Source organism: Actinosynnema sp. NPDC023794, from assembly GCF_040639675.1.
In the GTDB taxonomy this organism is placed as follows: domain Bacteria; phylum Actinomycetota; class Actinomycetes; order Mycobacteriales; family Pseudonocardiaceae; genus Actinosynnema; species Actinosynnema luteola.
Map to the genome: position 1 here is coordinate 56,982 of NZ_JBFAFR010000012.1, position 56,987 is coordinate 113,968.

At 72.7% G+C, this 56,987-nt stretch carries 54 protein-coding genes (2 of these 54 cut by a window edge); 30 read left to right on the forward strand and 24 right to left on the reverse strand.

What is annotated here, in order from left to right; genetic code table 11:
* The 7 genes from AB0H12_RS24175 to AB0H12_RS24205 all read left to right on the forward strand — a co-directional run.
* Positions 1–802 carry the 3' portion of an MBL fold metallo-hydrolase gene (locus AB0H12_RS24175; RefSeq protein WP_499625460.1) on the forward strand. The gene continues 125 nt to the left of window position 1, outside the view, so the window shows 802 of its 927 coding nt (coding positions 126–927); its start codon lies beyond the left edge, outside the window; the stop codon is at positions 800–802.
* 25 nt (positions 803–827) lie between these two features.
* Positions 828–2,357, forward strand: coding sequence for a class I adenylate-forming enzyme family protein (locus tag AB0H12_RS24180; RefSeq protein WP_499625461.1), 1,530 nt, complete (start codon positions 828–830; stop codon positions 2,355–2,357).
* Between the two features lie 25 nt (positions 2,358–2,382).
* Positions 2,383–3,930 (forward strand): acyl-CoA carboxylase subunit beta, encoded by a 1,548-nt coding sequence (locus AB0H12_RS24185; RefSeq protein ID WP_499625463.1) that lies wholly within the window; start codon positions 2,383–2,385, stop codon positions 3,928–3,930.
* Between the two features lie 11 nt (positions 3,931–3,941).
* The gene (locus AB0H12_RS24190; RefSeq protein ID WP_499625465.1) at positions 3,942–4,136 is read left to right on the forward strand and encodes a hypothetical protein; all 195 of its coding nucleotides are present in this window, start codon (positions 3,942–3,944) and stop codon (positions 4,134–4,136) included.
* 46 nt (positions 4,137–4,182) lie between these two features.
* Complete coding sequence (locus tag AB0H12_RS24195) at positions 4,183–5,946, forward strand: acetyl/propionyl/methylcrotonyl-CoA carboxylase subunit alpha (protein WP_499625467.1); 1,764 nt, start codon at positions 4,183–4,185, stop codon at positions 5,944–5,946.
* 64 nt (positions 5,947–6,010) lie between these two features.
* A complete protein-coding gene (locus tag AB0H12_RS24200) occupies positions 6,011–6,907 on the forward strand; it encodes a carboxymuconolactone decarboxylase family protein (protein ID WP_499625469.1) in 897 nt (298 codons plus the stop codon).
* Positions 6,908–6,941: 34 nt separating this feature from the next.
* Positions 6,942–7,325, forward strand: a complete 384-nt coding sequence (locus AB0H12_RS24205; RefSeq protein WP_499625471.1) for a MerR family transcriptional regulator — start codon at positions 6,942–6,944, stop codon at positions 7,323–7,325.
* 150 nt (positions 7,326–7,475) lie between these two features.
* Here AB0H12_RS24205 and AB0H12_RS24210 read toward each other — a convergent pair whose 3' ends face one another.
* The 9 genes from AB0H12_RS24210 to AB0H12_RS24250 form a co-directional block, all read right to left on the reverse strand.
* The gene (locus AB0H12_RS24210; protein ID WP_499625473.1) at positions 7,476–8,336 is read right to left on the reverse strand and encodes an alpha/beta fold hydrolase; all 861 of its coding nucleotides are present in this window, start codon (positions 8,334–8,336) and stop codon (positions 7,476–7,478) included.
* Between the two features lie 52 nt (positions 8,337–8,388).
* Positions 8,389–9,495 (reverse strand): Gfo/Idh/MocA family protein, encoded by a 1,107-nt coding sequence (locus AB0H12_RS24215; RefSeq protein ID WP_499625474.1) that lies wholly within the window; start codon positions 9,493–9,495, stop codon positions 8,389–8,391.
* Complete coding sequence (locus AB0H12_RS24220) at positions 9,465–10,175, reverse strand: ThuA domain-containing protein (protein ID WP_499625475.1); 711 nt, start codon at positions 10,173–10,175, stop codon at positions 9,465–9,467. The genes AB0H12_RS24215 and AB0H12_RS24220 overlap by 31 nt, the downstream gene beginning before the upstream one ends.
* 276 nt (positions 10,176–10,451) lie before the next feature.
* Positions 10,452–10,856, reverse strand: a complete 405-nt coding sequence (locus AB0H12_RS24225) for a hypothetical protein (RefSeq protein WP_499625476.1) — start codon at positions 10,854–10,856, stop codon at positions 10,452–10,454.
* A gap of 91 nt (positions 10,857–10,947) precedes the next feature.
* Positions 10,948–11,403, reverse strand: a complete 456-nt coding sequence (locus AB0H12_RS24230) for a S8 family serine peptidase (RefSeq protein ID WP_499625477.1) — start codon at positions 11,401–11,403, stop codon at positions 10,948–10,950.
* 182 nt (positions 11,404–11,585) lie between these two features.
* The gene (locus tag AB0H12_RS24235; protein WP_499625479.1) at positions 11,586–12,242 is read right to left on the reverse strand and encodes a nucleotidyltransferase domain-containing protein; all 657 of its coding nucleotides are present in this window, start codon (positions 12,240–12,242) and stop codon (positions 11,586–11,588) included.
* Positions 12,243–12,332: 90 nt separating this feature from the next.
* A complete protein-coding gene (locus tag AB0H12_RS24240; RefSeq protein ID WP_499625480.1) occupies positions 12,333–13,319 on the reverse strand; it encodes a hypothetical protein in 987 nt (328 codons plus the stop codon).
* The gene (locus AB0H12_RS24245) at positions 13,316–13,669 is read right to left on the reverse strand and encodes a GntR family transcriptional regulator (protein WP_499625482.1); all 354 of its coding nucleotides are present in this window, start codon (positions 13,667–13,669) and stop codon (positions 13,316–13,318) included. The genes AB0H12_RS24240 and AB0H12_RS24245 overlap by 4 nt, the downstream gene beginning before the upstream one ends.
* A 10-nt stretch (positions 13,670–13,679) precedes the next feature.
* Entirely contained in the window at positions 13,680–13,958 is a 279-nt protein-coding gene (locus AB0H12_RS24250; protein WP_499625484.1) for a universal stress protein, read from the reverse strand.
* A gap of 162 nt (positions 13,959–14,120) precedes the next feature.
* Between AB0H12_RS24250 and AB0H12_RS24255 the strand changes: the two genes are divergently transcribed.
* Positions 14,121–14,576, forward strand: coding sequence for a DoxX family protein (locus AB0H12_RS24255; protein ID WP_499625485.1), 456 nt, complete (start codon positions 14,121–14,123; stop codon positions 14,574–14,576).
* A gap of 390 nt (positions 14,577–14,966) precedes the next feature.
* On the opposite strand, the gene AB0H12_RS24260 is transcribed toward AB0H12_RS24255, so the two are convergent.
* The 5 genes from AB0H12_RS24260 to AB0H12_RS24280 all read right to left on the reverse strand — a co-directional run bounded on the left by AB0H12_RS24260 (position 14,967) and on the right by AB0H12_RS24280 (position 23,575).
* Entirely contained in the window at positions 14,967–16,568 is a 1,602-nt protein-coding gene (locus AB0H12_RS24260) for an ABC-F family ATP-binding cassette domain-containing protein (RefSeq protein ID WP_499625487.1), read from the reverse strand.
* Between the two features lie 341 nt (positions 16,569–16,909).
* Entirely contained in the window at positions 16,910–17,635 is a 726-nt protein-coding gene (gene narI, locus AB0H12_RS24265) for a respiratory nitrate reductase subunit gamma (RefSeq protein WP_499625488.1), read from the reverse strand.
* The gene (narJ, locus tag AB0H12_RS24270) at positions 17,632–18,306 is read right to left on the reverse strand and encodes a nitrate reductase molybdenum cofactor assembly chaperone (RefSeq protein WP_499625490.1); all 675 of its coding nucleotides are present in this window, start codon (positions 18,304–18,306) and stop codon (positions 17,632–17,634) included. Before narJ ends, narI begins: the two co-directional genes overlap by 4 nt.
* Complete coding sequence (narH, locus tag AB0H12_RS24275) at positions 18,303–19,946, reverse strand: nitrate reductase subunit beta (protein WP_499625492.1); 1,644 nt, start codon at positions 19,944–19,946, stop codon at positions 18,303–18,305. The genes narJ and narH overlap by 4 nt, the downstream gene beginning before the upstream one ends.
* Complete coding sequence (locus AB0H12_RS24280) at positions 19,946–23,575, reverse strand: nitrate reductase subunit alpha (RefSeq protein WP_499625682.1); 3,630 nt, start codon at positions 23,573–23,575, stop codon at positions 19,946–19,948. The genes narH and AB0H12_RS24280 overlap by 1 nt, the downstream gene beginning before the upstream one ends.
* 654 nt (positions 23,576–24,229) lie before the next feature.
* Between AB0H12_RS24280 and AB0H12_RS24285 the strand changes: the two genes are divergently transcribed.
* From AB0H12_RS24285 to AB0H12_RS24335, 11 genes are all read left to right on the forward strand, one after another.
* Positions 24,230–28,192 (forward strand): CHAT domain-containing protein, encoded by a 3,963-nt coding sequence (locus tag AB0H12_RS24285; protein WP_499625493.1) that lies wholly within the window; start codon positions 24,230–24,232, stop codon positions 28,190–28,192.
* Between the two features lie 263 nt (positions 28,193–28,455).
* Positions 28,456–29,982 carry an acyl-CoA synthetase gene (locus AB0H12_RS24290; RefSeq protein WP_499625495.1) on the forward strand — a complete coding sequence of 509 codons (1,527 nt, stop codon included), beginning with the start codon at positions 28,456–28,458 and terminating at the stop codon, positions 29,980–29,982.
* 63 nt (positions 29,983–30,045) lie between these two features.
* Positions 30,046–31,098: an aromatic ring-hydroxylating dioxygenase subunit alpha gene (locus tag AB0H12_RS24295; protein WP_499625497.1), complete on the forward strand. Its 1,053-nt coding sequence runs from the start codon at positions 30,046–30,048 to the stop codon at positions 31,096–31,098.
* Positions 31,095–31,316: a hypothetical protein gene (locus AB0H12_RS24300; protein ID WP_499625499.1), complete on the forward strand. Its 222-nt coding sequence runs from the start codon at positions 31,095–31,097 to the stop codon at positions 31,314–31,316. Before AB0H12_RS24295 ends, AB0H12_RS24300 begins: the two co-directional genes overlap by 4 nt.
* Positions 31,317–31,327: 11 nt before the next feature.
* On the forward strand, positions 31,328–32,263 hold the full coding sequence (locus AB0H12_RS24305) for a PDR/VanB family oxidoreductase (RefSeq protein ID WP_499625500.1): 936 nt from the start codon (positions 31,328–31,330) through the stop codon (positions 32,261–32,263).
* Positions 32,264–32,316: 53 nt separating this feature from the next.
* The gene (locus AB0H12_RS24310) at positions 32,317–32,658 is read left to right on the forward strand and encodes a hypothetical protein (RefSeq protein WP_499625502.1); all 342 of its coding nucleotides are present in this window, start codon (positions 32,317–32,319) and stop codon (positions 32,656–32,658) included.
* A gap of 107 nt (positions 32,659–32,765) precedes the next feature.
* Entirely contained in the window at positions 32,766–36,740 is a 3,975-nt protein-coding gene (locus AB0H12_RS24315) for an NACHT domain-containing protein (protein ID WP_499625504.1), read from the forward strand.
* 271 nt (positions 36,741–37,011) lie between these two features.
* Positions 37,012–37,803, forward strand: coding sequence for a TIR domain-containing protein (locus AB0H12_RS24320; RefSeq protein ID WP_499625506.1), 792 nt, complete (start codon positions 37,012–37,014; stop codon positions 37,801–37,803).
* Complete coding sequence (locus tag AB0H12_RS24325; RefSeq protein ID WP_499625508.1) at positions 37,797–38,579, forward strand: WD40 repeat domain-containing protein; 783 nt, start codon at positions 37,797–37,799, stop codon at positions 38,577–38,579. Before AB0H12_RS24320 ends, AB0H12_RS24325 begins: the two co-directional genes overlap by 7 nt.
* A 52-nt stretch (positions 38,580–38,631) precedes the next feature.
* A complete protein-coding gene (locus AB0H12_RS24330; RefSeq protein WP_499625684.1) occupies positions 38,632–39,453 on the forward strand; it encodes a WD40 repeat domain-containing protein in 822 nt (273 codons plus the stop codon).
* Positions 39,450–40,028: a WD40 repeat domain-containing protein gene (locus AB0H12_RS24335; protein ID WP_499625510.1), complete on the forward strand. Its 579-nt coding sequence runs from the start codon at positions 39,450–39,452 to the stop codon at positions 40,026–40,028. Before AB0H12_RS24330 ends, AB0H12_RS24335 begins: the two co-directional genes overlap by 4 nt.
* A 24-nt stretch (positions 40,029–40,052) precedes the next feature.
* Here AB0H12_RS24335 and AB0H12_RS24340 read toward each other — a convergent pair whose 3' ends face one another.
* The 3 genes from AB0H12_RS24340 to AB0H12_RS24350 are packed head-to-tail and all read right to left on the reverse strand — an operon-like array spanning position 40,053 to position 42,795.
* Positions 40,053–40,799 (reverse strand): enoyl-CoA hydratase/isomerase family protein, encoded by a 747-nt coding sequence (locus AB0H12_RS24340; protein WP_499625512.1) that lies wholly within the window; start codon positions 40,797–40,799, stop codon positions 40,053–40,055.
* Positions 40,796–41,578 (reverse strand): class I SAM-dependent methyltransferase, encoded by a 783-nt coding sequence (locus AB0H12_RS24345; RefSeq protein ID WP_499625515.1) that lies wholly within the window; start codon positions 41,576–41,578, stop codon positions 40,796–40,798. Before AB0H12_RS24345 ends, AB0H12_RS24340 begins: the two co-directional genes overlap by 4 nt.
* Positions 41,575–42,795, reverse strand: coding sequence for a riboflavin synthase (locus AB0H12_RS24350; protein WP_499625517.1), 1,221 nt, complete (start codon positions 42,793–42,795; stop codon positions 41,575–41,577). Before AB0H12_RS24350 ends, AB0H12_RS24345 begins: the two co-directional genes overlap by 4 nt.
* 427 nt (positions 42,796–43,222) lie before the next feature.
* Here AB0H12_RS24350 and AB0H12_RS24355 point away from each other — a divergent pair, with 427 nt between their 5' ends.
* The 8 genes from AB0H12_RS24355 to AB0H12_RS24390 all read left to right on the forward strand — a co-directional run bounded on the left by AB0H12_RS24355 (position 43,223) and on the right by AB0H12_RS24390 (position 50,015).
* Positions 43,223–43,981 (forward strand): phosphotransferase family protein, encoded by a 759-nt coding sequence (locus tag AB0H12_RS24355; RefSeq protein ID WP_499625519.1) that lies wholly within the window; start codon positions 43,223–43,225, stop codon positions 43,979–43,981.
* 358 nt (positions 43,982–44,339) lie between these two features.
* The gene (mbhE, locus tag AB0H12_RS24360; RefSeq protein WP_499625521.1) at positions 44,340–46,616 is read left to right on the forward strand and encodes a hydrogen gas-evolving membrane-bound hydrogenase subunit E; all 2,277 of its coding nucleotides are present in this window, start codon (positions 44,340–44,342) and stop codon (positions 46,614–46,616) included.
* Positions 46,613–47,068 (forward strand): MnhB domain-containing protein, encoded by a 456-nt coding sequence (locus AB0H12_RS24365; RefSeq protein WP_499625523.1) that lies wholly within the window; start codon positions 46,613–46,615, stop codon positions 47,066–47,068. The genes mbhE and AB0H12_RS24365 overlap by 4 nt, the downstream gene beginning before the upstream one ends.
* Positions 47,065–47,496: an NADH-quinone oxidoreductase subunit K gene (locus AB0H12_RS24370; RefSeq protein WP_499625525.1), complete on the forward strand. Its 432-nt coding sequence runs from the start codon at positions 47,065–47,067 to the stop codon at positions 47,494–47,496. Before AB0H12_RS24365 ends, AB0H12_RS24370 begins: the two co-directional genes overlap by 4 nt.
* A complete protein-coding gene (locus tag AB0H12_RS24375; RefSeq protein ID WP_499625527.1) occupies positions 47,496–48,878 on the forward strand; it encodes a complex I subunit 5 family protein in 1,383 nt (460 codons plus the stop codon). Before AB0H12_RS24370 ends, AB0H12_RS24375 begins: the two co-directional genes overlap by 1 nt.
* Positions 48,875–49,387: a Na+/H+ antiporter subunit E gene (locus tag AB0H12_RS24380; protein WP_499625528.1), complete on the forward strand. Its 513-nt coding sequence runs from the start codon at positions 48,875–48,877 to the stop codon at positions 49,385–49,387. Before AB0H12_RS24375 ends, AB0H12_RS24380 begins: the two co-directional genes overlap by 4 nt.
* Before the next feature lie 5 nt (positions 49,388–49,392).
* On the forward strand, positions 49,393–49,662 hold the full coding sequence (locus tag AB0H12_RS24385; protein ID WP_498781030.1) for an MrpF/PhaF family protein: 270 nt from the start codon (positions 49,393–49,395) through the stop codon (positions 49,660–49,662).
* Complete coding sequence (locus tag AB0H12_RS24390) at positions 49,659–50,015, forward strand: cation:proton antiporter (protein ID WP_499625530.1); 357 nt, start codon at positions 49,659–49,661, stop codon at positions 50,013–50,015. Before AB0H12_RS24385 ends, AB0H12_RS24390 begins: the two co-directional genes overlap by 4 nt.
* A 14-nt stretch (positions 50,016–50,029) precedes the next feature.
* Here the strand turns inward: AB0H12_RS24390 and AB0H12_RS24395 are convergent, their stop codons facing one another.
* Positions 50,030–51,205 (reverse strand): TerC family protein, encoded by a 1,176-nt coding sequence (locus AB0H12_RS24395; RefSeq protein WP_499625532.1) that lies wholly within the window; start codon positions 51,203–51,205, stop codon positions 50,030–50,032.
* 253 nt (positions 51,206–51,458) lie between these two features.
* Here AB0H12_RS24395 and AB0H12_RS24400 point away from each other — a divergent pair, with 253 nt between their 5' ends.
* Together AB0H12_RS24400 and AB0H12_RS24405 are read left to right on the forward strand one after the other, a co-directional pair.
* Positions 51,459–51,914 (forward strand): carboxymuconolactone decarboxylase family protein, encoded by a 456-nt coding sequence (locus AB0H12_RS24400; RefSeq protein WP_499625534.1) that lies wholly within the window; start codon positions 51,459–51,461, stop codon positions 51,912–51,914.
* A gap of 284 nt (positions 51,915–52,198) precedes the next feature.
* A complete protein-coding gene (locus AB0H12_RS24405) occupies positions 52,199–53,155 on the forward strand; it encodes a hypothetical protein (RefSeq protein WP_499625536.1) in 957 nt (318 codons plus the stop codon).
* On the opposite strand, the gene AB0H12_RS24410 is transcribed toward AB0H12_RS24405, so the two are convergent.
* The 6 genes from AB0H12_RS24410 to AB0H12_RS24435 all read right to left on the reverse strand — a co-directional run bounded on the left by AB0H12_RS24410 (position 53,152) and on the right by AB0H12_RS24435 (position 56,025).
* A complete protein-coding gene (locus AB0H12_RS24410) occupies positions 53,152–54,042 on the reverse strand; it encodes a GDSL-type esterase/lipase family protein (protein WP_499625538.1) in 891 nt (296 codons plus the stop codon). The genes AB0H12_RS24405 and AB0H12_RS24410 overlap by 4 nt on opposite strands.
* An 81-nt stretch (positions 54,043–54,123) precedes the next feature.
* Positions 54,124–54,684, reverse strand: a complete 561-nt coding sequence (locus AB0H12_RS24415) for an HAD domain-containing protein (RefSeq protein ID WP_499625539.1) — start codon at positions 54,682–54,684, stop codon at positions 54,124–54,126.
* Entirely contained in the window at positions 54,681–55,025 is a 345-nt protein-coding gene (locus AB0H12_RS24420; protein WP_499625540.1) for an alpha/beta hydrolase family protein, read from the reverse strand. The genes AB0H12_RS24415 and AB0H12_RS24420 overlap by 4 nt, the downstream gene beginning before the upstream one ends.
* On the reverse strand, positions 55,022–55,252 hold the full coding sequence (locus AB0H12_RS24425; RefSeq protein ID WP_499625541.1) for a hypothetical protein: 231 nt from the start codon (positions 55,250–55,252) through the stop codon (positions 55,022–55,024). Before AB0H12_RS24425 ends, AB0H12_RS24420 begins: the two co-directional genes overlap by 4 nt.
* Positions 55,253–55,348: 96 nt before the next feature.
* Positions 55,349–55,735, reverse strand: coding sequence for a VOC family protein (locus AB0H12_RS24430; RefSeq protein ID WP_499625543.1), 387 nt, complete (start codon positions 55,733–55,735; stop codon positions 55,349–55,351).
* Positions 55,732–56,025 carry an ArsR/SmtB family transcription factor gene (locus tag AB0H12_RS24435; protein ID WP_499625544.1) on the reverse strand — a complete coding sequence of 98 codons (294 nt, stop codon included), beginning with the start codon at positions 56,023–56,025 and terminating at the stop codon, positions 55,732–55,734. The genes AB0H12_RS24430 and AB0H12_RS24435 overlap by 4 nt, the downstream gene beginning before the upstream one ends.
* A 246-nt stretch (positions 56,026–56,271) precedes the next feature.
* Between AB0H12_RS24435 and AB0H12_RS24440 the strand changes: the two genes are divergently transcribed.
* A protein-coding gene (locus AB0H12_RS24440; protein WP_499625546.1) for a GH92 family glycosyl hydrolase crosses the window boundary here: on the forward strand, positions 56,272–56,987 show its beginning. It continues 2,512 nt past the right edge of the window; 716 of the gene's 3,228 nt are visible here — the first part of the coding sequence; its start codon is at positions 56,272–56,274; its stop codon lies beyond the right edge, outside the window.

The window sequence follows — 56,987 nt, forward strand, 5'->3', positions numbered from 1 at the left end:
GGAGGGCACCACGGTGATCGACACGTGCGCCACCCGGGACCGGACCGAGGCGCAGCTCGCCGCGGTCCGGGCCCTGGCCCCGCAGCCGATCGACCACCTGGTCATCACGCACTTCCACGGTGACCACGTCTTCGGGGGGTGCCGCTTCCCGACGGGCACGAAGGTGGTCGCGCACGTGGAGGCGGCCCGGGAGATGGCGGCGAGCGGCCTGGGGCTGACCGGCCTGTGGCCGGACGTCCGGTGGGGTGAGCCCGCGGTGCGGCTGCCCGACCTCACCTACGAGGACCGGCTGGTCCTGCACGACGGCCGCCGCACCGTCGAGCTGATCCACGTCGGGCCGGCGCACACCCGCGGCGACACGGTCGTGTGGCTGCCCGAGCAACGCGTGCTGTTCGCCGGTGACGTGATCATGTCGGGCCGCACCCCGTTCCTGCTGATGGGGTCCGTGACCGGGATGCGCGCCGCGGTCGGGACGCTGCGGGACCTGCGGCCCAGGGTGGTCGTGCCGGGCCACGGACCGGTCGGCGGTCCCGGGCTGCTGGACGACACCGAGCGGTACCTGGACTGGTTGGACGGGGTCGCGAGGGCGGGGCGGCGCGAGGGCCTGGCCCCCGCCGCGGTCGCCGAGCGCGCGGATCCGGACGAGTTCGCCCGGTGGGGCGAGCCGGAACGGCTGGTCGCGAACCTGCACCGCGCGTACGCCGAGCTCGACGGCGCCGGGCCGGGCGCGCCGCTGGACGTCGTCGCGGTGTTCGCGGAGATGGTCGCGCTCAACGGCGGGTTGCCGGAGTGCTTCGCATGAGGACGAACTGGTGATGGGGGACGTCATGGACGACACGATGCGTTGGCCGGCCGCCGGGCGGTCCTGGGTGGCGGCCGAGCCGCTGCCCGACCCGCGGCCGGCCGCGGTGGACACCTTGCTGACCCAGGCCGTCCACGCCGGCGCCGACCGGCCGGCGGTGCAGGTCGGCGCCGACACGCTGACCTTCCGGGACTGGGACGACGTGGCGTCGTCAGTGGCCAGGGCGCTGGGCTCGGCCGCACCCGGTCGCGGTGTGGTCGGTCTGGTGGCCGACCTCGACCCGGTGTTCCCGGCCTACTACTACGGGGTGATCCGCAGCGGCAACGTCGTCGCGCCGATCAACCCGCTGCTGCCCGCGCCGGCCGTGGCCCACGTGCTGCGGCTGGCGATGCCCTCGGCGGTGCTGGTCTCCGAGGCCGGGCTGGACGCCCTGCGCGCCAAGCTGGCCGAGCAGGGGCTGCTCGACCTGGTCCAGGAGGAGGTCCGGGTCGACTTCGGCCGGCTGCTCCGGCTGCGGACCGGCGCGCCGCCCGCGCTGCCGGACGACACCGCCGCGCTGATGTTCACCAGCGGGTCGACCGGCAGGGCGAAGGCGGTCGCCTACAGCCACCACAACGTCCTGACCAACGCGGCCCAACTCGCCGACGCCCACGGGCTCGCCGCTTCGGGCGGGCTCGCGCACAGCAGGCCGATCTTCTACCCGATGCACATGAACGCGTCGGTGCTGGCGGGCGTCCGCCAGGTCCTGGTGGGTCATCGGCGGGTGCTCGACTCGGTGCTCGCCGCCGACGAGGCGCGGGCGACCCACCTGTACTCCCTGCCGGTGCGGCTGGAGCAGTTGGCGGCCGACCCGGCGTTCGGCTCGGCGCGGGTCCGGCACCTGCGCATGGTCGGCTCCGGGAGCACCGCGCTGTCGGAGAAGGCGGCCACCCGGATCGGCTCCACGCTCGGCATCCCCTGTTGGCAGGGCTACGGGCTGTCCGAGACCACGTCGCTGGTCAGCACGGAACGCGCCGGCCACGACCGGGTCGGCTCGGTGGGCGCGCCCGTGCGGGACGTCGCGGTCCGGATCGCCGCGCTGGACGACCCGACCGCGCAGCCGGCGCCGACCGGGGTGGCCGGGCAGATCTGGGTCTCGGGCCCGATCGTCATGCAGGGCTACCTGGGCGGTTCGGGCGTGACCCCGGTGAGACCCGGCTGGTTCCCGACCGGCGACTACGGCACGGTGTCCCCGGACGGCCTGCTGACCGTGATCGACCGCATCGGCGACCTGGTCCGCAGGGACGGTGAGGTCATCTCGCCGTCGTCGGTCCGCCGGGCGCTCGAAGCCCACCCGGACGTGGCGGAGTGCGCGGTGGTGGGCGTGCCCGCGACCGACGGCGCCCCGGCCCGGCTCGCCGGGTTCGTCCGGACGACCACCGACACCGCACCGGACCTGCCCACCGCGGACCTGGACGTCCTGACGGTGGTCGAGTCCCTGCCCCGCCTGGCCAACGGCAAGGTCGACAAGGCGGCGCTCGTCGCGCTCGCACAGCAGAAACGGCTGCCCGCCTGACGGCGCGCACCAAGAGGGGGGAAGCATGGCGCACGACGCGCTGGGGAAGGTCGTCGAGCTGAAGCGGGAACTGCTCGACGACGATGACGAAGCCGCACGGCGGCAGCGGGGCAAGGGCAAGCTGACCGCCCGCGAGCGGATCGCGCTGCTGCTCGACGAAGGGTCGTTCCAGGAGATCGAAGGCCTGCGCCGCGCCCGGCACGCGGGTCTGGGCCGGGCGGACCACCGCCCGCTCACCGACGGCGTGGTGACCGGCTGGGGCACCGTGCTCGGTCGGACGGTCTTCGTCTACGCCCAGGACTTCCGCATCCTGGGCGGCGCGGTCGGCGAGGCACACGCGGAGAAGATCCACAAGGTCATGGACCTCGCCGTGGAGTCCGGCGCACCGCTGGTGTCGCTCAACGACAGCGCGGGGGCCCGCATCCACGAAGGCGTCGCGGCGCTCGCCGGGTTCGGCGGGATCTTCCGGCGCAACGCCAAGGCGTCCGGCGTCATCCCGCAGATCAGCGTCATGCTCGGCCCGTGCGCCGGCGGCGCCGCGTACAGCCCGGCGCTGACCGACTTCACGTTCATGGTCCGCGGCATCTCCCAGATGTTCCTCACCGGGCCGGACGTGGTGGCGACGGTGACCGGCGAGCGGGTCACCATGGACGAGCTCGGCGGCGCGGACGTGCACAACCGGCTCTCCGGCGTCGCGCACTTCGCCTACGACGACGAGCGGTCGTGCCTGGAGGACGTCCGGCTGCTGCTGTCGATGCTGCCCGCCAACAACCGGGAGCAACCGCCCGCCCTGCCATCGGCCGATCCGGTCGACCGCCGCGCCGAGGGGCTCTACGAGCTGGTGCCCGCTGACGGCAACCGGCCCTACGACATGCGGGCGGTCGTCGAGGAGGTCGTCGACGACGGGTTCGTCCTGGAGGTGCAGGAGGGCTGGGCGACCAACGTCATCTGCGCGTTCGCCCGGCTGGGCGGCCACGTCGTGGGCGTGGTGGCCAACCAGCCGTCGGTGCTGGCCGGCGCCCTGGACATCGCGGCGTCGGAGAAGGCGGCGAGGTTCGTGCAGACCTGCGACTGCTTCAACATCCCGATCGTCACGTTCGTGGACGTGCCCGGCTTCCTGCCCGGCGTCGGCCAGGAGCACGACGGCATCATCCGGCACGGCGCGAAGCTGCTGGCCGCCTACTGCAACGCCACGGTGCCGCGCATGTCGGTGATCGTGCGCAAGGCCTACGGCGGCGCGTACATCGTCATGGACTCCCGCTCGATCGGCGCGGACCTCGTCCTGGCGTGGCCGGGCAACGAGATCGCCGTCATGGGACCGGAAGCGGCCGTCGACATCATCTTCCGGCGCGACATCGCCGCCGCGAACGGCGACCGCGAGGCGGTCCGGCAGCAGAAGATCGACCTGTACCGCGCCGAGCTCATGCACCTCTCCTACGCCGCCGAGCGCGGACTCGTCGACGACGTGATCGACCCGGCCGACACCCGGCAGGTGCTCGTCCGAGGCCTGGAGATGCTGCGTTCCAAGCACGCCGACCTGCCGCTGCGCAAGCACGGCAACACACCTTTGTAGGGGGAACGACCATGGTCGACGAGACGGTCCTGCGGATCGAGTCGGGCACGCTCGACGAGCTCGAGCTGGGCGCCCTGTCGGTGGTGCTGTGCCTGGCCGGCCGGCGACCACCGGACGACGTGCGGCCCCTGGCCGCGCCCCGGTGGCTGTACCCGGAGCGGGCGGCGGTGTTCGTGCCGCCCAACAGCTGGCGAAGCGCGGGGTAGCGGTCGGTCCGAGCGGACCGACCCGAGCACAGAGAGGGAGTCGCAGGTGCACAAGGTTCTCATCGCCAACCGGGGCGAGATCGCGGTCCGGGTGATCAGGGCGGCGCGCGACGCGGGGATCGCCTCCGTCGCGGTGTACGCCGATCCGGACGCCGACGCGCCGTTCGTGTCGCTCGCCGACGAGGCGTTCGCGCTGGGCGGCCGGACCGCGGCCGAGTCCTACCTGTCCGCCGACCGGATCCTGGAGGTCGCGCGGCGGTGCGGCGCCGACGCGGTCCACCCGGGCTACGGCTTCCTGTCGGAGAACGCGGACTTCGCCCGAGCCGTCCTCGACGCCGGCCTGACCTGGATCGGGCCGAGCCCGCAGGCCATCCGGGACCTCGGCGACAAGGTGACCGCGCGGCGGATCGCGGAGCGGGTGGGCGCCCCGCTCGTCCCGGGCACCGGGCGTCCGGTGGCCGACGCGCGGGAGATCGTCGAGTTCGCCGAGCGGCACGGCCTGCCGGTGGCCATCAAGGCCGCCTTCGGCGGTGGCGGGCGTGGTCTGAAGGTCGCCCGTTCCCTCGACGAGATCCCGGAGCTGTTCGAGTCCGCGACCCGGGAAGCGGTCGCCGCGTTCGGCCGCGGCGAGTGCTTCGTGGAGCGGTACCTGGACCGGGCGCGGCACGTGGAGGCGCAGGTGCTGGCCGACCGGCACGGCAACGTCGTCGTGCTCGGCACGCGTGACTGCTCGCTGCAACGACGGCACCAGAAGCTGGTCGAGGAGGCGCCGGCGCCGTTCCTGACCGACGATCAGCGGCGACTGGTCCACGACTCGGCCAAGGCGATCTGCCTGGCGGCCGGGTACTCCGGGGCGGGCACGGTGGAGTACCTGGTCCAGGGCGAGACCGTGTCGTTCCTGGAGGTCAACACCCGGTTGCAGGTCGAGCACCCGGTCACGGAGGAGACCACCGGCGTCGACCTGGTGCTGGAGCAGTTCCGCATCGCCGAAGGGCACCCGCTCGAGCTGACCGAGGACCCGGCGCCGCGCGGGCACGCGTTCGAGTTCCGGATCAACGGGGAGGACGCCGGCCGGGGCTTCCTGCCCACGCCCGGTCGGATCACCCGCTACCGCGAACCGGGCGGTCCGGGTGTCCGGGTCGACTCGGGCGTGGTCGCGGGCAGCGTGGTCGGCGGACAGTTCGACTCGATGCTGGCCAAGCTCGTCGTGTGGGGTCCCACCCGCGAGCAGGCTTTGCGACGGGCGCGCCGCGCGCTGCGCGAGTACGAGGTAGAGGGGATCGCCACCGTGCTGCCCTTCCACCGCCACGTCGCGGACGACCCGGCGTTCACCGGGCGGGGTTCGTTCGACGTGCACACCAAGTGGATCGAGACCGAGTGGCACAACCCGGTCGAGCCGCACCCGCAACCGGCCACCGTCGAGGAGCTCCCGCGCCGGCGGCTGGCCGTGGAGGTGAACGGCCGGCGCGTCGAGGTGTCCCTGCCCGCCGACTTCACCACGCTCGTGGACGGCGCGGCACCGGCCGTGACGCCCGCCAACCAACCCCGCCCGGCCGCGCGCAAGCGCGCCAACGGCATGACCCTCGTGTCCGGCGACGCGATCGTCGCGCCGATGCAGGGCACGGTGGTGAAGGTCGCGGTGTCCGAGGGGCAGCAGGTCGAGGCCGGTGACCTCGTCCTGGTGCTGGAGGCGATGAAGATGGAGAACCCGGTCACCGCGCACAAGGCCGGCGTCATCACCGGGCTGACCGCGGAGCCGGGCGCGTCGGTCACCCCGGGGACCGTGCTCGCGCAACTCGGGGAGCGGTGAACGCCTGGCGGAGCGGCGAGGTGGTGTTGACTTCGAGCGCGCGCGAACACCTAGCGTCGCCGGCATGACCAAGTCAGAACACGGCACCGCCGTCAATCGACGTTCGCTGCTGGCAGCCGGTGCGCTGATCGGGGCCACCGGGGTGGCGACCGCGCCGCGAGCATCAGCGGCGCCCGAGGCGTCGGCGGCGTCGGGCCGGTACGCGAGGGGTATGGCCGTCCTGCGGCAGGTCTCCGGTGACCGAGGCGCCGAGGTGATCAAGTCGCTGTCGGACATCGCACCGGATCTCGGCCGCTACATCGTCGAGTTCGCCTACGGCGACGTCTACGCACGGCCGGGACTGGACCTGCGGCAGCGGCAGCTGGTGACCATCGGAGCCCTGGCCGCGCAGGGCGACACGGCGTCGCAGCTCCGGTTCCACCTCGACGCGGCGCTCCGGGTCGGGCTGAGCCCCGTCGAGGTCGTGGAGGCGCTGATCCACATCGTCCCGTTCACGGGCTTCCCCAGGGCGCTCAACGCGGTGCAGGCCGCCCGCGAGGTGTTCGCCGACCGGGGGATCGCGTTCCAGCCGCCGGTGCGGACCGACGAGCGGGACCGCTACGCGCGTGGCGTGGAGAAGCTGGTGGAGGTCGACGGGCAGCACGGGCTGGACGTGGTCGAGTCGTTGCGGGACATCGCACCCGACCTCGGTCGCTACGTGGTCGAGTTCGCGTTCGGCGACGTGTACCACCGGCCGTGGCTCACGATGCCGCAGCGGCAGCTGGTGACCATCGGCGCGCTGACCGCGTTCGGTGACACCGCACCCCAGCTCCGGGTCCACCTCGGCGCCGCGCTGCGCGTGGGACTGAGCCGGGCACAAGTGGTCGAGGCGCTGATCCACGTCGTGCCCTACGCCGGCTTCCCCCGCGTGCTCAACGCCGTGACCGTGGCCAGGGGCGTGTTCGAGCAACTGCCGGGTTGACTTCGAGCGCGCTCCAACTCCTACCGTCGACCGCGTGAACGACACGAGCGTGCTGTCCATCGCGGAAACGGTCGAGGTCACCGGCCTGACCGCCCACACGTTGCGCTACTACGAGCGGATCGGCCTGCTCGACCCGGTCGGCCGCGGCCCGGACCGCAGGCGTCGCTTCCGCAGCGCCGACCTGGCCTGGCTCGGCTTCCTCACCCGCCTGCGCACCACCGGCATGTCCATCCGGGACATGCAACGCTTCGCCGAGCTGCGCAGGCGGGGCGACGTGACCGCGCCGGAACGCTTGGAGCTGCTGGAGCGGCACCGTGACGCGGTCCGGCGGCGGATCGCCGAGCTCTCCGACTGCCTGACGTCGTTGGACGCGAAGATCGACCACTACCGGACGCTGAGCGCCCCCGGCGGGCACTGACCCGCGCGGCCGTCGAGCCGGTCACGATCCGGCCAGGTCGGAGCGGTCCGGTGACGTCGAGGTGCACGCGGCCGGCTCGGGCGTGCGCGCTGCCTTGGGTGGCGTGCCGGCTCGTCCGGCGTTGTGGCACTGCCTGGTCGTGTTCGGCGGTCACGCGTCCGGTGGCGTGGTCGGCAGGTCGAGCATCGCGGCGGCGACCTGGTCGGCGGCGGTGTCGGGGAGGGTGGTGGCCGCGTCGTCCAGGACGAGCAGCCGCGCGCCGGGGATCTGGGCGGCGAGCGCTTCGCCGTTGCCGACCGGGAAGAACAGGTTCTCGCGGCCGTGCACGACCAGCGTCGGCACGGTCAGGTCGCCCAGCCGCTCGCGCCACCGAGGCGCGCAGTCGAGTCGGGCGAACACCATCCCGAGCTGGTTCGCCTCGTGCGCGGCAGTGGTGTTCGACGGTGTGCGGTCCCAGATCCGCGCCGCGGTCGTGCGCGCCTGCTCGGGGTCGTCGCCCAGCAACGCCGCCCGTTCGGCGGCGAACGCGGCGACCGCGGCCCGGTCGCCCCAGTCGGGCCCCGGGAGGGAGAACAGCGCGCCCATCGTCGCCGGGTGGTGATCGGGCAGGTCCTCGTCGACCGGGCCCGGCGCGACCGGGCGCGTCCCGACCAGGGTCAGCGCCGAGAACACCCCCGGGTGGTCGAGTGCCGCGACCTGCGCGACCATGCCGCCGACGCCGTGACCGCCGAGGTGCGCGGCGGTGGCGCCGAGCGCCTCGACGAGCGCCGCGGCGTCCGCGGCGAGGTCGCGGAGCGTGTAGCCGGGCGCCTCCGGGTCGACGGTCGTGGAGCCGCCGCAGTCGCGCAGGTCGTAGCGCACCACCCGACGTCCACCCGCCGCCAACCGCTCGCACAGCGCGTCCGGCCAGGACAGCATCGTCGTGCCGCCGGCCAGCAGCACCAGCGGATCGCCTTCCCGGCCGAAGAACTCCACGCCGAGCTCGACACCGTTGGCGCGCAATGAAGGCATGCGCCACGGTAGCAAGGGTCGACCGACCACAACGGACCCGGTGACCCGCCCGTCAGCGGTTGAGGGACCACTCCTCCGCGGGCGTGAGCGGAACCGGTGCCGGTCGCTCGACCGTGGTCGTCAGGTCGATCCTCCGTCCTTCTTCCGCGGCGCGCAGCACGGCGGTCATCGTTTCGAGCACGTGCAACGCGAGGTCCCCGCCCGCGCGCGGGAGTCGGTGTCCACCGGCCGTCACGAGGTCGAGCAGGCCGATGCCGCGGCCCGCTCCGGCGTAGCCCGCGCTCGGGGGCAGCGCCTCCCAGTCGGTGCCGCCCAGCGGGAACAGCCGTGTCACGCCGTCGAAGTGGTTGGGGTCCGGGACCGCGAGGGTGCCGGTCTCGCCGTGCACCTCGATCGGCACGGCGGTGGTGGTCACGCCGTCGAAGCTCGTCGTGATGGTGGAGAGCGCGCCGCCGACGTGTTCGAGCACGCCGGAGACGTGGCTGGCGACCTCGACCGGTATCCGCTGACCCGTCCGGGGGCCGGACCCGATGACGCGCTCGTCGCGCAGGCGACCCGCCGCGCCGATCACCGCGCGCACCGGGCCGAGCAGGTGGACCAGCGCGGAGATGTAGTACGGCCCCATGTCCAGCAGGGGACCGCCGCCCGCGGTGTAGTAGAAGTCGGGGTTGGGGTGCCAGCGCTCGTGCCCCGGCGTGACCATCACGGCCGACGCGGACAGCGGGCGTCCGATGAGCCCGCGGTCGATCGCCGCGCGCGCGGTCTGCGTGCCCGTGCCGAGCACGGTGTCGGGGGCGCAACCCACCCGGACGCCGGCCGCCGCGGCCCGGTCGACGATCGTCCGGCCGTCCGCGAACGTCACGGCGAGGGGCTTCTCGCCGAACACGTTCTTGCCCGCGTCGATGGCGCGCAGCGCGATCCCGGCGTGGGCCGCGGGAGTGGTGAGGTTGAGCACCGTGTCGACGTCCGATCCGTCGAGCAGGTCCTCGACGCTGACCGCTTCGGCGCCCGGGAGCTCGGCGGCGACCGCGGCCGACCGGCCGGCGTCGAGGTCGGCGACCGCGGTGATGCGCACCGCGGGGTGGGCGCCGAGCGTGTTCAGGTAGGCGCGGGAGATGACCCCGAGACCTACGATGCCGACGCGGTGCGGGTCGCCCACAGCATCCCCCTCTCGATGACGGTGCGGACGCCGGGGTGCTCCAGGACGTCCAGGCTGTGTCCCGGGGTCGTGACCACGATCCGGCCGGCGCCCCACCGGCGGGTCCAGATCGCCGGGCAGGTGACCGGGCGGTGCCACGGTTGCCACGCCGGGGCCGGGTGGGTCGTGGTGGCCAGCACGTCGATCAGGTCGTCGTGCAGCACCCAGTACTGCTCGGTGACCAGCTCGAAGTCCTCGATGCCCGCGGTGATCGGGTGCTCGCGGCCGAGCGCGGTGATGTTCACGGTGTGCGGCAGGAAGTTGTCCTCCGGCCCGCCCGTGCGCTCGGACCGCTGCTTGCCGGGGTGCGTCGCGAACTGGCCACCCACCAGGTGCAGGTAGTCCGACGAGGCGCGGAACGAGTCCGCGATGCCACCGTGCCAGCCGGTGAAGCCGGTGCCCGCCTCGACCGCCGCACGCAGCCCGGCCAGCTCGTCGCCGGTGATCTCCGACATCGTCACGCACTGCACGACCAGGTCGGTGTCGGCCATCTCGGCGGCGTCGGCGTACACCTCGGTCGACTCCTCGACCCGCACGGCGTAACCGCCGCGCTCGAGGAACGGGATGAACAACCCGGTCGCCTCGACCGGCCGGTGACCTTCCCACCCGCCACGGACCACGAGCGCCTTCGGCTGTCTCACGCCACCCCCACGAAACCGCTCTTCGACGCCCCCTGAGCCCGCGGCGGCGACGGGTCGGCACCGGACTCGGCCCACCTGACTTGATCGTATCCGTGTTCCCCACCCGGATGTCGACATCCCGCTACGCCGAGGGCGGTCCGGCACGACGTCGCCGGCCGGCCGGTCTGCGCCCTGACCAGGCACTACCCGGCCACTTGGCAGGTTTCCGCCACAACCTCGGCGACGACCGGATGGCGGGATGCGCAGTCCCCGGCGCCCCACCGTGACCGGGTGGGCTCACCACGCGGAAGCGGTCCCGCGGTGATGGGCGGGGACCGCGCGCGTGGCGTAGTACCCGAGGAGCGCCGAGACGGCCAGGCGCACGCCGACGTTGATCCACACCCCGGCGGCGGCCCGGTCCTGGAAGAACGCGTACGCCTCGACGGCCGCCGTCGTCAGGTGGAACACGATCAAGGTGACGGCGACCAGTCGCAGCGCCCGGGGGTCGGCGAGCCGACTGGCGCCGAACGAGAGGACCGCGATCGCGATCTCCGCCGAACCCAGCATGTGCGGGACCAGGAACGCGCCGCCTGGCACCTGGACGTCGACCGCGGCCGGAATGGCGGCGGGCGCGGCGATCAGGACGATCCCGGCGGCCAGCGTGACGATGCCGTGGGCGACGAGCAGCCTGGCGAAGTTCATGGCACCCCTTCAATTCAACGTGCGATGAGTTTAGTCGATCGCCGGGGTGATGGGCCGACCGCGGTGCTCGCACGTCGCCGGGAGGTGTGGGTCAGGAGCGGAAGAGGGCCTCGGCGTCCAGCTTCCCCCAGCCGTAGCGGGGGTTCCACACCGGACCCGTCGTGGCGTCCCGACGAGCGGTGATGCGCAGGCGTTGCTGGACTTCCTCCGGGGTCAACCTCGGTTCCCGTTGCAGCATCAGGGCCACGACCCCCGCGACGAAGGGCGTCGCCATGCTGGTGTCCTGGATGGTGACGTACTTCCCCGACGGGTGTCGCCGCGCCGCCAACCGGGGCGACGTCGCCATGTCCGAACCCGCCGACAAGGCCGCTGTCACGACCTGGCCGGGCGCGACGACGTCCGGCTTCTGCACGCCGATGCGCGTGGGTCCCTGACTGGAGAACGAGGACAGGGCGTCCACCGCCGGCCCCGGCAGCGTCGAGTCGCCCTGGGGAGCGAGCCGACCGGCCACCCGCGCCGCCGCGTGACCGGGCCGAGTCGCGGTCACCGGGACCGGTGCCGCCGGTGCTCGTTCGAGCAGAAGCGCCAACTGGGCGACTTGATCACCATCGAGGGCTCGGAGACGGAGCAGTCGCGGCACGACCGCGTCGACCACCCGGCCGGCGACCGGGGGAGCGGTCCGGTGGACTCCCGACCACCTGCGGGCCGGCCACCTCGTCCAGGTCGGCCCTACCCCGTGAGGGGCTGGAGGTGGGCGAGCCAAGGATGTCCGGGGTGCACGCGGGCGAGGAGACCGGCGAGCGTCCGGCGCTGAGCCGGGGACAGGTGCGGGACGGTGTTGTCGAAGTCCGCCTGGTCCTTCACTCGAGCGTGCTCGGCCTTGAACAACAGGACGAGTTCGGGCGCCAGGTACGGGATGCCGTCGCGGGTGTGGAGGATGACGTCGCGGTAGGGGAGCCGGATCGCCTCGTCGCGGCGGCAGATCCAGGTGTCGCCGTCGTGCGGTTCCCGGAACACGTCGAGCAGGTAGTCGCCGGTGGCCGGATCGCGCAGCCAGGTCTGGTGCGTGGCGGCCAGCACGTCCGGTGTGGCGTCCTCCCAGATCCGGCCGCTGCGCACCGCGTCGAAGGCGTAGCCGGGGAAGCGGGCGCGCACCTCGGGGAAGGCGGCGGCCGGGATCGCGATCTCGATGTCCCCGTGCGCCCGCGTCCGGACGCCGAGGAACAGGTCCAGCGCCCAGCCCGCGGCCACGCACCAGGGCGTGGCGATCCCGGCCAGGCGCCGCGCGACGGCGTCCGGGGTCCAGCTGGACGACCACCTCGCGTCGAGGGCGTCGATCTCGGCGGGCGACAGCTCGATGCCGCCACCGGGCAGTCGCTCGTTCATCGGAGGAACCTATCGGCGGGCCCGGAGACCCGCGGCCGTGGTCTTCCGCGAACGGTGCGTTGGCAGGTGTCACACGGTCGCGAGGCGAGGCTAGGCCGGGTGCCGGCGGTGACGCAGGCCGTTGATCAGCGCGGCCAGGGTGTCGGCGTCCTCGCAGCCCACGGTGAACCTGCTGCCGTCGGCGAACACCAGTCGCACGGCCGGGCCCGGGGCGGGCGCCATCATGGTGCCGTAGCCGTGGAGCACCCCGGCCGCCAGCCAGTCCTCGGTGGACAGCGAGGAACTCGTGGCGTGCTCGACGGCGGTCAGGGGGAACTCGCGCCGGAACAGCCCGATGGCCACGCGCACCGCGTGTTCGTCCACCGCCAGCCGGTACCGGCTGCCCGCCAGCGTCACCACGGCGGTGAGCACCGCGACCAGACCGACCGCCGCGAACCCGCCGCCCAGCCACAGCCCGAACACCACCGCCATGACGACCCCGATCAGCGCTTGCGCGGCGGCGGCCCACACCGCCAAGCGCAGCACGCGCTGTTCGCTCCACAACACCCGCTCCCCGTCGGCCAGCGGCAACCGGACGACGTCCGCGGGCGGCGAACCGGCCGCGGGCAGTCCGGAGGAACGCCGCCCGGCCAACCAGAAGGCGAGCGCGCCGACCGCCAGCACCGCCACCGGCAGCCCGATGACGAGAGGCGTAGACGGCGCCCGCACTTCCTCGGGGCTCCGCGCGTCCAGGGCCGGGGCCAGGACGAGGAGCAGGGCGCCGCTCAACGCGGTGACCAGCACCGCCACCACGAGCTGCGCCACGGTGCGCGCCCAGTGCACGGCCGGGGCGGGCAGCAGCCGGGCCAGGAAGAACACCACCACCCCCAGCAGCCACAGCCCGGTGATCACACCCAGCCCGACGGTGATCAAGGGCTCGGTGGCCAGCGTGGTGAGCACCGGCCTGCCGGCCCCGCCCTTGTTGGGGATCCGCTCGGGCAGTCTGCCGACCCAGCCCGACACCACCACGGCGGTGGCGCCCAGCACCGTGCCGGGCAGGAGGACGAGGCCGGTCAGCCACCGCAGCACCTGGTTCACGCGAACGCCTTCCTGATCAGGACGACGACCTCGTCGGCGCCCATGCCGATTCGCCGGGCCGCCGCCGCGACCTCGCGCACCGCGTCGGCCAGTCGTGCCCGTTCACCCGTCGCCGCCGAGGTGACGACCGCGCCACGTCCGCGCCGCAGCTCGATCAGCCCTTCGTCCCGCAGGGTCGCGTAGGCCCGCAGCACGGTGTGCATGTTCACCCCGAGCGAGGACGCGAGCTCCCGGGCGGGCGGCAGCCGCTCGCCCGGGCTCAGGGTGGCGCTGATCAGGGCGTTCCGGACGCAGGCGGCGATCTGGTCTCCCAGCGGGGTGCTGCTGGTGGGGTCGACCCGGAAGAGCATGTTCTAATTCTTATAGAACAACTCGTGATTGGTCAACCGGCTTCACCCGGTCGAGCAGGGTCGCCGTCAGCGACCGGTGCCGGTGCGTCCCGACCACGACCACCAGGGCGTCCTGCTCCTCGGCCACGGTGACCAGCAGCCGCACCGGATCACCGTCCGACGCGTGATAGGTCCAGTTCCCCGGGTGGTCGGCCGGCGCTCCGCGGACCCGGGCGCGCAGGTGTTCGAGCGCCTCGCGCGCGTGGCCCTCCCGGACCTCGACCGCGACATCGGGGTCCTCCGCACTCACCGCACCACGATCGCGCCGGCAGCCCGCGATCGCAGCCCGGAGCCGCCGAGGAACACCCCGGCGGCACGGCATCGTGCTGGTACCGTGATCCGACATCGCCGGCCGACCTCGCGGACGTCAGTCGAGCGGAGCGACCGATGGATCGCGTGGGGGTGAACGCCCGTGAACCGGAAGGCCGTGTGGTTGAAGGCGGACGGGCCTGCCGCGGTGATCCTGATCCGGCTGGCGGTCGGTGCGGTGTTCTTGTCCGAGGGCATCGGCAAGTTCCTGTACCCGGATGAGCAGGCCGCGGGGCGGTTCGCGAAGATCGGGATCCCGGCTTCGGAGTTCTTCGGCCCGTTGTCCGCCGTCGCGGAAACGACGTGCGGGGCGCTGTTGCTGGTCGGTCTGCTCACCCGTCTGGCCGCGCTGCCGATGCTGGTCACCATGGTGTTGGCGCTGGCGCTGACGAAGGTGCCCATCCTGTGGGGCGGCTCGGCCGACAAGCCCAAGGCGGACGGCCTGTGGGACATGGCGCACGAGTCGCGCACCGACTGGGCGATGCTGCTCGGCCTGGGGTTCCTGCTCGTCGTGGGACCGGGCCGCTGGTCGCTGGACGCCGTGCTCCGCCGTCGTTAGGTGTGCAACTGTCGTCGCACCTGTACTGGATCAGGCCCGCGCCCGCGCTCGTCGAGTTGTTGCCGATCGCGGCGCGCATCCCGGTGTGGGTGGCCACCACCCTGTTGTAGTAGCCGCTGCCCGGTGACGCCGCGATTCGGAATCGTTCGGACTCGCGGCGGGTGCTGCTTCGTCCTCGGCGACCTTGTAGCCGCGAAGCTGATGTCGAGGATCCGGTTCGCCTTCCGGATCCCGGAACGGGTACCCGCCGGAGAAGTCGTCGATCAACGCGAGAATTCCACTGTGGAGGGTCGTCTGACCGTTTCGTTCCGCGGTGACGTCGTGACAGGTGAGTCACGACCACGGCTCCGGCCGCGGTTGCCCGCAGCCGGAGCCGTCCCCCGGGGCAGATCACAGAGCCAGCCGTGGCCACGGTTCCGTGTCGCGCAGCAGTTGCCGGTCGTGCGTGGCGATCACCACCGCGGCCGGGGTGGAGCCGAGCGCGGCGGTCAGCTCGTCGACCAGCGCGGCCGACAGGTGGTTGGTCGGCTCGTCCAGCAGCACCACGTGCGGACGGGCCGCCAGCACCAGCGCCAGGTCGAGCCGCCGCCGTGCGCCGACCGACAGCTCGTCCACCGGCCGACGCCGGTCGTAGCCTTCGAGCAGGCCCAACTCGCCCAGACCCGGCCCCGTCACGCCCGACCGCGCCAGCTGCTCGTCGTACAGCTCCGCCGCCGTGCGCCGACCGTGCGGGTCGGACTCCTGGCCCAACCGCCCGATCCGCGCCGCCCGGGCGCGGGTGACCGTTCCCGTGGTCGGCTCCAGGTCTCCTGCCAGCACGGACAGCAACGTCGACTTGCCCGCGCCGTTGGGCCCGGTGACCACGAGCCGGTCGCCCGAGTCCAACGCCAGGTCGACCGGGCGGGCGAGCCTCCCGGCCACGGTGACGCCGTCCGCCCGCAGCGGGGTCGCGCCGCGGTGCTCGGGCAGCTCCGGCATGGCGAACCGGGTCGGCGGCGGCGGGACCTCCACCACGTGCGCGCTCAGCTCCTCCTGTCGTCGGTGCACGGCGCGCACGAGGCCGGGCGCGCGGGTCGCGCGGCTGTGCTTGCCGTGCCCCTTGGCGGGACGCCAGTTGTCGCGCAGCCGGTTCTGCGCCGCGGACAAGTCGTCGGCCAGGCGCTGCCGCTCGGCGACCTGCTCGTCGTGCAGCGCCTCCCACCGGGCCCGCTCGGCCCGGCGGGCGTCGACGTAGGCGGTGTAGCCGCCGCCGTACACCCGCGGCCGGCCGTCGCTGGACGGGTCGAGGTCGATCACCGTCGTGGCCACGTCGGCGAGCAGCGCCCGGTCGTGGCTGACCAGCACGACCACACCCGGGTGTGCGCGCAGCCGTTCGGTGAGGTGGTCGAGCCCGCCGGCGTCGAGGTGGTTGGTCGGCTCGTCCAGCAGCAGCACGGCGTGCCCGGCGCCGAGCAGGCACGCGAGCCGCACGCGGTGGCGCTGGCCGACCGACAGCGTGCCGAGCGGTCGGGTGCGGTCGCTCGCGGCGTTCAACGCGGCCAGCGAGACCTCGACCCGCCGGTCGGCGTCCCACGCGTCGAGCGCCTCGGCCTCGGCGAGCGCGGCGGCGTAGGCGTCGTCCGCGCCCGGACGGCTGTCGGCGAGCGCGTCGGTGGCGCGCTCCAGGCGGGCCAGGACGTCGCGCACGGCGGCCAGTTCGAGGTCGATCAGGTCGCCGACGGTGTCGGCGGGGCCGAGCGGGAGCTGCTGGTCGGCGACGCCGATCGAGCCCGCGCGGCGCACTTCGCCGCGGTCGGCGGGCAGGTCTCCGGCGAGCACCCGGAGCAGGGAAGTCTTGCCGCGGCCGTTCTCGCCGACCACGGCGACCCGGTCACCGGCGGCGGCGACGAGGTCGACCCCGGCGAGCACGGGCCGTCCGCCGATGGAGAGGTGCACGTCGGACGCGCGGACGTGCGCCGCGCGCACGAGCGCGGGCGTGAGCTGGGACGACATGAAGGGACTGCCTCCGATGAGGGTGATGAGCAGGAAGGACGAAGTCCGGTAGCGCGGACCGCGGTACCGGTGGAGGCGTCGTCCCTCAGAGGAAGAACAGTTGCTGCATCACGTCCACCAGGGTAGGACAAGGCCCGGACCCGCCGCACCGGGATTTCGCCGTGCGGGCCTGTGGCCTTGCCGACAGGAAGACGAAGTCTCAAGCGGGGGCGGGAGGCCCGTGCACGGCCTGGGCCGGCACGTCGGCGATCTCGTCCGGCGCGCCGGTCGGGCACGGCGAAGTCGGCCCCACCCGCGTCACGGCAGGTGGGGCCGACTCGGCCGGTTCCGGCTGACCGCTCCTACTCGTGCTGGTCACCCCAGGCGCGGGCGTAGCGGTTGGCGTCGGGTCGTTGTGGATCACGGCTGCGGTACACGACGTACGGCCGCACGAGGTAGCCGACCGGCGCGCTGAACACGTGCACCAGGCGGGTGTACGGCCAGATGCCCAGCAGCACGAGCACGGTCACGTTGTGCACCTGGAAGCTGAGCGGCGTGCCCGCCATCAGCTCCGGCCGCGCGGAGAACGTGAACAGGCCTCGGAACCACACGGACACGGAGGACCGGTAGTCGTAGCCGCCGCCGATCAGGTTCTCGCCCACGGTGTTGAACATCCCGGTGACGATCGCCGCCGCGAGGAACGCGTACATGACCTTGTCGCCCAGCGTGGTGGCCTGGCGCACCGCGGACACCGTGAAGCGGCGGTACAGCAGGATCGCCACGCCCGCCACGGTGGCCACGCCCGCCAGCGTCCCGGCCGTCACGGAGACGAGGTGGTACATGCCCTCGGTGATCCCGACGAACTCGGTCCAGCTCTTCGGGACCAGCAGGCCCAGCACGTGGCCGCCGATCACGGCGAGCAGCCCGAAGTGGAACAGCGGACTGCCCAGGCGCAGGAGCCTGCTCTCGTGCATCTGCGAGGACCGGGTCGTCCAGCCGAACTGGTCGTGCCGGTACCGCCAGACGTGCCCGACCAGGAACGAGGTCAGCGCGATGTACGGCAGGGCCAGCCACAGCAACGTGCTCATCGTCGTCCTCCCGCTTCGGCGTGCAGCGCGGGGTCCATCGCGAACGGCTCCAACCCCACGTCTTCCTCGGGCGGCCCTTCCGCGGCCAGCGTCGCGATCTTGCGGAGGTCCGCGGCGCTGATCTCCGGCAGCGTGGCGCACACCGCGTCCAGCACGGCCAGGTACGGCGACCCGCCGTCGGCGAGCGAGAGCCGGATCATCTCCAGCACCGGGCGGTGCTCCACCAGCAGCCGCCGCCCGGCGGTGGGATCGGCGGTCGCGGCGAACTCGAGCACGACCGCCAGGTGATCGGGCAGCTCGTGCTCGCCCAGCTCGACACCGGCCGCGCGGTAGGCGTGCTTGAACCGCAGCAGCGCCATGCCGCGCTTCCGGGTGTCGCCGTACGCGTAGTACGACAGGTGCAGGCAGTTGCGCTTGCGCAGGTCGAAGGTCTCGACGTAGTGCTGCGCCAACGCGCTGCCCGTCGAGGACGCCGCGTGGTCGATGAAGGACACCAGCGCGGGTCCGGCGGGCGCCGGCAGCGACCCGGCCGCCGCGCGCAGCTCGGGCAGCAGGCGCGCCATCGCCTCGGCCGGGTAGTCGATCAGGAGCGCGGCGATCCGCCACACCAGCCGGCTCTCCCGGTCCGGCGCCTCCGCGACCTTCTTGTCCCGCTTGCGCAGCACGCTCATGCGATGGCCTCTGGTTCGTGCGCGGTGGTGGCGCCGTTGCCGTTGCCCCCGGCGGGGAACAGTCCCTTGGTGTCGACGCCGTCCCAGTCGAGCAGGTTGATGCGCTTGGCCTTGTCGGCCGGTGCCGCGCCGTTGGTGTCGGTCAGCTGGAACTTCTCCGCCATCACCTCGAACGCGGTCATGCCGGGACCGCCGTCGCCGTCCAGGCTGCACCCGGTGGTCAGGGCCTCCAGCCGGTGCGCGTCCGACCCCGCGCCGCCGGGGATCACGTAGCGGTCCTCGTACTTGGCGATGGCGAGCAGGCGGTACATGGACTCGATCTCGCCGGGCGCCAGCCGCACCGACGCGGCGATCGAGTCGTCCACGTCCTCGCCGAGGTTGACCTTGCGCATGTGCGCGCGCATCGCGGCCAGCCGCTGCAACGAGGCCCGGACCGGTCCCACGTCACCGGCGGTGAACAGCTCGGCCAGGTACTCCACCGGGATGCGCAGCGCGTCGATGGCGCCGAACAGGTTGCCCACCGCCTCGCCGTCGTGGCCGGTCTCCGACAGCACGTCGACCACGGGCGACAGCGGCGGCACGTACCAGACCATGGGCATGGTGCGGTACTCCGGGTGCAGCGGCAGCGCGAGCTGGTAGTCGACGATCAACCGGTACACCGGCGAGTTCTGCGCGGCCTCGATCCACTCGCCGGAGATGCCCGCCCGCTCGGCCTCGGCGACCACGCGCGGGTCGTGCGGGTTGAGGAAGACGTCGAGCTGCGCGGGGTAGAGGTCCTTGTCGTCCTTGACCGACGCCGCCTCGCCGACCTTGTCCGCGTCGTAGAGCAGCACGCCGATGTAGCGCAGCCTGCCGACGCACGTCTCGGAGCACACCGTCGGGATGCCCACCTCGACCCGCGGGTAGCAGAACGTGCACTTCTCCGCCTTGCCCGTCTTGTGGTTGAAGTAGATCTTCTTGTACGGGCAGCCCGTGACGCACTGCCGCCAGCCGCGGCACTTGTCCTGGTCCACCAGCACGATGCCGTCCTCGGCGCGCTTGTAGATCGCGCCGGACGGGCAGGACGCCGCGCAGGACGGGTTGAGGCAGTGCTCGCAGATGCGGGGGAGGTAGAACATGAACGTCTGCTCGAACTCGAGCTTGACCTGCTCGGAGAGCTTGCCCAGCAACGGGTCCTTGCCGATCTGCGCCGGCCCGCCGCCCAGGTCGTCGTCCCAGTTGGCGCCCCACGTCACCTTCGTGTCCTCGCCGGTGATCGACGACTTCGGCTTGGCGGTGGGTGTGGTGTCCGACGGCGGCGCGGACAGCAGGTTCTGGTAGTCGTAGGTCCACGGCTCGTAGTAGTCCGCCACCGTGGGCATGTCCGGGTTGGCGAAGATGTTCAGCAGTCGCTTGAGCCGCGAGCCGGTGCGCAGGGTCAGCTTGCCGCGCTTGTTCAGCGCCCAGCCGCCCTTCCACTTGTCCTGGTCCTGGTACTGGCGCGGGTAGCCCTGCCCGGGCCGCGTCTCGACGTTGTTGAACCACGCGTACTCCACACCGCCGCGATTGGTCCACGCCTGCTTGCAGGTGACGCTGCACGTGTGGCAGCCGATGCACTTGTCCAGGTTCATCACCATGGCGAGCTGTGCCATCACGCGCATCAGTACTGCACCTCCTGGCTCCGGCGGCGAATGGTCGTGACCTCGTCCCGCTGGTTGCCCGTGGGACCGTGGTAGTTGAGCGCGAAGGACTGCTGTGCGTAGCCGCCGATGAGGTGCGACGGCTTGACCATCAACCGGGTCAGCGCGTTGTGGATGCCGCCGCGCTTGCCGGTCGCCTCGGTCCGCGGCACGCCGACGGCCTTGTCCTGCGCGTGGTACATGAACACCGTGCCCTCGGGCATCCGGTGGGACACGATCGCGCGGGCGACCACGATCCCGTTCCGGTTGACCGCTTCGATCCAGTCGTTGTCCTCGACCCCGATCTTCGCGGCGTCCCGGTCCGACATCCAGATCGCCTGCCCACCCCGGGACAGCGTGAGCATGTGCAGGTTGTCCTGGTACGCCGAGTGGATCGACCACTTCGAGTGCGGGGTCAGGTAGCGCACGGTCACGCCGCCGTTCAGCGCGCCGACGGCCGGTTCGTCGAACAGCGCCGTCATGTCCAGCGGCGGCCGGAAGACCGGCAGCTGCTCGCCGAGCTCGAACATCCAGTCGTGGTCGAGGAAGAAGTGCTGGCGCCCGGTGAGCGTGTGCCAGGGCTTGAGCCGCTCGGTGTTGATCGTGAACGGGGAGTACCGCCGGCCGCCGGTCTCGCTGCCCGACCACTCCGGCGAGGTGATCACCGGCACCGGCCGGGCCTGGGTGTCGGGGAAGGTGATCCGCTTGCCCTCGCTCTCCGCGGCCAGGTCGGCCAGCCGGGTGCCGGTCCGGCGTTCCAGGGCGCGGAAACCCTCCGTGGCCAGGCGGCCGTTGGTCGTGCCGGACAAGGCCAGGATCGCCTCCGCGGCGTGGGTGTCCTTGGCCAGCGACGGCCGTCCCGCCGCGACACCGGACGGGACCGTCCCGTTGGCGCCCTTGAGGTACTCGACCTCCTCGTCCGGGTGGGTGGTGACGCCCTTGGTGGTCAGCCCGACCTGCTCGACCAGCGGTCCGAGGGCGGCCATCTTCTCGCCGACCGCCGGGTAGTCGCGCTCCACGACGACCAGCCTCGGCATGGTCTTGCCGGGGATCGGCTCGCACTCGCCGTTCTTCCAGTCCAGCACCCGACCGCCCGGCTGCGCGGTGGCGTCGGCGGTGTCGTGGGTGAGCGGGACGGCCACGATGTCCTTGCGCTTGCCCAGGTGCTTCTCGGCCAGCCAGGAGAACCCGCGGGCGATGCGGTGGAACGCCTCGAAGTCGGTCTTGGTCTCCCACGGCGGGGAGATCGCGGGCGAGAAGGCGTGCACGTAGGGGTGCATGTCGGTGGAGGACAGGTCGTGCTTCTCGTACCAGGTCGCCGCGGGCAGCACGACGTCCGAGAACAGCGTCGTCGACGTCATCCGGAAGTCCAGCGACAGCAGCAGGTCCAGCTTGCCGACCGGCGCCTCGTCGCGCCAGGTCACCTCCTGCGGGCGCACCCCGTCGGAGTCCTTGGCGCGCAGGTTGGTGTCGGTGCCGAGCAGGTGCTTGAGGAAGTACTCGTTGCCCTTGGCCGACGAGCCGAGCAGGTTCGCCCGCCACACGGTGAGCACGCGCGGGAAGTTCTCCGGCGCGTCCGGGTCCTCGCAGGCGAACCGCAGGTGCCCGGACTTGAGCCCGTCCACCACGTGGTCCGCGGCGGGTTTGCCCAGCCGCTCCGCCTCGTCGGCCAGGTCCAGCGGGTTGCGGTTGAACGTCGGGTAGCTCGGCATCCACCCCAGGCGGGACGCGAGCGCGATGTTGTCGGCCGCGGTGCGACCGGCGAAGCGCCCGGTGCCCAGCGGTGACGACATCACGTCCGAGGTGAACGGGTCGTAGCGCCACTGGTCGGTGGCCAGGTACCAGAAGATCGTGCCCTGCATCTGCCGGGGCGGGCGCTGCCAGTCCAGCCCGAACGCCAGGGTGGACCACCCGGTGATCGGGCGGCACTTCTCCTGGCCGACGTAGTGCGCCCACCCGCCGCCGTTGACGCCCTGGCAGCCGGTGAGCATGGTCAGCGCCAGGAACGAGCGGTAGATCTGGTCGGAGTGGAACCAGTGGTTGGTGCCCGCGCCCATGAGGATCATGGACCGGCCCTTGGAGCGCTCGGCGTTGTCGGCGAACTCCCGGCCGATCCGCTCGGCCGCGGCGGCGGGCACCCCGGTGATCGCTTCCTGCCACGCGGGGGTGTAGGGCTGGGTGGCGTCGTCGTAGCCGGTGGGCCACTCGCCGGGCAGGTCGTCGCGGCGCACGCCGTACTGGGCGAGCAGCAGGTCGAACACCGTGGTCACCCGCCGACCCGCGACGATCCGCGTCGGCACGCCCCGGTGCAGCACGCCCGGCTCGCTGGTGTCGAACCGCGGCAGCGCCACGGTGACCGGGTCGCCGCCGCGCGCGGACAGCAGCGGGTCGACGTCGCCGAGGTCGAGGTTCCACTTGCCCTGCCCGGAGTCGGTGAACCGGTGCCCGAGCGACCCGGGCGGGACCACCGGCTCGCCGTGCGCGTCCAGCAGCACGGTCTTGGACTCCGCTCCCTCACCGGTGTCGCCGAGGTCCGCGGCGGTGAGGAACTTCCCCGGCACGTAGCCGTCGTCGGATTCGGTCAACGTGACCAGGAACGGCAGGTCGGTGTAGCGCTTGACGTAGTCGGTGAAGTACGGGGTGGTCTTCTCGACGAAGAACTCCCGCAGGATCACGTGCCCCATCGCCATGGCGAGCGCCGCGTCGGTGCCCGGGCGGGCGGGCAGCCACTCGTCGGCGAACTTGGTGTTGTCGGCGTAGTCCGGGGACACCACGACGACCTTCTGGCCCCGGTAGCGCGCCTCGGTCATGTAGTGCGCGTCGGGGGTGCGGGTGACCGGGACGTTCGAGCCCCACATGATCAGGTAACCGGCGTCGAACCAGTCCGCCGACTCCGGCACGTCGGTCTGGTCGCCGAACACCTGCGGGCTCGCCACCGGCAGGTCGGCGTACCAGTCGTAGAAGCTCAGCATCGAGCCGCCGATCAGCGAGACGAACCGGGCGCCGGCCGCGTGGCTGACCATGGACATCGCCGGGATCGGCGAGAAGCCCGCGACCCGGTCCGGGCCGTAGCGCTTGATCGTGTGCACGTGCGCGGCGGCGACCATCTCGGCGGCCTCCCACCACTCGGCGCGCACGAAGCCGCCCATGCCGCGGGCGGCCTTGTACCGGCGGGACTTCTCCGGGTCCTCGACGATGTCGGCCCAGGCGAGCACCGGGTCCTTCAGCCGTTCCTTCGCCTCGCGGTAGTACTCCAGCAGCACGCCGCGCACGTACGGGTAGCGCACCCGGGCGGGGGAGTAGGTGTACCAGGAGAAGGACGCGCCGCGGGGACAGCCGCGCGGCTCGTACTCCGGCTTGTCCGGCCCGATCGACGGGTAGTCGGTCTGCTGGGACTCCCAGGTGATCACGCCGTCCTTGACGTAGACCTTCCACGAGCAGGAGCCGGTGCAGTTCACCCCGTGGGTGGAGCGCACCACCTTGTCGTAGGCCCACCGGTCCCGGTAGAACACGTCGGCGCCGCGTCCACCGATCTGGTGCAACGTGCGCCCGTCCGCGGAGGTCTCGCCCCGCTGGAAGTGCCTGGCCAGGCGCAGCAGCGAGTCACCGATCTCGGAATCGGGCTCCGCGGCGTTCGGACGAACGCTACCGGCGGAGAAATTCGACACGGCGATCACCTCCGAAGTAATAGTGAATCGCTAAATCGACAGTCGTCGTCAATGGCTCTGCTGGGTCACCTTAGGGGGCGGCCGGGATGCCTACAAGAAAGGATTGGAATCCGCACGCTATCGCCCCGCAGGCGGTGAGCACGACGTAACGTCACGTTTACGACCGCCCTGCGTCGCACGTCCGCACCTTGATCGACCAACCCCGGTCGACCTGTGGTTATGTGCCCTCCTGCGTCTAGGTGGCACCGTGCGTGACGGGAGTCGCCCGGCAGGTTCACACCTATCTTTAACATCCAAGTCACACCCGTCGGGGGTGGAGGTGCGGAGTCGTCGGCGGGTCGGGATGGGTATCGGTGATTTCGGGCTGTCGAATTAGTCCGCCGCGAGCGTCGCCCGCACGACGGCCTGACCATCCCGATCCTCGGGTCTCGCACAGCGGTCACCGTGGCTCCGCGAGGCGCCGAGGCGGGAACTGACCGCGACACTTCTGCGGGTTCCTTTCCCGCAACGTATTCCGACGAGGGCGTGGTGGAGTCAGGCCTGGGAGTCGGAGGACACCGACGGTAACGTGGCGGCGACGCTGCGCGAACCACAAGTGTGGAGACCGAGCAGCTGGCCGCCTCGCTCTTCCGGCGGGTCGACGCCTTCTTCCGGGACCAGGACGTCGACGCGGTCCTGGCGTCGGAGGCGCTCGCGGAAGCCCATGCGCTCGCGGACGCGACCGATGCGGACGCGGTCGTGGCCGTGGCGTACCTCTGCTGGTGCCGGTTCTTCGCCGGTGACCAGGACCTCGACACCGTGTCGGCCTACCTGAACCGGTTCCTCGCGCTGCGGCCGGCACATCCGGAGGTCCTGCCGGTCCTGTTGTCGGCCGCGCTCGACCTGGTCGACGGAGGCGGCGCGGGGGAGGGCGAGTTCGACCCGTTCTTCCTCTACAGCCTGGGCGGCGGCTTCGCCTCCCGCTTCGAGGTGACCGGGGACCGGCTGGACCTCGACCGCGCGGTCGCGGCGATGACGGCGTGCGCCGCCCGGCTCCCGGAGGGCGAGGAGCTGCACGGGGCGGCGTCGTGCCGGCTCGGCGGGTTCCTGACGCTCCGGCTCCGGTTGGACGGTCCGGACGGCCCGGACGACGTCGAAGCCGCCCGCGTCCTCACCGCCTGCCTCGCCGCGTCACGGCCCGGCCAGGGGCACCGGCCCGTCGCGATGGCGAACCTGGTCGACCTGCGGGCCACGCAGTACTTGCAGCGACCCGGGCCCGAACGGGCGGACCTGCTGATCGAGGTGATGTCGCGGACGTGGCACGACCCCGACGCGGGCGACGACGTCCGGGCGCACGTCGCCGAACTCACCACCGGCCTGCTCGCCGGCTTGGGCGAGCACGTGCGGCTCGGCGAGCCGGACCGCATGATCGCTCTCTACCGCCTCGGGGTGGCGGCGACCGAGCCCGGCCACCCGGCTCACGTCCACGCTCTGCTGGAACTGGGCGTCGCGCTCGCCTCCCGCGCTGAGACCGGCACCACGACCGTAGACCTCGACGAGGCGATCGAGGTGTTGCGCCGCGCCGCGCCGCTCGCGGAGCAGTTGCCGCTGACGGTGCCGCGGGCGCTGGCTCAGACCCGGTTGTGCCTCGTCCACCTCGCCCGCTTCGAACGGTTCCAGGACCCGCTCGACGTGGAGCACGGCGTCGCGGCCGGGCGTGCCGCCCTCGGCCCGGCGCGGGGCGAGCAGCCGTTGACCGACTACTGCGTGGTCAACCTGGCGAACGCGCTGCTGTCGGCGCACCTCTGCGGCGTGCCCGGCGCGCTGGCCGAGTCCATCGAGCTGCTGCTGACCGCGGTGGACAGCGGCAGCACCGACCTCAGGGGCCGGGCGAGGGTGCAGCTCGGCACCGCATACCGACTGCTGTTCGAAGAGACCGGCGACCGCGCGGCCATCGACGAGGCGGTGCGCCGGCACAGGTCGGCCGGTGACCACGTCCCGCCGGACCGGCCGCACTACGTCGACCACCTCAACCTCCTGGCCATCGCGCTGTCCGACCGCTCCCGGAGGTACGGCAGCGACGAGGACCTGGACGAAGCGATCGAGCTGTACGCCGCCGCGGCGGCAGTCAGGCCGGACGGGCATCCCGAGCACCTGCTGGACAAGGCCAACCTGGTGCGGGCGCACCTCGCCCGCTACCAACGGCACGGCGACCCGGACTCGGCCACGCGCGCGCTGGCCATCGCCCGCGAGATCACCGCGCCCGAGTTGCCGCCGGGCATGGCGGTCGTCCAGCTGGGGGCGGTCGGACACGCCCTGCTCACCGCGTACGAGCTCTTCGGCTCCGCGCGCGACCTGGACGACGGGATCGCGGTGATCCGGCGCGGGATCGCGGGTGGTGTCCGTCCGGATCCCTCGTTGGTGAACCAGCTCGGCGGCGCGTTGCTCCGCCGCTTCGAGCGGACCGGCGCCGCGGCGGATGCGGTGGAAGCGGTGGACGCTTTCCGCGAAGCGCTGGCCGCAGTCGGGCCGACCGAGGTGCTGCGGCCCGAGATCCTCTCCGGCCTGTGCGAGGGGTTGGGGCACCTCTACCACCTCACCGGCGACCCCGCGCACCTGGACGCGGCCGTGGAGGTGGGCATCGAGTCGATCGCCGGGCTCGAGGGCACGACCCGCCACGCCCGGCACTCGACGAGCCTCGCGAACGCGTACACGACGCGCTTCCGCGTCCGGCACGACCTGGCCGACCTCGACCGCGCCGTCGAAGCTCATCGCGGCGTCCTGGCGGCCACGCGCCCGAACGAGCCCGGCCGGGTCCGCTACCTGTCCAACCTCGGTGGCGCGCTCGCCGACCGCTTCGGGTTCACCGGCCAGGCGGGGGACCTGGACGAGGCCGTCGCCCTGCTGCGGGAATGCGTTTCGCGCACCACGTCGGGCGAAACCCAGCACGCGGTGCACTCGTACAACCTCGCCGCCGCGCTGCTCAATCGCCACCGGGCCGGACACGACCCGGCCGATCTCGCCGAGGCCGTCGCGGCGCTGTCGGTCGGGGCCGCCTCGGTCGCGTCGCCGGCGCTCGACCGGATCCAAGCGGCGTCGTGGTGGGCCGTTGCGGCGGCCGGGCACGACGTGGCGTCGTCGCTCGCCGGGTACGAGCAGGTCGTGGCGTTGCTGCCGGTGCTCGCCTGGCACGGCCTGCACCGCGAGGACCAGCAACGGCAACTGCTCGCGCTGGTCGGGGTCGCTTCGCACGCCGCCGCCACCGCGCTCACGGCAGGTCGTCCCGAACGGGCCGTCGAACTGCTGGAGCAGGGCCGGTCCGTGCTCTGGTCGCAGGTCCTGGACCTGCGCACGGACCTCCTGGCGCTGCGCGACGTGCGACCGGACCTCGCGCGGCGGTTGGCCGAACTGCGCGACGGCCTCGACGAGGCTCCCGCGATCGACCCCACACCCGCGACGCGCGACCGCCGCATGACGCTCGCCCGGCAGTGGGACGAGACCGTGGCCGAAGTCCGCGGGCTGCCGGGGCTGGCCGACTTCCTGCGCCCGCCGCCGTTCGCCGAGCTGCTCACCGCCGCGACCGGCGGACCGGTCGTCATCGTCAACGTGAGCCCACTGCGCTGCGACGCCCTGGTCCTGACCACCCGCGGCGTCGACGTGGTGCCGCTGTCCGACCTGACGGCGGTCACCGCGACCGAACGGGCCGAGGAACTCGCCGCCGCCGCGCGCGCCGCCCACGACGTCGCCGGGATCATCGCGCACAACACCGTCCTGAACGACGTGCTGGCGTGGCTGTGGCGGGCCGTGGCGCAGCCCGTGCTCGACCACCTCGGCCCGACGCCCCGGCTGTGGTGGTGCCCGACCGGCGCGATGACCCGGCTGCCGCTGCACGCGGCAGGCATCCCCGGCACGTCCGCGTCCGTGCCCCACCGCACGGTGTCCTCCTACACACCCACGATCAGAGCGCTTTCCCTGGCGCGGAGGGACAAGCCGGCCGAGCGCGACGGCACGCTCGTCGTCGCGGTCCCCGACGCGGCGGACGCCGCCCCGCTGGACGTCGAGCCGGAAGTCGCCGTGCTCACCGAGCTGTCACGAGGCACGTGCACCGTCCGCCGATCGGCCGACGCGGAGCGCCACCGGGTGCTCGCCGACCTGCAGCGGCACACCCACGTGCACTTCGCCTGCCACGGCGTGGCCGACGCCCGACAGCCGTCGACATCGGGACTGGTGCTGCACGACGAGCTGCTGACGGTCGCCGACGTCTCCCGCCTGCACCTCAGCGGCGAACTGGCCTACCTGTCCGCGTGCGACACCGCGAGCGGAGGCGACCTGCCCGACGAATCGTTGCACCTGGGCGCGGCGCTCCAACTGGCCGGCTACCGCAACGTCGTGGCCACCCTGTGGCCGATCCGCGACACCACCGCCGCCGAAGTCGCCCGCGGCTTCTACCAACGCCTCGGCACGACGATGGCCGGCGACCAGGCCGGGTACGCGCTGCACCGCGCCGTGCACGACCTCCGTGCCCGAGGCTGGGACACGCTGCCCTCCGCCTGGGTCCCGTACATCCACGTCGGCCCCTGAACCGAGCCGTCGCACGCCGCCGGACGCGGGTGCTCACCGTCCCTCCGGCACGGCCGCCGCCGAACGCGCGGTCAGCCCGAAGCACGCGCACCTGCCGACGCCCCGACCCGTGCGAACGTGACGGTGCCGGTCGCGGGCTCTCCTCCACCTAACGTTGGGCAGAATCTTGACGACCGACATGGATGTGCCTAACTTCAAGGTGGGGTTGGTTCCGGGCGGATCGGCCCGCCTGCTGGACCCGGTCAAGGACAGGAGGGGTCGTCATGCGAAACCAGGGCATCGGCTCGTGGACCGCACGGCGGGTCCGCAAGACGCCGGAGAAGGTGGCGGTGATCCACGAAGGTCGTGGGTCGACCTACCGGCAACTGCACGAGCGGGTGCTCCGGCTCGCGCACGGCCTGCGGCGGGTCGGTGTGAGCCGGGGCGACCGGGTCGCCTACCTGGGACCGAACCACCCCGCCTTCCTGGAGACGTTGTTCGCCGTCGGCGCGCTCGGCGCGGTGTTCGTCCCGCTGAACACGCGGCTGGCGCCGGCGGAGGTGGCGCACGTCCTGACCGACTCGGGCAGCGACGTGCTGGTGTACGCCCCGGAGCAGGCCTCCGTCGTCCACGCGGTCCGGGCCGCCGCGGGGCCGACGCGGATCATCGCGCTCGACCACCCCGCCGCGGGCGAGTCCTCGTACGAGGAGTTGATCGCGGCGTCCGAGGCCGATCCGATCGACGAACCGGTCACGCTCGACGACCTCTGCCTGATCATGTACACCTCGGGCACGACCGGGCGACCCAAGGGCGCCATGCTGACCCACGGCAACCTCACCTGGAACACCGTCAACGTGCTGGTCGACGTCGACCTGGCCAGTGACGAGGTGACGCTGGTCGTCGCGCCGCTGTTCCACACCGCCGGGCTGAACATGACCTGCCTGCCCACGCTCATCAAGGGCGGCACGGTCGTCCTCATGTCCGCTTTCGACGCCGCCGGGGTGCTCGACCGGATCGAAGCCCACCGCGTCACGTACATGTTCGGCGTTCCCACCATGTACAACGCGATCGCCGCCTGCCCGCGCTGGGAGGAGGCGGACCTGTCCAGCCTGCGGCAGGTCAACTGCGGCGGCGCGCCCGTGCCGGAGTCGACCATCCGCACCTACCAGCGGCGCGGCCTGTCCTTCAGCCAGGGCTACGGCATGACCGAGACCTCTCCCGGCGCCTTGTACCTGACCAAGGAGATGAGCGAGGCCAAGGCGGGAACCGCCGGTGTGCCGCACTTCTTCACCGACGTGCGCGTGGTCGGGCCGAACCTGGCCGACGTCGCGCCCGGTGAGAAGGGCGAGATCGTGATCAGCGGTCCCACCGTCATGCGCGGCTACTGGCAGCGCCCCGCGGACACCGCGCGGGCGTTCGGCCCCGACGAGTGGTTCCACTCCGGCGACATCGCCACGCCGGACGAGGACGGCTACATCGCCGTGGTCGACCGGCTCAAGGACGTGATCATCTCGGGCGGGGAGAACATCTACCCCGCCGAGGTCGAGAGCGTCCTCCACGAGCACCCCTCGATCGCCGAGTGCACCGTGATCGGCGTGCCCGACTCCCGGTGGGGTGAGGTGGGCCGCGCGGTCGTCACCGTCAACCCCGGCGCGGAGACGACCAGCGAGCTGGACGTCCTGGCGTTCCTGCGTGCCCGGCTGGCCGGCTACAAGATCCCGAAGTCCGTGGTGTTCGTGGACGAACTGCCGCAGAGCGCCACCGGGAAGCTGCTGAAGAAACTCGTGCGCGCCCGTTACGGCGCGAGCTGACCCATCGGACGGTCCACCGGAGACGCAGCGCGTGGAGATCACCGCGCGGGAGGTTGCCAGATCATGACGTTCGCGCGTAACCACTGGTACGTGGCGGCCTACGGCCGCGAGATCGGGCGAGAGCTGTTCGCCAGGACGATCCTGGGCGAGCCGCTGGTGTTCTACCGCAGCGAGGCGGGCGAGGTGGTGGCGCTGGCCGACCGGTGCGTGCACCGGCGCTACCCGCTCTCGGAGAGCAGGCTGGAAGGCGACACGATCGTCTGCGGCTACCACGGCTTCACCTACGACAAGGCCGGCAGTTGCGTGTTCGTGCCGGGGCAGGCGCGGATCCCGCGCGCCGCGCGCGTGCCGTCCTACCCGGTGGTGGAGCAGGACTCGTTCGTCTGGGTGTGGATCGGCGACCGGGACCGGGCCGACGAGGCGCTGATCCCCCGCGCGCCCTGGCTCGCCGACCCCGCTTACACGACGGTGTGCGGGATGGAGCCGTTGGCGGCGCGGTACGAACTGCTGGTGGACAACCTGATGGACCTGTCGCACGAGACCTACTTGCACGGCGGGTACATCGGCACACCCGAGGTGGCGAACACGCCGATCACCACCGAGGTCGACGAGGACGCCCGGATCATCTACGTCAACCGGCACATGGCCGACGCCGCGTGCCCGCCGTTCTACGCCAAGTCCACCGGGATCCAGGGCAGGATCACGCGCTGGCAGGACATCGAGTACCACCCGCCGTGCCTGTACCTGCTGCACAGCCGGGTCGCGCCGGTCGGCGTGCTGCCCGAGGCCGACGGCTCGGACCCGCACGGCTTCCACGTCGAGGTCGTCTACGCCATCACGCCGGAGACCGAGCACAGCACGCACGACTTCTGGGCCGTGGCACGGGATTTCGCGCTGGACGACCAGGAAGTGTCCGACTTCCTGCGTGACAGCAACCGCACGGTGGTCCTCCAGGACGTCACCGCGCTGGACCTCCTGGAGCGCGTGATCCGGTCCGAGCCGGAGGGCTACCGGGAACTGTCGATCAACATCGACACCGGCGGGCTGGCGGCACGGCGCATCCTCAAGCGCATGGTCGCGGAAGCCGACGAACCCGCGAAGGCGGTCGCGACATGAGCGACCGGGTGGGGCCGCCGCGCGGCGGCACGGTCTACCGCATCCACTGGGAGCTGGGCGCCGACCTGCTGGTGGGCGTGTGCCACTGCGGGGCCGAGCACGACTCGGACGATCCGGTGGAGCTGTGGGACTGGCTGCTGGCCCACCCGGAGGGCCACGAATCGTCGCCGGCCGTCCCGCCGCCGGCCGAACGGCAGCCGGTCGAAGCCCACCGGTGAACAGGAGCCCGATGACCGCGTCCACCGCGCACGGGGAGTTCGACGTCCTGGTCGAGCGCAAGGAGCTGATCGCCGACGGCGTCGCGCGGCTGTCCCTGCGCCACCCTCGCGGCGAACCGCTGCCCGCGTGGGAACCGGGCGCGCACGTGGACCTCGTGCTGGGGCCGGACCTCGTCCGCCAGTACTCGCTGTGCGGCGACCCGGCGGACCGCTCGACGCTCCAGGTGGCGGTGCTGCACGAGCCGTCCGGCCGTGGGGGATCGCGGTATGTGCACTCGACGCTCAGCGAGGGTTCCGCGGTGCACGTTCGCGGGCCGCGCAACCAGTTCCCGCTGGTGGCGGCGGAGCGCTACCTGTTCGTCGCGGGCGGCATCGGCATCACGCCGATCGTGCCCATGATCAGGGCGGTCGCCGGTCGTGGCGCGTCGTGGCGGTTGCTGTACGGAGGTCGGACGCGTTCGTCCATGGCCTTCGTCGGAGACCTGCGCGACCGGTACGGCGACCGGGTGGTCGTGCGACCGCAGGACGAGACCGGGTTGCTGGAACTGGACTCGTTCTTGGCGGCGGACGCCGAGGTCTACTGCTGCGGGCCGGAGCCGCTGCTCGCCGCCGTGGAGCAGCGCTCACCCGCTCGTCTGCACGTCGAGCGTTTCAGGCCGAAGGCTGTCGAGGGCGAGCGCACGTCGTTCGAGGTCGAGCTGGCGCGGTCGGGCCGGACACTGGCCGTGCCGGAGGACGAGTCGATCCTCGACGCGGTGGAGGAAGCCGGGGTCACGGTGCTGTCGTCGTGCAGGGAGGGGACGTGCGGCACGTGCGAGACGGGCGTGCTGGAGGGCGTTCCGGACCACCGGGACTCCGTGCTCGACGACGAGGAGCGGGCGGCCTGCGACGTGATGATGATCTGCGTGTCGCGGTCCCGAAGCCGACGACTCGTCCTCGACCTGTGACCCCCGGTCGAAGGGCTCAGCGCTGTAGTGGTCGCCGACCGTCGAGCTGACCAGTGTTGGTCACGCCGGGGGAGGCGGGCGGGGCCGCCGCGTTGATCGCCCTGGGACGGGAACCGCTGGAGGCGCTCCGGAAGGCCCACCGCCTCGGGCACGACGACCTCGTCGCGTTCGCGGTGTACAACCAGGCGGGTGTCCTGCTGATGGCCGGAGACCTCGGGGCGGCGGCCGACACGTGCCGGGAGGCGTTGCGCCTCGTGGGCGACCGGAACCCGGGCCCGGCCGCGCTCGTCCTGGACGGCCTGGCCACCGCGTTGGCCGCCGACGGCCGGTCGGAGGAGGCGGGCGAGGCACGCGGGCGGGCCGAATCGATCCGCACGCGCCCCGACAGCGGCTGACCCGTCACGACCACTGCCGCACCGAGCGCTCGCACCCCGTGAAACGCCATCCCGGGCGGGGACGATAGCCGCTCCGTACCGGCGAAACCGAGGCACGGGCGGAGCACATGCGGCGAGACGTGGTGATCAGCGGAGTGCTCGGGCTGGTCGGGGCCGTGAACCTGGTCGCGCGGACCCCCGGTCTCTGGGCATGGGTCCTGTTGGCGATCGGTGGTAGCGCCGTCAGCCTGTTCCTCCTCGGCAAAGGCCTCCTGGAGGACAGGAAGTCGAGAACGGCCGAAGGACTGGACGAGTCCGCGAGACGACTGGCCTGGTCGGTGCGCGCCCAGGTCGAGCGCGAGATGTCCGCCTACTGGCGGACCGAGAGGGTGGACCTCGCCGAGACGTACCGCACGACTCCCACCGGCCGGGTGATGTTGCTGGGCGGTCCGGGCGCCGGCAAGACGGTGCTCGTCCAGCAGTTGGCGCTGGACCTGCTCAGCGGGGAGCACGTCCGGGTACCGGTGGTCCTGCCGCTCGCCTCCTGGGACTCCCGCGCGGTCGACCTGGACGAGTGGATGGCCGAGTACCTGGCGGAACACCACCCTCCGCTCACGGTGGGCGTCGCGCGAGCCCTGATCGACGCGGACCGCGTGCTTCCGCTCCTGGACGGCCTCGACGAGATGGGGCCAGACCGGCAGCAGCACGCGCTGCGGGTGCTGGAGGCCCCTCGGCGGAGGTTCGTGCTCACCTCCCGACCCGAGGGGTTCGCGGCACTGCCGGCGGTGAAGGTCGTCTTCCTCGGACCGCTGCCGGCTCTGGAGATCGTGTACCACCTGGTGGAAGCCGGGGCGGACGAGCGGTGGTCGCCCGTCCTGGAGCACCTGTCCACCGAGCCGGACGGCGCTCTGGCCAAGGCGTTGGCCACACCGGTGTACCTCGGTCTCGCGGTCGTCGCCTACGCGGACCCCCGGTCCGCTCCCGTGGAGCTGCTCGACCCGGTCCGGTTCGGCGAGCCCGCCGCGATCCGGCGCTTCCTCCAGGAGTCGGCCCTGGTCCGCGTCGTCCACGTCGAGCCAGGGGCGTTCATGGCCGAGCGCGACCGGCGCGCCATCAGGCACCTCGGGTTCCTGGCAGACCACCTGCAGCGCCTGGAGACGGGTGACTTCGCCTGGTGGGAGCTGAAGCGGTCGGTGCCCCTGCCGGTCTTCGCCTCGGTCGGCCTCGTGGTCGGTCTGCTCGCCGCGGTGGCCACGACTGCCGCGTACGGGGATGTCGCCGTCGAGATCCACGCCGCTGTCGTCGCCGTGGTCACCGCGATGTTCGCGCTGGGCGGTCGGTCGGCGCGGTCGACCGACGTCCCACCCGACCACGAACTGGCCCGCGCGGCCACCCCGATCGACTCGCTGCGCGGCGGGCGGCGGCGCATGTGGGTGTGGGCACTGGCCTCCGGTGGTCTCGCCGTCGCCGTGGTCGCCTCCCAGGCCGGCGGGTCGGAATCCGGCGCCGCGGGGCTCGTGGGCGTCGGCGCGGTGGCGGCCGTGGTCGCGGCGGGGTTCTCGACCTACTTCCGGTACTCGCTCAGCCGGATCTGGCTGGCGAGCCGGGGGCTGCTGCCGCTCAACCTGATGTCGTTCCTGAAAGCCCAGCGGAGGGTGGGGCTGCTGCGCCGCTCAGGCGCGGTCTTCCGGTTCTACAACCGCCCGCTCCAGGAGCACTTCGCGGACGAGTACGGCCCTGCCTCGCGCCTCCGGCGGATGGCCGACCTCGCGGCGCACGACATGGTGGCGGGGATGCGCGAGGAACTGGTGGACCTCGCCCTGGCCAAGGCGGAGGTCCACGCGGTCGTGGAGGCGCCGCGCGTCGAGACCATGCGTCGCGAGGTCGTCGGCGAGATCGAGGGTTCCCAGAAGGACCTGGTCACGGCGACCGCCGGGGAACGCGAGCGGTTCGTCGCGTCGAAGGGGCGGTTCGCCGAGCAGGTGCGGGTGCCGTTCGCCGCGCTGGGGAAGCGGTGGTACTTCGTCCTCACGTGGGTTTTCGCAACCCTGGCCGTGGTGAACGTCTTCCCACTCGCGATCAGCAACCCCGTGCGGGTCACCATGGGCTTCGCCGTGGTGGTGACGGGCATGTCGGTCCGGGTGTTCCTGAGCAGGCACCGGCACTACGACCGGTTGCGCTCCCTGCTCGACGTGGTGGCGGTGGCGACGGTGACGCTGTTCGCCGTCGTGGGTCTTCCACGCCTGCTGACCCCCTCGTCCACGACCGTGACGATCGCGTTCTGGGCCGCGGCGATGGTGTGCGCGGCGCTGTGGGGGTGGGCCCGGCCGCTGAAGGCGCAGGCCGATGCGCTGGCGTCCGACGATCCCCGCGACTGGCCCACCGAGCAGCAACTCCCCAGAGCCGCCGCGGCCCGGCAGGAAGCGGCGCGCGCCCACCGCGAACTTGTCGACGCGTTGGTGGAGAAGGGCGTCCTCCCGCTCGTCGCCGCACGCGTCGAGGTGCTGGCCGAGCGGTCCTACGCCACCGCCCTCCCCGAAGCGTCCGTCGGACGGTTGGGAGGTCTCACCGAACGCGCCCAGTTCGTGCCCACCGACACCTCCGCCCAGCTCAACCGGATGCTCGACGCGATGTCCAGCGGCGCCATCGGGTTGAGCGGGGCGCGCGGCATCGGGAAGAGCACCGTCCTGCAGATGTTCGGCGACCAGCGCTTCAGCGGGAAGCCCGGGGACCTCTCGCTCGTGGTCACCGCGCCCACCGACTACGACAGCCGCGACTTCCTCGTGCACCTGTTCACCCGGTTGTGCCTGCTGGTCCTGCCACCCGAACCGGCGAGCCGGGCGGCGGTGTCCCGATTACCTCGGCTGCGGTGGGTGCTGACGGCGTCGGCGGGCGCGGGTGTCGTCGCCGGGGCGGTGTGGTGGCCGCAGCTCGTGGAGGCCGCGAAGTGGGTCGGGGGGAACGTCCGGACCGTCGTGGCGGCGGCCGGCGGGATGGTGCTGGCCGTGCCGCTGGGTGCGGGGGTGGTGGCGTTCACCAGGCGGCGGGCGCGGTTGCGGGGGCCGGACACCGCGTTGGAGGACGAGGCCCGCAGGCACCTGCGGGGGTTGCGGTACCTGGAGACGACCACGCGGACCCGAACGGCGACGCTGAAACCGCCCGGCGGGCTGGAGGCGGGGAACGCCGTCGCCCGGCAGCGGGCCGAGCAGGTGAAGACCTATCCGGAGCTGGTCGCCGAGTTCCGCGAGTTCCTGGGGTTCGTCGGGTTGCGGTTGCGCAGCCGGGCCGACCGGGCCGACGCGCGGGTGGTCGTCTGCGTCGACGAGGTGGACAAGATCGCCACCGCGGAGGCCGCCGAGCAGTTCGTCAACGACCTCAAGTCGGTCTTCGGCGTGCAGGGCGTGTTCTTCCTGGTGGCGGTGTCGCAGGACGCGCTGACGTCGTTCTCGCGCCGGGTGCTGTCGGTGCGCACGACGTTCGACTCGGCCTTCGACGACGTGATCCAGGTCAGCCGGCTGACGCTCACCCAGACGCGGCGGCTGCTCGTGCAGCGGGTGCTGCGGCTGCCGGAACCGTTCGTCTGGCTCTGCTACGCGTTGTCCGGCGGGTTGCCCCGCGACCTGAACAGGATCGTGCGGCAGCTCTACGACGCCCGCACCGAGCTGGGCCCGGACCGGTTCGACCGGCTCGCGCTGGAGCTGATCCGGCAGGACCTCGACACCACGGTGCACGGCCAGGTGCAGCAGATCGCCGGTCGCACGGACGAGATCAGCGGCAGGTCGCTGCGGTGGCTGGCCGAGGTGTCGCGGTTGCCGCTGACGTCCGAGGCCCTGACCGGGCACGTCAAGGCCGCCCCGTCGCTGCCGCCGCAGTCCGAGGACCTCTGGCAGTTGCAGGAGCAGTCGTCGGCCTATTTGCGCTACGCCGCGGCGCTGCTGCGGTCGTTCTGCGAGCAGTCCGCGGCGACCGTCGCGGCGTTGCGGGACGTGCCGGACGACGACAACCCGCTCCGCCACCTCGCCGACGCCCGGACCCACCTGTCCGTCGACGCGGCGATGGCCGACGCCGCCGTGAACGCCTACCAGACCGCCGTGCCGGGATAGCCGGGCCGCACCGGGGCACCGTGCACGGCCGTACATCCGGTGGCAGCCGCCGGGACGACCTGGTCGGCTCAACGATTCGACTCGGCCACCGGCACCGGCGCTGATAGCGTCGTTGCCGAGCTCATCGCTCGGGAGTGCGCCGGTGTCCCCTGATCGTGGACTGAACGGGCGGGCAGCCGACACCCGAACCGGTATCGGCCGACGGGCGTGCCTGCGAGCTGGGGCGGCGGAGAGCTGATCAGCCGCGAGCGCACCGCAGTGGAGGCCCCTCATGGCGAGTGACCGCCCGGGTTACGACGCGTTCCTGTCCTACCGCCACGCGGCGGACATGCGGCTGGCCGCCGACGTGCAACGCGGGCTGCACCGGTTCGCCAAGCGCTGGTACCGGCCCCGGGCGCTGCGGGTGTTCCGGGACCAGACCAGCCTGGGCGCCAACCCGGACCTGTGGCGGACCATCGAGAACGCGCTGGACTCCTCCCGGTACTTCATCCTGATGGCCTCCCCGCGGGCCGCCGGATCGGTCTGGGTGGGGCGGGAGGTCGAGTACTGGCGGGCCAACCGGGAGCGGGAGACGTTCCTCATCGTCCTCAGCGAGGGCGTGATCCAGTGGGACGAGGCGGCCGGGGACTTCGACTGCGACCGCACCACCGCGCTGCCCCGCGCCCTGACCGGCTGGTTCGCGGCCGAACCGCTCTGGGTCGACCGCACCTGGGCCCGCGACCGGCCACGCCTGTCGACCCGCAACAGCAGCTTCCGCTCCGAGCTCGCCACACTGGCCGCTCCGGTCCACGGCAAGTCCAAGGACCGGTTGGACAGCGAGGACGACCGGCAGCACCGGATCGCCACCTGGCTGCGGTGGACGGCGGTGGGGCTGGTGGCGCTGCTCGGGCTGGTCGCGGTCGTGCAGGGCCAGGCGGCGATCACCCACGGGATCAGGCGCTGTCCCGGGCGCTCGCGGCGCGCAGCGAGGCGATCGGCGACACCGATCCGGACCTGTCCCGGCTGCTCAGCCTGGCCGCCGACGGGATCAGCCCGACCGCCGAGGCGGCCACCAGCATGCTGATCGCCGCCGGCCGGTCCGGGATCGCCCGGCTGGACGCGGGCGGCCACGGCGTCGGTGCGGTGGCGTTCAGCCCGGACGGCGCCTCCTTCGCCACGGCGGCGGACACCCTGGTCCGGCTGTGGGACACCCGGACCCGCGCCCCGATCGGCGACCTGCCCGCGTTCTCCGGCGCGGTCCGGTCGGTCGAGTTCAGCCCGGACGGCCGGACCGTGGCCGTCTCCGCGCACGAGAGCGGCGGCACGTTGTGGGACGTGGCCACCCGTCAGGTGATCGCCACCGGGCTGGACGGCCGCCCCGCCACCAGCGCCGTCAACGACCACCCCGCGCCCGCCGAGACGTACGCCCCGGACGGGCGATTCCTGGTGGTGAGCAACGGGAAGCGGCAGGTACGGCTGCTGGACCCGGTGACGCGGGCGCAGATCGGCAGCGACATGACGATCGCCGACTACGGCACCGCCGCCGAGGTGAGCCCCTCGGTGGTGCTCAGCCCGGACAGCCGCACGCTGGTCACCTCGGCGGCGGACGGCACCCTGCGCTTCTGGGACACCACCACCCAGCAGCAGATCGGTGCACCGGTGAAGGCGTACCGCCCCGACGGGGCCTCCCGGGTCGTGCCTGCCCTGGCCATGTCCCCGACCGGGAAGACGGTGGTCAGCGCGGGTGCGGACGGTGCGATCCGGTTCTGGGACGTGGGCACGCGGCAGGAGAGCGGACCGGCGATGCCGGCGCGCACCCGGGTCGACCGGTTCGACAACGCACCGCCGGTCGCCTTCTGACGGCGGAACCCTGGCCACCGGTGGGCAGGACGGCACCGTCCGGCTGTGGGACGTGAGCACCCGGCAACCCGTCGGCGACCCGCTGGCCGGGCACAGCCGGCAGGTCGCCTCGCTGGCGTTCGGACCGGACGGCCACGCGCTGGCGAGCGGGGCGATGGACGGCACGGTCCGGCTGTGGGACGTCAGCGGCCAACTGCGGGCGAACCAGCCGCTGACCGGGCACGTCGGCCCGGTGTACGCCGCCGCGTTCAGCCCGGACGGCCGGACCCTGGCCACGGGCGGCGACTACGGGTGGAACCCCGAGCAGGCCAGGAACCAGTTCTCCTGCGGGCAGGACGGCTGGCGCGTGTGCCTGGCCGGGGCGAACTGGCTGACCACCTTCGGCGGAGTGCGCGGCGAGACCATCGGCGGTGTGCTGAGCGGCCCGTTCTACGGCGAGGTCTTCGGCGGCGTGACGCTCACACCCGGCACGGATCCCGGGACCGACTGGGGAACCGAAGGGCCCAGCGTGCGGCTGTGGGACGGCGCGGGCGAGCCGGCGGGCAGCCTGACGACCGGGACGACCCGGACCGTGCGGTCGATTGCGTTCAGCCCGGACGGCGCCACGGTGGCGTTGGCCGGCGTCGACGTCTGGCGGGACGGTGACGAACCGATCGAGTCGGGCGGCAGCGTGACGTTGTGGGACGTGCGCACCGGCAAGCAGCTCGATCGCCTGGTCGAGGGTGCGGTGGCGTGGTCGGTGGCGTTCAGCCCGGACGGGCGGACCCTCGCGGTGGCCCTGGGGGACACCGAGGAGGTCAAGCCGTCGGTGTTCCTGTGGGACATCGCGACGAAGACCCGGACGAGGACCCTGCTCGACGGCCGCCCGCGGTGAAGGTCGCGTTCAGCCCGGACGGGCGGAGCGTCGCCGCGGGCCGGGACGACGGCAAGGTCCAGCTCTGGGACCTCACCGACCCGGCACGGGACGCCACGCTGACCGCGGCGGGCGCCGGCCCTGTCGGTGGCGTGGCGTTCGACGCGACCGGCGGCCTGCTGGCCACCGGATCCGACGATGGCGTCATCCGGCTGTGGGACACCAAGACCCGCCGGCCGGTCGGCGAGGCCATGACCGGTCACACCGGGCCGGTGTACTCGGTGGCGTTCAGCCCGGACGGGCGGCTGCTGGCCACCGGCAGCGGGGACGACTCGGTGCGGTTGTGGGACGTCGGCAGCCGGCGTCAAGTCAGTCAACCGCACCTCGGCCACACGCGTCCGGTGCGCGCGGTCGCCTTCAGCCCCGACGGCAGGACCCTGGCCGGCGCGGGCGAGGACCACTCGGTGCGGGAGTGGGACCTCGGCTACACCGGCGACATCGCCAAGACCCTGTGCGACACCACCCGGCGCCCGCTCACCCGGGACGAGTGGCAGCGCTACGTGCCGGAAGTGCCCTACCAGGAGCTCTGCCGCTGAACTGCGCGCCACCGCGGTGGCCGCTCACGGGCGGCTGCCGACCGTCCGGTTCAGGAAGGCCACGATCCGGCCGTCGGTAGCGGCCGTCGTCCACAGCTCCAGGGTGGCCGCATCGGTGGCTCGGTCCAGTCGCGCGTTCACCTCGTCCCGAACCTGCGCCTTCGTGTGCCGGAAGGTGTCCGCCGGGACGCCGCCCGCCAGCGCCCCGGCAGCGGTCAAGGCGCGTTCCAGCAGCACGTCCGGGTCGCACGACTCGGTGACCAGTCCCAGCGCCAGTGCCGCTTCCGGGCCGTGGTTGGCGCCGTCGAAGACCGCCCGGTGCGCGGCCACCGGCCCGATCGCGAACCGCATGATCTCCAGGGCGGACCGGGGGAACGGCACTCCGACGCGCAGTTCCGGCAGCCCGATGGTCCCGCCGGCCATGATCCGGTGGTCGGCGGCGGCGAGCACGCAGCCACCGGCGATCGCGTGCCCGTTGACCGCGGCCACCACCGGCTTGCCGAGGTCGAAGACGGCGCGGAAGGCGGCGCTGAGCGCGGGCAGGAACTCGGCCACGTACGCGGCTCCGCCGTCGACCACGCGCTTGAGATCGACACCGGCCGAGAACACCCGCCCGGTCCCGGTCACCACCACGGCCCGGACGGCGTCCTGGCCGTCGAGGTCCCGCATTGTCCGCGTGATCGCCCGGCACAGCTCCAGGTCCAGGGCGTTGACCTTGCCGTGCGCCAGCCGCACCACCCCGATGCGGTCCACCAGGTCGAGCTCGATCATCGCATTCCCCTTCCCGGAGGAGCCGACCCCGGACCGGCGCGAGCGGCGTCGTCGCGGCGGGCGGCCAGCACGAGCAGCGGCGGTCGCCGGAGGTGTTCGGCCAACTGGGGGCGGTCCGCGAGGGCGGCGCGGCTCGGCACCGGTTCGTCGATGCCCGTCAGCTCCAAGCCCGCGGCGAGGAGCGCGCCGATCAGCGTCGTCAGCCGCCGGTGGTGCTTCTCCACGCCCTCGATGATCCAGCGCTGGGTCCGCGACCCCTCCCGCGCGTAGTCGTCGACCGGCCACACCGTGCCGTCCTCGGTCCGCAACCACCCGGTCATGGGATCGGCGGCCGTGCAGACGGGGTGTTCGACCGAGAAGACGAACCGCCCGCCCGGCCGCAGCCAGCGGGCGACGCGCTCGACCAAGCCGGGGTAGTCGGCGACGTAGTGCAGCGCGAGGCTGCTGACGACCAGATCGGCCGAGCACGCGGGCAGCGCGAGCTCGTCCAGATCGGCGCGCAGGAGGCGGACCCGCGGGTGCGGGGTGGCCAGCGCCAGCATGCGCCGGGACGAGTCCACCGCCACGACGTCGGCCGCTCCGGCGTCGGCCAGCCGGCGGGCCAGGGCGCCGGTTCCGCAGCCCAGGTCGACGATCGAGGCACCCGCCACGGGAGGGAGCATGCGGTCCAGGGCGGGGATCTCGATGACGTCGTTGATCGCGGCAGCCGAATCCCGCAGCAGGCGGTACCCCGCGAAGAACCGGTCGTCGTCGTAGAGGTCGCGTCCGGCGGTGCTCACAGGTACTTCCTGAGGTCGTCCACGTCGACCAGCGGCAGGCCCCAGCGCAGCGCGGCGATCTCCAGGTCGGCGGCCTTCGCCATGGTCCCGTCGGGGTTCATGACCTCGCAGCACACCCCTACCGGGGGCAGTCCGGCCGCCACGCACAGGGCGACGGTGGCCTCGGTGTGACCGCCGCGTTCGGCGAGCCCTCCCGGACGTGCGGCGAGCGGGAAGACGTGACCCGGCCGGATGAAGTCGCCGGGCACGGCGCGCGGGTTGGCGAGGCGGCGGACGGTCGCCGCGCGTTCGGCCGCGGACACACCGGTGCCGGTCCCGGCGGCCAGGTCCACCGGGACGTGCTGGCGGGTGCCGTGCCGGTCGCCCGGACCGGGGATGGGACCGATCTCCAGCCGCTCCAGGACCTCGGGCGCGCACGGCACCGTCGAGTGACCGCAGGCCTGGGTGAGCAGGAAGACGAACGCCTCCGGGCGCAGGTGCGCACCGGCGAACACCACGTCCCCCTCACCCTCCAGGTCGGGGTCCCACACCACCACCGCTCCGCCGGCGGCGAGCTGCGCGAGGGCCTCCTGCACGCCGCGTGCGCCCGAGCGCCGACCCGACCACGGCAGCGCCGCGACCGCCTCGGCCACCGCACGTCCCGGGTCGGACGGCCAGCGCTGTGCCAGGCGGGTGACCAGGTCGGGCTCCAGGTTCACGCGATCACCGGCCGACAGGTCGGCGAGCGAGGTGTTCCCCAACGTCACCGGGAGCAGTGCCACGGAGAACCGGTCACGCGCCACCTCGGCGACGGTCAGGCTGACCCCGTCGACCGCGATCTGTCCTTTCGGGACGACCATCGGGATGAACCGCTCCGGCGGCTTGATCCACAACCGCCTGGAGGTCGTCTCGTCGTCGACCCTGACGACCTTGCCCACGGCGTCCACGTTGCCCTGCACCAGGTGACCACCCACCCGGTCGCCCAGCACCAGCGGCGTCTCCACGTTGACCCGCGTGCCGGGCCGGATCTCGTCCAGCGTCGACCTGCGCCGGGTCTCCGGCGACAGCACCGCGGCCAGGACGTCCGGCGCCTGTTCGGCTTGGGCGACGGCGAGCCCGACACCGTTCAGGCAGAGCGAACCGGGCGCGGTGGTGGCGGTCCTGGGCGCGCTGACCTCGATGCGGCCCGGCTCGACGGCCGTCACCGTGCCGACCTCGTGGATGTGTCCGGTGAACATGCGACTCGCCTCTCGACAGCGGGAGGTGGATCCTCCGCGTGCGGAACCAGGGGCCTGGACACAGGCCCGAGAGGGAGCGGGGTCTCACCGCGTGGCCTCGGAGTCACACCGAGTCGTCCCGCCGCGACGGGCGGAACTGGTGGGCTGTCACCACCACACCTTGGAATCGCACCAAGACCCTGTATACCACCGCCCACCCGTCAAGATCAACGCATGGAACCCGCCGACGGCGGCTTGTGCGCTTTGACCACACCCGAACCCACCGCGCGAGGCGTGCAGCACGGAATGCGCCGGGATCGGCGCCGCCGCCGCGGGAGTGCGCTGCCGGGCGAACTGACCGTGTCCCCGGTCCAGAACACCGCTGAACAGAACCGGAGCGTCGCGCCACCCGCGAAATCCGGCGACATCGGCGGCCGTCCCCGCCAGGATGGCCGGTGTGGAAGAGGTTGAAGTCGTCGTCGCCCACAGCCAGCGCGCGACGCTGCGCGTCGGTGACGTGTTCCTGAAGGTCGACGGCGACCCGGCCCACGCCGACGTCGAGGTGCGGGCGATGGCCATGGCGCCGATACCGACGCCGGCGATCCTCTGGAGTGAGCCGCCCGTGCTCGCGATCGCCGCAGTGCCCGGCAAGGCGCTCGGCGTCCTCGGCGAACCGTCGGCCGCGTCGCCGGCGGCGTGGGCCGCGGCGGGCGCCGCCATCCGGGAGCTGCACGATGCGCCGTTGCCGCCGTGGCAGGGGCCCGGGCTCGACGACGTGGCGGCGGAGCTCGACCGCGAGTGCGCGTGGCTGCTCGCCAACGCCGTGCTGCCCGCCGAGGTGATCCGGCGCAACCGCGAGATCGCCGAGGCCGCGCTCCGACCGTGGACACCGGTGTTCATCCACGGCGACCTGCAGATCACCCACGTGTTCGTCGACGGCGACGAGGTCACCGGTGTCATCGACTGGTCAGAGGCGGCCCCCGGCGACGCCATGTTCGACCTCGCCACCTTGACGCTCGGGCACGAGGAACGCCTGGACGACCTCCTCGCCGGCTACGGCCCGGACGCGGACCGCGACGTGATCCGGGCCTGGTGGTCACTGCGCAGCCTGGTGGCGTCGCGCTGGCTGATCGAGCACGGCTTCGACCCGGACGCGCCGGGGTGCGAGTTCGACGTGCTCAGATCCCGGATGCGGGAGCTTTGGTAGCGAAGCCGCACTCCCCTCTCGTGATCGCTGCGCTGTCCGAGCCGATCAACCGACGTGAATCCCGCGGCCGTGATCGCCGGGCAGACGGGTCCGGCCGCACGATGGCGAGTGGCACCCACACGTTCGGGTGGTCGTGAGGTGGAGATCGTCGGCTGATCGCGCGCCGTCGGTGACCGGGGCGTGAGGCTCGACCCTCCACGTTGGACACCCGGTGCGGCGTGCGTCGTGTCACCGGTTCGACGGACAGGGAGCGGTGTGCCGACTGGTCACCCCGCCCCAGCGGGCTTGCGACGTCTGCGGACCAGGTCGGGATCCCGTACGTTGCGGACGACTCGCCTTCCGGTCGGAGGAGTTGCCCGTGGTGGTCGTTCGCGGTGGTGCGGAAACCCGCGGTGAGGACGGGCCGCACCCGGGACCGACCGCGGACTGGCAGGGTTGGCTGGCGTGCACCGCCGCGGTCGCGGGGTTCCTGCTGTGCCTGCTGGCCGGTGGTCGCGCGGTGTCGTTGCCGTGGGCGTCCAGCCTGGACCTGCGGCTGAGTTTCGCGCTCGACGGCCTCGCCGTGCTCTACGGCTTGTTGGCCACCGGTGTCGGCGCCCTCGTCTTCGCCTACGGCACCCGTTACCTGACCCTGCACCTGGAGCACCAGCGCCGCTCGGCGGTGGAGCGGTGGCGGTTCTGGCCGTGGATGGCGCTGTTCGCGGTCGCGATGGTGGGGCTGGCCACGGCGCAGGATCTCGTGCTGGTGTTCGTCTTCTTCGACCTGACCGCGGTGTGCTCGTACTTCCTCATCGGCTTCGACCGGTGCGAGCGGGCGGCGCGGACCGCGGCGTTGATGGCGTTGCTGGTCACGGTGGTCGCCGCGGTGGCGATGCTGGTCGCCGCGGTGCTGCTCTACGCGGTGCACGGGACGTTCTCGATCCCCGAGCTGCTGGCGCGGGCCGACCGGTCGGCGACCACCACGTGGGCGGCCGTGTTGCTGGCGGTGGCCGCGTTGGCCAAGAGCGCGCAGGTGCCGCTGCACTTCTGGTTGCCGCGGGCGATGGCGGCGCCGACCCCAGTGTCGGCCTACCTGCACTCGGCGGCGATGGTCGCGGCGGGCGTGCTGGTGATCGGACGCGTGCACCCGCTGCTGGCCCGCAGCGAGCTGGTGCTGACCGGGCTGGTGGTCGTGGGTGCGGTGTCGGCGGTGGTCGGCGGGGTGTTGGCGCTGCGGCAGGACGTGCTCAAGCAGCTCCTCGCCTATTCGACTATTTCGCAGTACGGCTACCTGGTCATGTTGTACGGAATGGGAGGAGCCGAGGGCAACGGCGGCGCGGCGTTCTACGTACTGGCGCACGCGGTGGCCAAGAGCGCCCTGTTCATGACCGCCGGAACGGTGACGATGACGACCGGCGAGGACCGGCTGTCCCGGCTGGGTGGGCTCGGGCGCCGAGCGCCGGTGCTCGCGGTGGCGGCCGGGGTGGCGGCGGCGACGCTGGCCGCGCTGCCGCTGACGATCGGGTTCTTCAAGGACGAGCTGCTGTTCACCGCCGCGTTGCGGCACGGTCCGCTGACCGCGGCGCCGGCCGTCGTCGCGGCGACGCTCACGTTCGCCTACATCGGGCGGTTCTGGGCGGGGCTGTTCCTGGGGCCGGCCCGTGGGCAGGTCGGCGCGACCTCCGGTCTGCTCGTCGCACCGGTCGTGATCCTGGCCGCGGTCGCGGTGTTCGGGGGCTTGGTCGTGGAACCGTTCGCGCGGTTGGCCTCCGACGCGGCCGGCGTCTCGACGGGCGGACCGGTCACCGTCGCCCCCGGCTACCACCTCGACGTCCGGTCGGAGAACGTGATGGCGGTCGCCGCCTGGGTGCTGGGCGGGCTGCTGCTGGCCGTGCCTCGGGTGGTGGACCGGGTGGTGCCGGTCGTGGCGGCGGCGGGGGAGCGGTGGGGGCCTCGGCGGGCGTACGAGGCGACGTTGCACGGGCTGGACCGCCTGTCGGCCGCACTGCACGACCGGGAGGTGAAGGACCTGCGCACCAGCATCGGGGCGGTGCTGGTCCCGGCCGGGCTGGTGGTCGGCCTCGCGTTCGCCGCCACCCCGACGGCCGGCGCGTACGCGGTCGGCGCGGTGGTGGGCGCCGACTGGCTGATCCTCCCGCTGTTGGCGCTGGTCGTCATCGCGACCGTGGTGATCGCCAAGGTCCGCTCGCGGCTGACCGCGGCGCTCGCCCTCTCGGTGGTCGGCTTCGCGCTCGCGGCGGTGTACGCGCTGGTCGGAGCCCCGGACGTGGCGCTGGTGGCCGTCGTGGTCGAGACCATGCTCACCCTGGTCTTCGTCGCGGCGCTGGCCCGGATGCCCGACGAGGGCCCGGTGCGGGACGCGGTCGTGCGCGTCCGTCCCCGCCGGTGGGACGTGCCGGCCGGTGCTGTCGCCGGGCTCGCCGTTTTCGCCTCGGTGTGGGGGTTCCTGTCCCAACCCGCGCCCGACAGCGTCTCCGCCGAGCACATCCGGCTCACGCCCGCCGCCCACGGTGGTGACGTCGTCACGGTGATCGTCGCCGACTTCCGCGGCCTGGACACGCTGGTCGAGATCACGGTGCTGCTGGTCGCGGTGGTCGGCGTGGCCACGCTGATGCGGCGCGGGAGGCTGTGGTGAGCGCGGACGCGCCGCCGGACTCGGTGGTCCGGGTCGTCGCCCGGCTGCTGCCCGGTCCCAGCCTGATGGTCGCCGCCGCCCTGATCGCCAAGGGGTACGCCGAGGTCGGCGACGGGTTCGCGGCCGGGGTGATCGTCGCGCTGGCGATCGCGCTGATCTACGTCGCCTTCGGGGTCGAGGGCGCCGAGTCGGCACTGCCCGCGCTGCGCCACGCGCCGAAGCTCGCGGTCGGCGGCCTGCTCCTGGCGCTCGGGAGCGGGTTCTTCCCCCTCGTGCGCGGCGAGCCGCCGGTGACCCACCGCCCCGGTCCGGGCGAGCACGTCACCAAGATCGGCGCGCTGGAGCTGTTCACCCCCCTGCTGCTCGACATCGGGGTGTTCCTGCTGGTCGTCGGCGTGCTGACGACGTTGGTGCACCAGCTCGGACGGCCGCTGGGGGAGGGGAAGCGGTGATCCTCGCCTTCGCCGTCGCGGCGGCAGTCCTGTTCGGCTCCGGCGCCTACCTGCTGCTCAAGCGCGACCTGATCCGCATGGTCGCGGGCATCATGCTGATCTCGCAGAGCGCCGTCGTCACGATCATCGCCGCGGGGTTGAGCCGCGGTCGGGCGGCGATCGCGGTGGCCCCGGGCGATGAGGTCAGCGACCCTTTGCCGCAGGCGCTGGCGTTGACCGCGCTGGTCATCGGGCTGGCCACGGTGGCGCTGCTGCTCGCCCTGGTGCACCGGGCGATCGTGGTCTTCCGGACCGCCGAGCAGGACGAGCTGGCCGCGACCGAGGCCCGGCACGCGGCGGGCCTGGAGCGGGAGCGGCAGGCCGACCGCGAGGAGACCGAGGCCCGCCTGGAGGACGAGCGGCGGGCCGAGCGCGAGCGGGCCCGCTGATGCTGCTGTCGACCGTCCTCCTCGTGCCCTGGCTGTCGGGCGCTGTGCTCGTCGCGCTGGACGGACGGCGGCGGGTGGTCGCCTGGCTCGCCGTCGCGTCCCTCGCGGTCACCCTCACCGTGCTGGGCGTGCTCGCCGCCGACGTGTTCGCCGGCGGCGACCGGCAGGTCGTGACCGGCGGCTGGCCCGCCGGCGTGGGCATCGTGCTGCGGGCGGACGCCCTGGGCGTGGCCTTCGCGTTGCTCTCGGTCCTCGTGCTGCTGGCCGCCGCCGCTCACGAGGCGGCGGGCGGTGTGCGGTCGCGGACCTTCCCCGGCCTGGTCGTGCTGCTCGGCGCCGGCTTGACCGGGCTGTTCGTCACCGCCGACGTGTTCTCCTTCTACGTCTTCTTCGAGCTCGCGATGACCGCCTCGTACGCGCTCAGCGCCTACGGTGGCAAGCGGCGCCAGCTGCGGGCGGCGCTGGTGTTCACCGCGGTCAACCTGCTGGGCTCGTTCATCTTCCTGCTGTCCGTGGCGGGCACCTACCGGGTGACCGGCGCGCTGGCGATGGAGCAGGTGGCCGCCCGCGTGGTCGCGGTCAACCCCAACGCGGCGGTCCTGATCGCGGCCGGGTTCTTCATCGCGTTCAGCGTGAAGCTCGGCCTGTTCCCCTTCCACTTCTGGCTGCCCACCGTCTACGCCGGGGCACGGCCCTCGGTCGCGGCGATCCTGAGCGGCGCCGTGGCGAACATCGGCGCCTACGGCCTGCTGCGCTTCGGCGCCGACCTGTTCCCCGAGCAGTTGCGGTTCGCCGGAGTCGCGCTCGTCGTCCTGGGCGCCGCCTCGATCGTCTACGGCGGGGTGCTGGCGGTCGCCCGCGGCGACGCCGCCGAGACGCTGGCCTACTCCGCGATCGGGCAGGTCGGGTACGTGCTGGTCGCACTGGGCGTCGGCGGGCCCGTCGGGCTGATGGCCGCGGTGCTCTACAGCGTGATCAACTCGCTGAACAAGGCGCTGTTGTTCCTGGCCTCGGGGGTGCAGGGCGCGGCGGTCGCGGCGGCGTTCGCGGTCGGGGCGCTCAGCGTGGCGGGCGTGCCGCCGGCGGCGGGGTTCGTCGGCAAGCTGGAGCTGTTCCGCACCGGGATCGTGGCCGGCAGCGTCGCCCTCGTCGTGCTGCTCGTGGTGGGCAGCGCTCTTTCGCTGGTCTACGTGTTCCAGGTGTACCAGCGCCGGTTCTGGCGTCCGGACCCGCAGGCGACCGGCGTGGCGAGCCCACTGCCGCAGCGGCTGTTCACGGCGGCGTTGGCGCTGCTGGTGCTCGCCGCCGGGTTGTGGCCCGAGCCGCTGCTCGCGCTCAGCGGCCAGGCGGTCGACGCCCTGCTGGCCGCGGACACCGAATGACAACGGAGGTCGCCGTGTTGCCCCTGCTGCTCCGCGTCGTCGCGCTCACCTCGGTCTACCTGCTGGCGTTGACGAGCCTGCGTCCCGGTGACGTCCTCATCGGACTCCTCCTGTCCAACCCGCTCGTCGTCGTGGCAGGGCGGGTCCGCCCGAACGCCCCGCCGCCGGCTCCGCTCGCGGGGCTGGGCCGCCGGCTCGCGGGCGTGCCGGCGCTGGTCGGCGGGACGTTGGTCGACCTGGCGGTCGGCACCTGGCAGACCGCCGTCACCCTCGTCGGCCCGAGTTCGACCGTGCCCGGGCTCGTCGAGGTGCCCATACCCCGCACCGGACCCGTCCCGGCCGCGGCCTGGGCGGTGCGGGTCGGCTTCGTGCCGGACAGCGTGGTCGTCGAGGTCGACGAGGAGCGGGGCCGGATGCTGCTGCACGTGCTCGACACCCGTGACCCCGAGGCCGTGGTCGCCGCCCAGCTCGACTCCTACCAGCGGCGCCAGCGCCGCGTCTTCCCCTGACCGCCGTGCCCGCCGTCATCGTCGTCCCCGCCCTCTTCTGGGTGACGCTGCTGCTGGTCGCCGGCGGCCTGTCGTTGGTCCGCGCCCGTGACGTGCTGCAACGCGTCGTGGCGCTCGACCTCCTCGCGACGATCGTCATCGCGCTCCTGGCCCTGCTGTCCTACCTGCGCGGGCAGGCGTACTACCTGGACGCCGCGGTGGCCCTGGCCCTGCTGTCCTTCATCGCCACCGTGGCGGCGGCCCGCTACCTCGACTCCGGGGGCCCGTTCGGATGATCCCGGTCCTGCTCGACGTGCTCGGCGGCGCACTGCTCCTGCTGGGCCTGGCGCTGCTCACGGTCAGCCTCGCCGGCGTCCTCCGGCTACCCGACACCTTCGTCCAGCTGCACGCCCAGGGGCTGGCCACCGGACCCGGGGTGATCGCGATCCTGGCGTCCTCGATCGCGACCGAGGACGCGACCACCATCACCTTCGCCGTGCTCGCGATCGCGTTCGTCGCGCTCACCTCGCCGGTGGCCGGCCACGCGCTCGCCCGTGCCGCCCACCGCCTCGGCAGCCGCAAGGCGCGCGGGACCGACCACCGACCCGACGACGGAGGCGACCGTGACGGGGAACGTCCACCGGGCTAGCGCCGGTCACGGCACTAGGTCCTGGCGTGCGCCTCGTGAGCACGCTTGAGCAAGGCCATCAGCTTCTCCTCTTCCCGGATCCGGGCCCGGTACTTCTCCGGGAGCTGCTTGAGCGTCGCCTCCTCGGCGAGCAGCGCGTTGAAGACCTCCGCGCGGCGGGCGGGGTCAGTCTCGATGTCGAGGTACTCGACGGCGTGACGGCGGGCGGAGGCGATCACGTTCTGCGCCCTGCCCCACTGGCTGGTCATGGACGCGACGACGGTGACGAGCAGGACGCCGATGATCACGCTCAGGGACAGCCCGGTGCTGATCTCCACCACCTGCACCGGCTGCCCGTTGTTGATGAACGGCACGTTGTTCTCGTGCAGGGCGTGCAGGATGAGCTTCACGCCGATGAACCCGAGGATCACCGCCAGCCCGTACGCCAGGTAGACCAGCCGGTTCAGCAGCCCGTCGATGAGGAAGTACAGCTGGCGCAGCCCCAGCAGAGAGAACGCGGTGGCGGTGAACACCAGGTAGACGTTCTGCGTCAGCCCGAAGATGGCCGGGATGGAGTCCAGCGCGAACAGGATGTCCGTGCCGCCGATGGCGACCATCACCAGCAGCATCGGCGTCATGGCCCGCCGGCCGTCCACGACGGTGAACAGCCGGTCGCCGTCGTAGGTGTCGGTGGTGTGGAACAGCTTCCTGGCGATCCGGATCACGACGTTGTCCGCCGAGTGGCTGTCCTCGCCTTCCGGCTTGAGCAGGTTGCCCGCGGTGACCAGCAGGATCACACCGAAGAGGTAGAAGACCCAGGCGAACAGGTTGATGAGCGCGGCGCCGAGCAGGATGAAGCCGCCGCGCGCGATCAGCGAGAAGACGATCCCGAACAGCAGGACCTTCTGCTGGTCGGCACGGGGCACCTTGAAGCTGGACATGATGATCAGGAAGACGAAGAGGTTGTCGACCGACAGGGCCTTCTCCGTCACGTACCCGGCGAAGTACTCCGTGCCCATCGTGGAGCCGCCGAGGACGAACACCCCGATCCCGAAGAGGATCGCGATCCCCACGTAGAGGGCCGACCACAGTCCCGCCTCGCGCAGGCTCGGCGCGTGCGCCTTGCGCACGTGCACCACGAAGTCGAACAGCAGCAGGCCGGCGATCGCGGCGATCGTCAGCCACCAGACGACCAGGGGCACATCATCCACCGGCTTCGTCCACTCTCTCCGCGCCGAACTCGCCGCCCAGAGGACCACAGCCCGCTGTCACCCGCAACCGCACCGGGCCGTGCCGGCGATGTCCTGTGGCGACCCCGTCCACAGTGGATGCCAGGGCGCCTGAGGTGCTCGCTGGGGCGGCGAGCGGCGAGGTCGTCGTCGATCGCGGTCACATCCTCGGCGTTCCACCCGTCAGGGAGGTGACGGAGCGAACGAGCACGATGCGACAGGAGAGCGAACGACCATGGAAGCACGGATGAACCACCCCGCCGCGACGTTGCCCGGCACGATGAAGGCGCTGCTCGCGTTGGGGGAGACCGCCAGGCGGGCCGGGCTGCCGGAGTCGCTGCTGGAGCTGGTCAACCTGCGGGCGTCGCAGATCAACGGGTGCGGCGTGTGCGTCGACATGCACGGGAAGGCCCTGCGGAAGCAGGGTGAGTCCGACGAGCGGATCTTCGCGGTCGGCGCGTGGCGGGACACGCCGTACTACTCGGAGGCGGAGCGGGCGGCGCTGGCGCTGGCCGAGGCCGTGACCAGGCTGTCCGACCGGCCCGAGCCGGTGTCGGACGAGGTCTGGCAGGAGGCCGCGAAGCACTACGACGAGCAGGAGCTCTCGGCCCTGCTGGTCGCCATCGCCGCGGTGAACGTGTGGAACCGCCTCAACGCGGCCACGAAGCAGGTGGCGGGCGCCTGGGGCTGAACCGGTGGTCGAGGCGGCGCGGCACACCCTCACCGCGCCGCCTCCGCGTTGCCAGACGGGGCCGGCCTGGGGAACGGGTGGGTGCGCGCCGGCATGGCAGTGCTGTGTCGGGCAGCCGTGAGGAGCCCGGGCCGGTCGTCGGGTTCGTGTCGCGATCTCTTCAGCCGATCGAACGCCGGGCAATGGCACGTCGAGGTCCGTGACGGACGGCGCACCGGTGACGACCGTTCGTGTTCTGAGGGGTGAGACGGCACCGCGCGCCGCAGTGGCGCGTTCAAGTGGGCGTGAACGGGGGGAACGAGATCGACGAGCAGCCTCAGCCGCCGCGTTGGGCGCTGTGGGTGGCGCGTGCCGTCGCCGTGGTGATCGTGGTGCCGGTGCGGTTGGCTTGGGAGTGGCTCAAGGTCGTCGGCCGGGTCGTGCGGCGGTTCGTGCTGCGTCCGTTGGCGGCGGTGGCGAGGTGGGTCTGGGCGGTCGTCCGCGCGGTGGGCCGGTGGGTGTGGCGGTGGGTCCTCGTGCCGCTCGGCGCCGGGCTGCGGTGGGTGGCGGGTGCGGTCGGCGCCGCGCTGCGGTGGGTCGGCGGGCTGCTCGTGCGGTACGTGGCCAGGCCGCTCGGGGTGGTGCTTTGGGCCGTCTTCGAGGTGGTGGACCGGGTGCTCGCGGTCGTGGGCGCCGGGGTGCGGTGGGTGTTCCGGGCGCTGGCGCGGTTCGTGCTGCGGCCCGTCGGTCGTGGCCTGGCCCGGGTGTTCGCGCCCGTCGGTCGGTGGTTGCGGACGGCGGACGTGGCCGTCGAGGACTTCGTGCGCTGGGCCGCCGCCGCGGTCGGGTGGGTGCTGCGGGTGGTGGTGCGCAGGCCGCTGGCGTGGTGTTGGCGGACGCTCGTCGTGGGGCCTGCGCGGTGGCTGTGGCGGGACGTGGTCGTGCGGGGCGCACGGGCTCTCTGGTGGCTGGTGCGGCTTCTCGCGCGAGCGCTGATCTGGGCGTTCCGCCTGGTGGGGCGGGTCGTCGGGGACGCCCTGGTGTGGGCTTGGCGGCTGCTGGGACGGGTGTTCCGCGCGGTGGTCGTGCCGCCGGCCCGGTGGGTCCACCGGGTGGTGTTGGCGCCCGTCGGCCGGGCGATCAGGCACGTCCGGCGCGCCGTCGTGGTCGCTCCGGCGCGGTGGGTGCGCGGGTCGGTGGTCGAGCCGGTCCGGTTGGCCGGTCGGCGGGTGCGCGCCGCGTTCGGCGGACGTCAGCCCTAACGGGCGGCGAGCACGGCGGTGGCGATCGCCTCGTGGCCGGCGGGCGTGGGGTGCACGTCGGTCTGCTCGCAGAAGTACGTCAGCTCGCACACCTTCGCCACCGGGGTCGGTATCGGGCCGTAGACGGGGTCCTGGGTGGTCTCCGTCAACGGGCCGTAGCCGCCGGTCGTGGCGGTGACGTCGACGAACTCCGCGCCCACCTTCTCGTACTCGGACTTGAGGGCGGCGTTGAAGAAGTCGCGGAACAGCGACACCGACAGGCGGGCGAGGTCCTGGCCGTTCGGGAACGCGGGGGAGACCCACGCGCCGAGGAACACGTCCGGGTAGGTCAGGCCCACGATCGGGGTGTCGCCGGCGGCTTCGCGCAGGGCGGGCAGCGTGGCGGCCAGGTTGGTCCGGACGGCGGCCACCGCGTGGGACGCGCACGCCAACGCGTCCTGCGCCCGTGCGCACGGCGCCAGGTCGTTGCCGCCGATCACCACGGTCACCAGGCCGATGCGTCCCTGGTGCTCGCGCAGCGCCTGCACGGCCGCGTCGAGCTGGGTGCGGCCGGCGGGGTCCGGCGCGCCGGGGCCCCGGTTGCCGGGCGCGCAGCCGGGCTCGGCGCGCAGCTGCGCGGACGTGGCGCCGCTGCACGCGAGGTTGATCAACCGCAGGTCCGACCGCCCGGCGACGAGGTAGGCGAAGCCGGCACCGCCGGCGGGCGCGTTCGGCGGGCGGTAGCCCGTGGCGTAGGAGTCGCCCAAGGACACGTACACGCGGTCGCCGGGCGGCGTGCTGCTGGTGGTGGTCGGCTCCGTCGTCGGTGGAGTCGTGGGCGCTCCGGCGCACGCTCCGAGCGCCGTCAGCAGTGCCCCGACCAGCGCGACTCGCCGAAGTCCCGGCACGTCAACCCCTTCCTGCCCGTCGTGTCCCGGCCACCCAGGCTACCGTCCGGCGGAGCGGTCCACCTGCTGTCCACTGTGGACTTACCGGATGGTCGCGGCCCAGGCCCGGACGTCGTCCAGGTGCTCCGGCCGCAGCCCGCGGCGGGGGTCGACGTGGCACAGGTTGGTCGGCACGCCCGCCCGTTGCCGGTCGAACCACGCCCGAGCCTCGTCGTACCCCACGTCGTGCTCGTCGTCCAGCCACGCCAACGGCCGCCCGCCGGCGAAATCCGCGACGGCCCGCCACTTCCAGCTCCCGCCGGGCGACCACCCGGCGTCGTGGTCGAACTCCGCGAACTCGATCACCGGCAACGCGGGCAGCCCGATGGCGGGCGCGACGAGCGTGTTCGCCAACTGCATCCACGTCGTGGCCCACACCAGCTCCAGGCCGGTGTCGTCGGCCAGCGCGCGCAGCAGGGCGCCGTGCTCGGGGTTCAGCCACACCCGCAGCCCCTTGTGCCGGCGAGCGTCACGGCCCGCGTGCCAGGTACCGCGCCGGGTGTGCCTGAACGTCCGGTAGCCGTCGGGGCGGCGGTGTGGATTCGCGGCGTACGGGTTCAGCGGTCCGTCCACGTCCAGCAGCAGCAGGCCGCGCGTCGTCATGTCGGCCGGCCCGCGGAAGCGTCGACGAGGTGGGCGAGCGGGAACGCGGCCGTGTCGGAGTGGGCCCGGATCTCGTTCTCCCGGTTGGTGAAGCCGTGTCCCTCGTCGTACACGTCGTACCGCACGTCGACACCGCGTTCCCGCAGGGCGGCCACGACCTGGTCGCTCTCCGCCTTCACCACGCGCGGGTCGTTGGCGCCTTGGACCACGCACAGCGGCGCGGTGATCGCGTCGGCGTACCTGATCGGCGAGAGTGCCGGGAGGAAGTCCGCCTCGGTGTCCGCGTCGCCCACCGGGCGGGCCATGTCGGCGTGCCACGTCACGGGCGCCGAGCGGGTCATCGTGACCAGGTCGGGCGCGACGACCTCGGCCCGGCGACGTGCGTCCGGTCGCCCTCGTGCCCGGTCACGACCCGCGGTGGCGCGTCCGGCTCGTGCGGGTCGACCAGGTCGAGGTCGGTGTCGGCGAGGCTCTGCTTGCCGGAGGTGAGCAGCAGGCGGCCGTCCGGCGACGGGGTGACGTCGGAGCGGAACCTCTGCCTCGCCGCGTAGTCGCGGTACTCGGTCATGCTCTCCCCCTGGAAGTGGTCGGCTGCGACACCGGCCGGTCGAGGAGCGCCGGCCGGTGTCGCGTGGTCCGAGGTGGGCGGTGGTCGCCCGCCGGGCTACTTGTACTGGGCGATCTGGATCAGGTTGCCGCAGGTGTCGTCCAGCACCGCGGTGACGACCGGGCCCATCTCCAAGGGCTCCTGGGTGAACCGCACGCCGAGCCCGCGCAGCCGGTCGAACTCGGCGCGCACGTCGTCCACGGCGAACGCGGTGGCCGGGATGCCGTCCGCGACCAGCGCGTCCTTGTACGGCTTCACCGCGGGGTGGCCGCTGGGCTCCAGCAGCAGTTCGGTGCCGTCGGGATCGTCGGGCGAGACCACGGTCAGCCAGCGGTCCTCGCCCACCGGCACGTCGTTCTTCTTCACGAAGCCCAGCACGTCGGTGTAGAAGCTCAGGGCCTTGGCCTGGTCGTCGACGAAGACGCTGGACAGGTGGATCCTCATGGGGTGCTCTCCGGTGCTTCGGGCCTGAGCCACCGCGTCACGATGAGCTCGAGCGGTTCGGTGTTCAACTCGTGGAACTTGTAGCGGCCCTCGCGCCGTGACCGGACCAGGCCCGCGGCCTCCAGCACGGCCAGGTGCTGGCTGACCGCCTGCCTGGTCAGCGCGAGGTCGTACTTGGTCAGCAGTCGCGCGCAGATCTCGAACAGGGTCTGACCGTCCCGTTCGACCAGCTCGTCGAGGATGCGCCGACGGGTGCGGTCGGCCAGCGCCTTGAAGAGTTCTTCCGCCACGACTCACCATAGGCAAGTGACGGCTTACCTGCAAGTGGGGACTTGCCTGTCGTGCTCGGTCCAGGACGACGACGTCGCCCGGCAGCGGGCTCCGGCGCCGTGCGCGCGCCTCGCGGTCCGGAACCTGACCGGTCAGGGTGTGGGTCAGGGCTGGACGGCGGGGGGAGTGGTGCGCGAGAGTCGAAGCCGGTGATCGGGCACGCGGATCGCCTGACAACGTTGTCACCCAGAGAGGTCCTCCTGCCGATGCCGCTCAGACGAGGCAACACGCTCCTGCTCGCCGCCGTGCTGGCCCTCGGGGGGACACCGGCGATCGCGGCAACCGCCGCCGCATCCGCCGACGTGGACCCGACCACCCTGGTGAACCCGTTCGTCGGCACGCAGAACTTCGGCAACACGTTCCCCGGCGCGAGCCTGCCGTTCGGCATGGTGCAGGTCAGCCCGGACACCGGTGGCCAGGGCGGTTACGACTACGAGCAGCAGGAGATCCACGGCTTCAGCCAGACGCACCTGTCCGGCGTCGGCTGCGGCGTCGCGGGCGAGCTGCCGGTCATGCCCACGACCGGTCCGGTGGACAACGTTGACACCGCCGGTTACCGGTCGAAGTACTCGCACGCCGACGAGGAGGCGCGGCCGGGCTACTACCGCGTCGGCCTGTCCCGCTACGGGGTGAACGCCGAGCTGACCGCCACGCCGCGCACCGGCTGGCAGCGCCACACGTTCCCGGCGGGCGCGCAGGCGAACGTCCTGTTCAACACCGGCAAGGCCAACCAGCAGGTGCTGGACTCCGAGGTGCACGTCGTCGGAGACCGGACCGTCGAGGGCCGGATCAAGGCCGGGCGGTTCTGCGCCGGGCACGACGAGCACACCGTGTACTTCACGGCCAGGTTCGACCGGCCGTTCGCGAGCTTCGGCACGTGGCGCGGCACGACCCGGGCGCCGGGCGTGCCGGACGCGGCTGG

Bases quoted from the DNA above. Each gene is read 5' to 3' on its own strand.
- AB0H12_RS24180 (WP_499625461.1), top strand. From the start codon at position 828: ATGGACGACACGATGCGTTGGCCGGCCGCCGGGCGGTCCTGGGTGGCG.
- AB0H12_RS24185 (WP_499625463.1), top strand. From the start codon at position 2,383: ATGGCGCACGACGCGCTGGGGAAGGTCGTCGAGCTGAAGCGGGAACTG.
- AB0H12_RS24190 (WP_499625465.1), top strand. From the start codon at position 3,942: ATGGTCGACGAGACGGTCCTGCGGATCGAGTCGGGCACGCTCGACGAG.
- AB0H12_RS24200 (WP_499625469.1), top strand. From the start codon at position 6,011: ATGACCAAGTCAGAACACGGCACCGCCGTCAATCGACGTTCGCTGCTG.
- AB0H12_RS24210 (WP_499625473.1), bottom strand. From the start codon at position 8,336: ATGCCTTCATTGCGCGCCAACGGTGTCGAGCTCGGCGTGGAGTTCTTC.
- AB0H12_RS24225 (WP_499625476.1), bottom strand. From the start codon at position 10,856: ATGAACTTCGCCAGGCTGCTCGTCGCCCACGGCATCGTCACGCTGGCC.
- AB0H12_RS24235 (WP_499625479.1), bottom strand. From the start codon at position 12,242: ATGAACGAGCGACTGCCCGGTGGCGGCATCGAGCTGTCGCCCGCCGAG.
- AB0H12_RS24245 (WP_499625482.1), bottom strand. From the start codon at position 13,669: ATGCTCTTCCGGGTCGACCCCACCAGCAGCACCCCGCTGGGAGACCAG.
- AB0H12_RS24260 (WP_499625487.1), bottom strand. From the start codon at position 16,568: ATGTCGTCCCAGCTCACGCCCGCGCTCGTGCGCGCGGCGCACGTCCGC.
- narI (WP_499625488.1), bottom strand. From the start codon at position 17,635: ATGAGCACGTTGCTGTGGCTGGCCCTGCCGTACATCGCGCTGACCTCG.
- narJ (WP_499625490.1), bottom strand. From the start codon at position 18,306: ATGAGCGTGCTGCGCAAGCGGGACAAGAAGGTCGCGGAGGCGCCGGAC.
- narH (WP_499625492.1), bottom strand. From the start codon at position 19,946: ATGCGCGTGATGGCACAGCTCGCCATGGTGATGAACCTGGACAAGTGC.
- AB0H12_RS24290 (WP_499625495.1), top strand. From the start codon at position 28,456: ATGCGAAACCAGGGCATCGGCTCGTGGACCGCACGGCGGGTCCGCAAG.
- AB0H12_RS24295 (WP_499625497.1), top strand. From the start codon at position 30,046: ATGACGTTCGCGCGTAACCACTGGTACGTGGCGGCCTACGGCCGCGAG.
- AB0H12_RS24300 (WP_499625499.1), top strand. From the start codon at position 31,095: ATGAGCGACCGGGTGGGGCCGCCGCGCGGCGGCACGGTCTACCGCATC.
- AB0H12_RS24305 (WP_499625500.1), top strand. From the start codon at position 31,328: ATGACCGCGTCCACCGCGCACGGGGAGTTCGACGTCCTGGTCGAGCGC.
- AB0H12_RS24315 (WP_499625504.1), top strand. From the start codon at position 32,766: ATGCGGCGAGACGTGGTGATCAGCGGAGTGCTCGGGCTGGTCGGGGCC.
- AB0H12_RS24320 (WP_499625506.1), top strand. From the start codon at position 37,012: ATGGCGAGTGACCGCCCGGGTTACGACGCGTTCCTGTCCTACCGCCAC.
- AB0H12_RS24325 (WP_499625508.1), top strand. From the start codon at position 37,797: ATGCTGATCGCCGCCGGCCGGTCCGGGATCGCCCGGCTGGACGCGGGC.
- AB0H12_RS24340 (WP_499625512.1), bottom strand. From the start codon at position 40,799: ATGATCGAGCTCGACCTGGTGGACCGCATCGGGGTGGTGCGGCTGGCG.
- AB0H12_RS24350 (WP_499625517.1), bottom strand. From the start codon at position 42,795: ATGTTCACCGGACACATCCACGAGGTCGGCACGGTGACGGCCGTCGAG.
- AB0H12_RS24355 (WP_499625519.1), top strand. From the start codon at position 43,223: ATGGCCGGTGTGGAAGAGGTTGAAGTCGTCGTCGCCCACAGCCAGCGC.
- AB0H12_RS24375 (WP_499625527.1), top strand. From the start codon at position 47,496: ATGCTGCTGTCGACCGTCCTCCTCGTGCCCTGGCTGTCGGGCGCTGTG.
- AB0H12_RS24380 (WP_499625528.1), top strand. From the start codon at position 48,875: ATGACAACGGAGGTCGCCGTGTTGCCCCTGCTGCTCCGCGTCGTCGCG.
- AB0H12_RS24390 (WP_499625530.1), top strand. From the start codon at position 49,659: ATGATCCCGGTCCTGCTCGACGTGCTCGGCGGCGCACTGCTCCTGCTG.
- AB0H12_RS24400 (WP_499625534.1), top strand. From the start codon at position 51,459: ATGGAAGCACGGATGAACCACCCCGCCGCGACGTTGCCCGGCACGATG.
- AB0H12_RS24415 (WP_499625539.1), bottom strand. From the start codon at position 54,684: ATGACGACGCGCGGCCTGCTGCTGCTGGACGTGGACGGACCGCTGAAC.
- AB0H12_RS24420 (WP_499625540.1), bottom strand. From the start codon at position 55,025: ATGACCCGCTCGGCGCCCGTGACGTGGCACGCCGACATGGCCCGCCCG.
- AB0H12_RS24425 (WP_499625541.1), bottom strand. From the start codon at position 55,252: ATGACCGAGTACCGCGACTACGCGGCGAGGCAGAGGTTCCGCTCCGAC.
- AB0H12_RS24430 (WP_499625543.1), bottom strand. From the start codon at position 55,735: ATGAGGATCCACCTGTCCAGCGTCTTCGTCGACGACCAGGCCAAGGCC.